The organism is Arthrobacter sp. ISL-69 (genome assembly GCF_018613775.1).
In the GTDB taxonomy this organism is placed as follows: Bacteria; Actinomycetota; Actinomycetes; order Actinomycetales; family Micrococcaceae; genus Arthrobacter.
This window is the reverse complement of record NZ_JAGGPO010000026.1, coordinates 56,797-110,130: the sequence shown is the minus strand read 5'-3', so window position 1 is coordinate 110,130 and position 53,334 is coordinate 56,797. Positions and strand designations below refer to the sequence as shown.

Here is a 53,334-nt window from a genome sequence, read left to right as displayed (position 1 = left end):
AGGTCCGCAGTGCCTCAAGGTCCTTCAGTTCCAGGCCGTAGCCGGAGAGGAACAGCTGGATGTACAGCGTCAGGGACGTGTGGCCGGGGGAGAGGACGAACCGGTCACGGCCGATCCAGTCCGGGTTCCGCGGGTCATGGCGCATCAGCTTCTGGAAGAGAAGGTACGCAGCCGGGGCGAGGCTCATCGCGGTGCCCGGGTGGCCGTTCCCAACTTTTTCGACCGAATCCGCGGCCAAAATACGGACCGTGTCAACGGCGCGCTGGTCCAAACTGGTCCATGACAGTTCTTGCTCTTCCAAATGTGGCACGAAAACCGGGCCCCTCTCTGTGCTGACGGCAGGTGGTACGGACAGGCCGCAGCGGAGGCGCGCTTAATGGCGCCGCTGCGGTGTGTACCAGCCGTTCACCATTGAAACGTTGATCTATCATTCAGTCGCGTTTGAGAATCCGGGAATGCGCATTCCATGGGCATTCCTTGCGTGCTGATCTGCAGATAGCTTAGCCCTATTCCAAGGGCTGGTCAGCGTGTATCTCACTAAGTGGACTGAATTTTCTTATATGAATCACCGAGTCGTGCGGCTCCTGTGAGGATCGGTTAACCTGCCGGAATTGTGGAGGCTTTGGCGGCCGGAGAGCCACGGTATGATATTCGGAGGCCACCGCCGGAGGGAGCGGGCCCGCTTTGGGCCCCCGCCGCTGCGAGAACCAGCCGGACTGAACAGCCAGACAGAACAGAGTGACTGCCACCGTGAGCACAACAGATACGCCGCTGAACGCCTCCCGGCTCCCCGGAAAGATTGGGATAGCCCGCAAAGCCAAGGCGTACCTTGCTCTCACGAAACCGCGGGTCATTGAGCTGCTCCTCGTGAGCACGCTGCCCACCATGATCTACGCCGAACGCGGATTCCCCTCTATCGGGCTGATCCTGGCAACACTCGTCGGCGGAGCCTTCGCCGCGGGCAGTGCCGGCGCGTTCAACTGCTACATCGACCGTGACATCGACAAACTGATGCACCGCACGGAAAAACGCCCGCTCGTCACCGGCGAGGTCACCCCGCGCGAAGCGCTCGTGTTCTCCTGGCTGCTGGGCGCCGCCGCCATCGCCATCCTCTGGTTCGGCGCGAACCCGCTGTCGGCGTGGCTTGGCCTCGGCGCCATCCTTTTCTACGTCGTCATCTACACCATGATCCTGAAGCGCCGCACGGCGCAGAACATCGTCTGGGGCGGAGCGGCAGGATGCTTCCCCGTACTGATCGCCTGGGCCGCCGTCACCGACACTGTGGAATGGCCGGCCATCGTGCTGTTCATGGTGATCTTTCTGTGGACCCCGCCGCACTACTGGCCGCTGTCCATGCGCTACGGCGAAGACTACCGGAATGCCAACGTGCCGATGCTGGGCGCGATCGCCGGCGCGAAGGTTGTTTCCGTTCAGGTTGTTCTCTACGCCTGGGCCATGGTGGCGTGCTCGCTGCTGTTGGTTCCCGCCGGCGGAGCGGGCTGGGTCTATACCGCCACCGCCGTCCTGGCCGGCGCCTGGTTCCTGTACGAATCGCATGCCCTCTACAACCGGGCCCAGGGTGGCGACGTCTCCAACAAGGGCGCCATGAAGGTCTTCCACGGCTCCATCAGCTACCTGACCCTGCTCTTCATCGCGCTGGCGGTCGATCCCTTTGTGGGCTCGGCCATCATGGGCTAACCCAACCGCCCCGCGTCCCGCCCCTCCGGACGCTCTCTCACTTCTTGCGGCAAAACCGGCAACGCTCTCTCAGCTTTCGCAGCCTTTCCTGAAACGCTCCTTCACACCGTGAAGGAGCGTTTCCTTTTGGGCCGCAGGATCTGAGAGAGCGTCGGTGGAAAGCCCGCAGGATCTGAGAGAGCGTTGGCCGTGCAAAGAGAAGCACCCCGGTCCCTGCGGGCCGGGGTGCTTGTCTCGGGGCTGTATTGCTTGGCGGAACCCGTCGTGCTTAGCGGCTAACTCCTACTTCACGGCCTCGTCCTACTTGACGGGGCTGAACCGTGCGACGTCGGCGGCGTTCGTGGCTGCGCTCATGAGCAGCGCGGCGCCCAGCATGTGGGCACCCACCAGGAGTGCGGGAATGCCGTTGTAGTACTGCGTGAAGCCAATGGCGGCCTGGAACAGCGTGACCCCCAGCAGCAATAGGACGGCGGTACGGAACGGGCCTCTGATCCGGTCCCGGAAAATGAGGAACACGCCGAAGAGGGCGCCCGCTGTTACTAGGTAGGCGGGCACGGCGTGGATGTGGGAGAAGAGGTCCCAGTCCAGTCCGTTCCTGGGGGCGTCGGCGTCGCCCGCGTGCGGGCCGGCCCCGGTAACCACGACGCCGAGTGTCACGGCCAGGGCGGAAAAGAGTGCGACGGCGGCCATCACCGGCCGTGCGGCGCCCGGCAGGGCAGGAAGAACGGCGGCGGGGAACCTGCCAGTTCGGCCGTAAGCGCGGTTCACCAGCAGGGTCGCAAACACGACGAGGGCCATCGATACCAGGAAATGGAGTCCCACGACCCAGGGATTGAGCTGGGTGAGTACCGTAATACCGCCGATGACGGCCTGCGCCGGGATGCTCGCCAGCAGGCCCAGCGCCAGGAGGAAGAGGTCCCTGCGCTCTTTGCGGAGGTTCCACAAGTAGACCAGCATGAGGGCCGCAATGGCCGCCAAAGCAAACGTCAGGAGCCGGTTTCCGAACTCGATGAAGCCGTGGATGCCCATTTCGGGAGTATTGACCAGGGACACGTCCGTGCAGCGGGGCCAGGTGGGGCACCCGAGTCCGGACGCGGTGAGGCGGACGGCCCCGCCGGTCACAACGAGCACCGTCTGCCCGATGAGCGACAGGACGGCCAGCCGGCGAACGGTCCCATCAACCGTTACGGGCAGCTTGGACGTCATCCGTCCGAGAATCTGGGGGAGGCGCGATGCCGTACTCACGGTTTTCTCAATTCCACTTGAACCAACGGATGGCTGCTGCGCCGGCGAGTGCCGTCCAGAGCAGCAGGATAAGGGTGGCGCCCCCATTGAAGGTGCCTGTGAGGAAGGCATCCCGGAGGGCCTCGCCCAGCGCCCCGGAGGGCAGGAAGTGGACCAGTTCCCGGGCCGGCCCGGGGAGCCGTTCTGCAGGGATCACGATGCCGCCAAGGGCCCCGAGCAGGATCCAGAGCAGGTTGGTGATGGCCAGGGTCGCTTCCGGACGGACCGTTCCCGCGACCAGGAGTCCCAGTGCAGTAAAGGCTGCCGCCCCCAAGACCAGGAGCACCAGCGCCGGAGCCCAGCCCGCCGTCGTCGGATGCCAGCCGAGAACGAAAGCCACCGCGCCGACCACCAGGACCTGAAGGAGCAGAACGGCAAGAACGGCCAGGATCTTGCCTGCGATCAGTCCGGTCCGGCCCAGGGGAGTGGTGGACAGGAAGCGCAGCACTCCGTAGCGGCGGTCGAAACCGGTGGAGATGCCCTGGCCGGTGAAGGCGGTGGACATGGCGCACAGGGCGAGGATGCCGGGCACAGCAACATCAACCCGGTTGCCACCGAGGCCGTCAAGCAGCGGCGTGACGGTCAGGCCGACCAAGGCCATCAGGGGCAGGACGATGGCGAGGATGAGCTGTTCACCGTTCCGCAGCATCGTCAGCGCTTCGTATTTGCCCTGGAGCAGAATGCGGCGGAGCAGCGGGGCGGGGGCGCTGCCGAGGACCCGGCTCATCGGATCTCCCTTCCCGAAATATCCAAAAATACGTCTTCCAGGCTCCGGGCCTCCAGGCTCATCGAGCCGGGCATAATGCCGTGCGCGGCCCACCAGGCTGTCAGTGCAGCCAGGTCTTCCGGCGTGAGCGCCCCGGTAACGGCGTAGCTCCCGGCACGAGCCTCCCGGACGTCGACGGTGGCGGGCAGGACGCCCGTAAAGTCAAGGCCCGGCCGCGACTCGAAGAGCAGCGTCCGGACATGTTCCTGGCCGGAGTCCGCGCTGATGTTCCGCTGCAGCAGTTGCGCCACCGTGCCTTCGGCGACGTTCCTGCCGGCGTCGATGATGTAGACATAGTCAGCCAGCCGCTGGGCGTCGTCCATCAGGTGCGTTGTCAGGACGATTCCCATGCCGGCGTCCCGCAGTTCGGAAATCAGCTGGAAAACCAGCTGCCGCGACTGCGGGTCCAGGCCAGCGCTGGGTTCGTCAAGGAACAGGACTTCGGGGTTCCCCGCCAGTGCCGCTGCAAGGGCCAGTCGCTGCCGCTGGCCGCCCGAGAGCCGCCGGACTGTGGTCCGGCTAAAGGTGTCAATGCCGAGGCGCTCGATCAGTTCATCGACGGGCCACGGATCCCGGTACATTCCGGCGATATGTTTCAGCAGCGGAATGGGACGGGCCGACGGTGGCAGCCCGCCGTCCTGGAGCATGACGCCGACGCGGGAACGGAGCTCGGCGCCTGCGGTGTCGGGGTCCTGGCCCAGCAAAGCGACCGAACCTCCGGACCGTCGCTGGAGCCCCTGCGCGCATTCGATGGTGGTAGTCTTGCCGGCGCCGTTGGCTCCCAGCAGGGCGGTGACCTGTCCGCGTTCGGCGGCGAGGGAGACTCCGCTGACCACCCGGAGCATCTTGCCGTCAAGGGAGGCCAGCGGGCCAACGTCCTTAATGAGTCCGGTGATGGACAGGACGGGGGAATCGGGAGATCGCACCAAAGCATTCTACGCGATGTAGTACGCGCGGGCCCCGCCCCGGATGTGACCGTAGGTCAGCCTCGCCTTACTGGTACGAAGGAGTAAATTACGACATGATTGTGTTGTGTATTCCATGAGCACTCGACTTTCTGCGCCCCGAACCGGGTCCGACGCGCCCGCTGGCGCCGCCGGTTCGGTCCGGCCGTCGACGTCGGCGCCGCACGTGGCCGCTGTTGACTCGGACGAGCGCACGCGGGACCGTGTCCTGAGCGCCGTGCTGGAGCACGGGCCGGTCAGCGCCGCCGAGCTCGGTGACCTGCTGGGCTTCACCCCCGCAGCCGTCCGCCGCCACCTGGACCACTTGTCGCGCACCGGCGTGATCGAAGTCAAGCGTGTGGCGAGGGCAGGTGCCGGCGCCGGACGCCCGGCTCGGCGCTACGTCCTCAGCTCCCAAGGCCAGTCATCGCTTGGCGATGACTACCTTGATATTGCCGGCTTGGCCCTGCAGCGCCTTGGCGAGATCGCCGGACCCGACGCGGTCCGGGAGTTCGCGGTCGAGCGCTTCGCCGAGATGGAACGCCGCTATGCGCCGGAGATCGACGCCGCCGGACCGGATATAACCGCACGGGCGCAGGCACTGTCCGCAGCGTTGAGCCGTGACGGGTTCGTGGCCTCCGCAGCCTCCATTGAAGCCAAAGCGCCGCTCCCGGCAGCGCTCTCCAGCGTCCAGCTGTGCCAGGGGCACTGCCCCATCCAGCAGCTGGCCACCAAGTTCCCCGTGTTCTGCGACGTCGAAACCGAGCTGTTCTCACGGCTCGTCGGCGTTGACGTGCGCAGGCTGTCCACGCTGGCACGCGGCGGTCACGTCTGCACCACCCACATTCCTACAGGCCGTCCGGCCGCCAAGGGGCCCGACGGTCCCGGACACACCACGGACAGCCTGGGCGAAGTATCCAACCATCTGCAAGAAAGGCCGTGATGACGGACCAACTATCAGAGAACAAGGTTGCTGAAACTACTGTGATTTCGGAGATTCTGGAGAAGAATCCCGAGCTTCACGGTATTGGCACCTATGAATACGGCTGGGCCGACAAGAACGATGTCGGCGCCAACGCACGTCGTGGCATCAACGACGAAGTCGTCCGGGACATTTCGGCCAAGAAGAACGAGCCGGAATGGATGCTCGACCTTCGCCTCAAGGGCCTTAAGTACTTCGACCGTAAGCCCATGCCCACCTGGGGTGCAGACCTCTCCGGCATCGACTTCGACAACATCAAGTACTTCGTGCGTTCCACTGAGAAGCAGGCCGCTACCTGGGAAGACCTCCCCGAGGACATCCGGAACACGTACGAGAAGCTGGGCATCCCGGAAGCCGAGCGCAGCCGCCTGGTCTCCGGCGTCGCCGCGCAGTACGAGTCCGAGGTTGTCTACCACCAGATCCGCGAGGACCTGGAACAACAGGGCGTCATCTTCCTGGACACGGACACCGCGCTGCGGGAACACCCGGAGATCTTCCAGGAGTACTTCGGCACCATCATCCCGGTGGGCGACAACAAGTTCGCTTCGCTGAACACGGCCGTCTGGTCCGGCGGTTCCTTCGTGTACGTTCCCAAGGGCGTCCACGTGGATATTCCGCTGCAGGCCTACTTCCGCATTAACACGGAAAACATGGGCCAGTTCGAGCGCACGCTGATCATCGCCGACGAGGACTCCTACGTCCACTACATCGAAGGCTGCACGGCACCGATCTACACCTCGGACTCGCTGCACTCCGCCGTTGTGGAGATCATCGTGAAGAAGGGCGCCCGCGTCCGCTACACGACCATCCAGAACTGGTCCACCAACGTGTACAACCTGGTCACCAAGCGCGCCATCTGCGAAGAGGGCGCCACCATGGAATGGATCGATGGCAACATCGGCTCCAAGGTCACCATGAAGTACCCGGCCGTCTACCTCGTGGGCGAGCACGCCAAGGGTGAAACCCTGTCCATCGCGTTCGCCGGCGAAGGCCAGCACCAGGACACGGGCTCCAAGATGGTGCACATCGCACCGAACACGAAGAGCTCCATCATTTCCAAGTCGGTTGCCCGCGGCGGCGGCCGTGCCGCCTACCGCGGCCTGGTACAGGTCCGCGAAGGCGCCAAGCACTCGGCCAACACGGTCCGCTGTGACGCGCTGCTGGTGGATACCATCAGCCGTTCGGACACCTACCCGTACATCGACATCCGCGAGGATGACGTGGTCATGGGACACGAGGCGACTGTTTCGCGCGTCAGCGAAGAGCAGCTGTTCTACCTGATGTCCCGCGGCATGCGCGAAGACGAGGCCATGGCGATGATCGTCCGCGGCTTCATCGAGCCGATTGCGCGTGAACTGCCGATGGAATACGCCCTCGAGCTGAACCGACTGATTGAACTGCAGATGGAAGGATCGGTCGGTTAATGACTGACATCACTACTGAAAAGGCCCGCATCGGCGCGCCCTCAGCCCAGCCGTTCATCAACGGCTTCACCGAGGAAGGCGAAAGCCTTTCGCCCATAAACTCCGCCGAGTCCAAGTCTCCGCTCGCGGGAGAGGCCGTCAAGAGCCACTCCCACGGCGGCGGCGTCGGCATTCCGGACAGCTCACGCGCCGGCCGCCTCACCTCCTACAAGCTGGCGGACTTCAAGCCGCTGACCGGCATGGAGGAAGACTGGCGGTTCACCCCGCTTAAGCGCCTGCGCGGACTCCACTCGGCTGTCCTCAACGGCACGGCTCCTTCGGTCAGCGTTACCGCACCGGACGCCGTCACTGTTGAGACTGTTGGCCGCGATGACAAGCGCATCGGCACCGCAGCCATCCCCGAGGACCGCGTGTCCGCCAACGCCTGGGAAAACTTCAGCGAGGCGACGGTCATCACCGTTCCGGCGGAGTTCGAGGCTGACGGTGAAATCAACGTTGTCCTGACCGGTCAGGGAACGGACGCGTCCGCGCAGCACCTCGTGATCGTTGCCCAGAAGTTCTCCAAGTCCGTAGTGGTCCTGGACCACCACGGCAGCGCCGTTGTTTCCGAGAACGTGGAAATCGTGGTTGAGGACGGCGCGGAACTGTCCGTCATCTCGCTCCAGGAATGGGACGACGACGCCGTGCACGCCTCGTCACAGCAGGCCAAAATCGGCCGCGACGCCAAGTTCAAGCACATCGTGGTCAGCCTCGGCGGCGACTTGGTCCGCGTCACCCCGTCGGCACGGTTCACCGCCCCCGGCGGCGAAGTTGAAATGCTCGGCCTGTACTTCGCCGACGCCGGCCAGCACCTTGAGCAGCGTCTGTTCGTTGACCACGCAGTGGCCAACTGCAAGTCGAACGTCCTCTACAAGGGCGCACTCCAGGGCCGCAACGCCCACGCCGTCTGGGTTGGTGACGTCCTGATCCGCAAGGAGGCAGAGGGCACCGACAGCTACGAGGCGAACCGCAACCTGCTGCTCACCGACGGCGCACGGGCGGACTCCGTTCCGAACCTCGAAATCGAGACCGGCCTGATCAAGGGTGCCGGCCACGCCAGCGCCACCGGCCGCCTGGACGACGAGCACCTGTTCTACCTGATGGCGCGCGGTATTCCGGAAGACGTGGCACGCCGCCTCGTGGTCCGTGGATTCCTGCACGAAATCATCCAGCACATCAAGGTGCCGGCCATCGAAGAGCGCCTCATCGCATCCGTTGAGCGCGAACTCGCGGCAACGAACAACTAGTGCGCAGCACCAGAGAACACAGGACCACACCAGATGACTGACCAGCCAAAAGGCGAGCTTGTCTGCAACGCCAGCGAGATACAGCTCAAGCAGGCGCTGCGGATCCTGATCGATGACTACCCCGTAGCCATCGTGAAGGACTCCATGGGCGAAATCCACGCCATCGGTGACACGTGCTCGCACGCGGACATCTCACTCTCCGAAGGGGAGATCGAAGGCTGCAAGATCGAATGCTGGGGCCACGGCTCCCAGTTCGACCTCCGCAGCGGCCAGCCGCTCCAGCTGCCGGCCTATGACCCCGTTCCTGTTTTTGCCGTGGCCGTTCACGGCGACGACGTCTACGTGGACGTCACCAACGTTGTGAACGGTGCCGAAGTCCCGAACTTCAGCTGACAGCGCTCAACGCCGTCCGCACCCTGCTTTAGAAAACTTTTCAGCCGAGAAACCGCACCGCCGCCGGAGGGCACGGTGCAGAGGAGAACAAGACACATGTCTACTCTTGAGATCAAGGACCTGCACGTCAGCATTGAGACGGAGCAGGGCACCAAGGAGATCCTTAAGGGCGTCAGCCTGACCATTAAGACCGGCCAGACCCACGCCATCATGGGCCCGAACGGTTCAGGCAAGTCCACCCTGGCGTCCACCATCGCCGGCCACCCGCGTTACAACGTCACCAGCGGTTCCATCACGCTGGACGGCGAAGATGTCCTGGCCATGAGCGTGGACGAGCGCGCCCGCGCCGGTGTGTTCCTGGCCATGCAGTACCCCGTTGAGGTTCCGGGCGTCTCCATGACCAACTTCCTGCGGACCGCCAAGACGGCCATCGATGGCGAAGCACCCAAGCTGCGCACCTGGACCAAGGACGTCAAGGCCGCCATGCAGCAGCTGCGCATCGACGCCGACTTCGCCCAGCGCAACGTCAACGAAGGCTTCTCCGGTGGCGAGAAGAAGCGCGTGGAGATCCTCCAGCTCGAGCTCTTCAAGCCGAAGTTCGCCATCCTGGACGAGACTGACTCCGGCCTCGACGTGGACGCACTCAAGGTTGTTTCCGAGGGAGTCAACCGCGCGCACGCCGAGGGCAAGATGGGCACGCTGCTCATCACGCACTACACCCGCATCCTGCGCTACATCAAGCCGGACTTCGTGCACGTGTTCGTTGACGGACAGGTTGTCGAAGAGGGCGGCCCGGAACTGGCCGACCGACTCGAAGAAGAAGGCTACGACCGTTACGCCACGGGTGCAGGTGCAGCCACCATCGCTGCGGCCAGCGCTGTGGCACAGGCCTAGTTAGGACACCGCCATGACCGAAATCAAAGCGGCCCGTACGGGCCTCGAAGATGTCGAAGAGGCACTCAAGGACGTCATTGACCCCGAGCTCGGAGTCAACATCGTTGACCTGGGCCTGCTCTACGGCCTGAAGTACTCGGACGACGACGGCGCCCTGCTGATCGACATGACGCTCACCACGGCGGCCTGCCCGCTCACGGATGTCATCGAGGAGCAGGTGGGCAAGGCCCTCGACGGCGTCGTGGACGACTGGCGGCTGAACTGGGTCTGGATGCCGCCATGGGGTCCCGAGCGGATCACCGAAGACGGACGCGACCAGATGCGGGCACTCGGCTTCAACATCTGAGCCCTGCCCGCCCGGTAGACATACCTGGTTGATATACGACGGCGCTGGGTCACCTTCCCAAGGAAGGCGGCCCAGCGCCGTCGTTTTTTAAGCGTTTACGAGCAGCCGACACAGCTACAGCGTGGAGGCGCTGAACGTGTCGCACTGGTTGATGTCGCCGGTCTGGTAGCCCTGGTAGAACCATTTCTGCCGCTGGGCGCTGGAGCCGTGGGTCCACGCCTCCGGTGAGACCCGGCCGGTGGCTGCTTCCTGGATGCGGTCGTCACCGACAGCCGATGCCGCGGACAGCGCATCGTTCAGGTCCTGCTGGGTGAGCGGTTCGAGATAGGGCTGACCGGTCTTGGGATCCTGCTGCGTTGTGGCGTACCGTACCCAGAGCCCGGCATAGCAGTCGGCCTGCAGCTCCACCCGGACGGCACCCGATTCGGGGCCCTGCGGATCCTGCTGGGCCCGGTCGAGGTTGCCCAGGACGTTCTGGACGTGGTGGCCGAATTCATGCGCCACCACATATTCCTGGGCCAGCGGACCGCCGGAAGAGCCGAAGCGGTCCACCAGGTCCTGGAAGAAGCCGGGGTCGAAGTAGGCGGTGGTGTCGGCAGGGCAGTAGAACGGACCAACGTCGGAGGTTGCCCCGCCGCAGCCGGTATTGGTGGCCCGGCTGAAGATGACCGTCGTGGGGCGCGGATACTCCGTGTTGTACTGCGCCAGGTAGGCCGGCCAGAATGCATTGAGGCTGTTGACGGTTCCGGTGATGCGGCAGTCGAGGCGGGCGTCGGCGTCGGCACCGCTCTCGCAGGCCGGTGCACTTCCCTGGCTCTGCGGGTCCGGCGCCGTCCCCGTCAGGCCTTCCAGCAATTGCGGGTTGACGCCAAACAGGGCGGCCAACAGGAGGATGATTCCACCTCCGATTCCGCCGCCGATCTTCGTCCCACGACCCATGCCGCGCCGGTCCTGGACCTGGGACGGATCCAGCTGGACGTTGTCATTGAAACTCATATTGTCACAATAGCCTTCGCGGACAGGCCGGGACCCGTGCCCGGCCGGTAAAGTTGATCCGATGCCTTTCCTCAACAGACTTCAACGCTGGGCCGATGACCGCCCCGACGACACCGCCGTCGTCGTGGCCGGCCGGCACCTCAGCTGGGCCGCCCTTCGGGACGCCGCCGAGGCGCGGATTCCGGAGGCCGGAGCGGTGAGCATGCTCGCCGAGGCCAACTCCGTGGACTTCGCTGTGTCCTTCGCCGCTGCCGTGGCAGGGGACCGGCAATGCGCCGTCCTCGATCCCACCTGGCCAGGGCAGCTCAAGGGTGACATTGCGGCCCGGCTGGACGCCACCGTCGGCACTCCGAGGCCTGTGCCGCCGGAAGTTGCACCGGACCAAGCCCGCGCGGCCCTGCGCACGGAACTCCATGACGGGCCACCGGAATCTCCCTTCCTGATCGGCCTGACGTCCGGCACCACCTCCGTGCCCAAGGCGTTCACGAGGTCGAGGCGGTCGTGGCAGCTTTCCTTCGAAGCGTCCATCGAGTTCTTCGGACTCACGCAGCAGGACAAGACGCTCGCCCCCGGCCCGCTGGCAGCCAGCCTCAACCTGTACGCCCTCTCCGAGTGCCTGTACGCCGGCTCCGAGTTCCACACCCTGGAGTCGTTCGACGTCGGTGACGTGCACGCCGCGATCACGCATGACGGCATCACCCGGCTGGTCCTGGTCCCCACCATGCTCCGGCTGCTCAGTGAGCGGGGACTGGCCGGCGGCGTGGACGCGTCAGGCGTTACCTCCATCATTTGCGCCGGGTCCAAGCTGGATGCCCGCACCCTCGAGGCCGCCCGCCGCTGGGCGCCAAAGGCCACCATCTTCGAGTACTACGGTGCGTCCGAACTGAGCTTCGTTTCCGGTGCGGGCCTGCGAGCCGGCAAGCCGCTGGATGCCGGCGGAACCGGCATCGGGAAACCCTTCCCCGGCGTGGACGTCCGGATCCTGGGCGACGACGGCGAACGGCTTCCCGACGGCACGGACGGCAACATCTGCGTCCGCAGCGGCATGGTCAGCAACGGCTACCTGTGGGGTGACGACGGGCAGGCGCTTCGCTGCTTCGACGGCTGGTACACGGTGGGGGACCAGGGGTACCTGCAGGACGGCGAGCTTCACATCCTCGGCCGCCGCTCCGACATGATCATCACAGCCGGCAAGAACGTCTATCCGCATGAGGTGGAACTGGCCCTGGCCTCCGTCCCCGGTGTCGCAGCTGCTGTCGCGGCGGGCATGGCCGATGAGGTCCGCGGCCAGCGGGTGGTGGCCGGCGTCGTCCCCTCCCATGGCGGCATCACGGCCACGCAGCTCAAGGCGGGGCTGGACGGGGTCCTGCCCCGGGACAAGCGGCCACTGCAGTATTTTGCCCTGGCGGAGTTGCCAGTGACCGACCGCGGGAAAGTCAGCCGGCAGCTGCTGCTGGACTGGGTTGAGGCCGGCGACACCAGGATCCGCCGCCTTGCCTGAGCCGCTGCCGGAGACGGTTCCTGGACCGGCCGGCGCCCGCGCCGGTCATACGGCGCTGCCGCCTGACCGCCAGCCGGTGGTCATCGCGGCCCTGCGCACGCCTATCCGACGGGTCAACGGGGCGTTCAAGGAACTCCGCGCGCACGAGCTCCTGGCCCCCGTCCTTCGCGGCCTCCTGGAAGGCACCGGCCTGCCGGCGGCGGCCGTTACGGACGTGGTGATCGGCAATGCCGTGGGAGGCGGCGGCAATGTTGCCCGCCTGGCCGCCCTGGAGGCCGGACTGCCGGTCAGCGTTCCCGGGGTCACTGTGGACAGGCAGTGCGGCTCCGGCCTCGACGCCATTGTGCTCGCCGCTCGGCTGGTGGCAGCCGGGGGAAACGGGGCGTACCTGGCCGGCGGGGTTGAAAGCATCAGCACGGCCCCCCTCCGCGCCAACAGGGCAGCTGACGGCAGCCCCGAATTCTTCCGCCGGGCGCAGTTCGTGCCGCTCAGCTACGGCGATCCGGACATGGGAACCGCGGCGGACAACGTTGCCGAGGCTTTCGGGATCAGCCGCGAGCGGCAGGACCGGTTCGCGTTGCAGAGCCACCAGCGTGCCCTGGCGGCAGCAGCATCCGGAACGTACACCGGCGAAATGATCCCGCTGCCGGCGGCGTCCGGGAACGTGGAGTCCGACGACGGTCCGCGGGCCAGCCTGACGGCCGCCCTCATGTCGCGGTTCCCGCCGGCGTTCACGGAGGGCGGTACTGTCACCGCCGGGAATTCCTGTTTCGATGCCGACGGCGCGTCCGCCGTCGTGATCACTTCGCTGCAGCGGGCGAGGGAAGTGGGGGCCGCCGACGGCTTCCTGGTGCTCGGCACCGACACGGCAGGTGTGGACCCGCGGGTTCTGGGCATGGGTGCCGCCGCTGCGGCGGAGCGGCTCCTGGCCGGGCACGGTGTTCGGGCCGCGGACATTGACCTGGTGGAATTCAACGAGGCCTTCGCCTCACAGACCCTCGCCTGCCTGGACGCCCTCGGCATTGACCCCGAGCGGGCAAACCTCGACGGCGGGGCGCTGGCCCTGGGCCATGCGTACGGCGCGTCCGGTGCTGTCCTGGTGACGAGGCTCCTCGCCCAGGCGCGCAGGGACGCTGCCTTGGGACGCGGCGGCGCGGTTCATGCGGGAGGGGATGGTGCGGCCGGACAGCTGGCACTGGCCATGATCAGCATTGCCGGCGGCATGGGAACCGCGGCCCTCTTCAGGTACGAACGTCTCGACCGGATGGCCGCAACGTCTTAGCGGTCTCACGGGCGCGGGTAGTCGTCATCGTCGGGTTCTCCCAGCCCGCGGGCAGCCAGGGCATCGCCGGTCTGGCGGGCATACGCCACCGTAGTGATGAAGACCGGCAGGACCAGTGCCCTCGGGTTCCGTTCCAGGCCGCGCGCCCGTGCCGAATCCCGCACTTCCGAGTATGCCCCGGCGATGAACGGAATGCTCCGGAGCATGATTGCGATGGTCAGGGCGAAGCGCTCGGGGTCCGCGCCAAAGCGCCGGAACGGCACAGCCAGCGAGACGACGCCGTCGAGGAGCCGCTGCATCGGCGTGGTGGCGGTCAGAATAGACGCCGCAACGACGCAGACCAGGATGTTAAGGACGATCCGCGCCGCAACAGGACCTCCCAGCTGCCACCACTGGAACAGGCCGATGGCAAGCAGCACCGGAAGAATGGGTCGGACTGCCTTGTACAGGCGCACGGGGCCGGCGCCGCTGAGCAGGAACAGGGCACACATGATCCCCAGCACCGCCGCGGCGACCGCCCAGTCCACCACCAGGAACGATCCCATGCCGCAGCCCACCACCACCAGGAACTTCAGCCAGAGCGGCGCCCGGTGGACAGGTGACGTGCCGGGAACGTAGTTCACCAGCAGGAATGCCTGGCCGCTCACCTGACCTCCGGACGCCGCAGCGGCACGGTGGCGCTCACCGGAGGCAGGCCGGCAGCGGACAGCTCCCGGTAGTGCTCGACGGCGGCGGCAGCACCGCCGTCGAACACCACCTGTCCGGATTCCACCACCAGGACGCGGTCCATGTCCCGGACCAGCTCCAGGTCGTGCGTGGACATAACAATCTGCTGGCTGAGGCCCGAGATGGTCCGCCGCAACAGTTCGCGGTTGCGCAGGTCCAACAGCGTGGACGGCTCATCCAGCACCAGGACTGCAGGTTCAACGGCGAGCACGGCGGCCAGGGCCATCAGCTGCCGTTCGCCGCCCGAGAGCTCGTAAATGCTTTGGTCCGCCAGCGGCATCAGCCCGAAGCGGTTGAGGATCGCCTCGGCAGCCAACCGGCGCTCCCTTGTGTTCCGGACGGATCGCCGCAGGGACAGCTCAACATCCTCCCGTCCGGTGGGCATCACCAGCTGGGACAGGGGATCCGTGAAAACAAACCCGACCTTCCGGCGCACGGCACGCACGGACCTGACGGTATCGTCGCCGTCAACGGTCACGGTTCCGTCACTCGGTGCCACGAGACCGTTGAGGAGCCGCAGGAGCGTGGACTTCCCGGACCCGTTGGCTCCGATGACGCCGATCCGCTGTTCCGTAAGATTCAGCGAGATGCCGCGCAGGAGTGTCTTGGGCTGCGGCCTGCCGTCCACCGCCACCCGGACCGCGACTCCGTCCAGAAGGATGCTGCCCATGCTAATTGGCTGCCTGGCCCGATCCGGAGTTCCGGACGCCGGCGCGGCGGATCAGGAGATCCGGGAACGCCTTGTGCAGGGCGAGGGCGATGCTGACGGCCAGGATGTTCTTGATGATGTCGCCCGGGTAGTAGGCCAGGTCCAGGAGGAACGCCTTGGAAAGGTCCAGCTTGGCGTTAACCATCATGCCCAGCACGCCCAGGCCGTGGACCAGCACAATGCTCGTGGCCATGGCCGCAGCGAAGAGGAACAGCCCCCGGTACTTCAAGGTGCGGCGGAGCACAATGGTGGTGAGCCAGCCGACCGTCAGGGCAGCGAGCGGAAAGGCGATGATGTAGCCGGCGGAGGGGCCTGCGAGGATCCCGAGCCCGCTCCTGCCGCCGCTGAAGATCGGCAGGCCGGCCAGCCCCAGTAGGGTGTACAGGCCGACGGCGGCGAACGCCCGGCCGGGACCCAAGGCAAGACCTGTCAGCATCACGGCGAGTGTCTGCAGGGTAATGGGGACACCGAGCCCGCCCACGGGAATGGCCGCGATGAGCGCGGAGCCGGCCGCGAGGGCGGCGAAGACGGCGATGAGGCCGAGATCCGTGGCGTTCCAGCGCTTCCGGCCGGGTTTACTGCCTGACTTAACGCCCGAGGCGGTCTGGCTGGTGGCGCCACTGTCAGTCTTGGTCATGGGAGGTCCTGTCGGTTAGTGCAGATGCAAGGCAACTGGAATGGGGGCAGCCGCCCGCGTGCAGGCGCTTCCCCCTCCATTCCGACGATACGTCTCCGGCCGCGGCCATATTTTGTAGGGGATCCACTAACGGAGGGCGCCGGCTCTGGACAGGGTACCCAAAAGATGTCATCCACGGGCCCCGGTGCCGAGGTAATCCGGGGGGAGTGGTGCCGGTAGACTGGTAGAGGCCGTTCTCTCGGCCACACTGCCCCGGCCCTGCCCAGACTCCATCCGTTGTGCCGCGGCGTTCCCTGTTGTGAAAGGCCTTAGCTGCATTGATTACCGTCCAGGATCTCGAACTGCGCGCCGGCGCCCGCCTCCTTATGGACCAGGTGAGCTTCCGGATCGACAAGGGAGACAAGATCGGCCTTGTCGGCCGTAACGGTGCAGGCAAGACCACGCTTACCCGGGTCCTCGCCGGCGAAGGCCTGCCTGCCGGCGGCAAGGTGACCCGCAGTGGCGAGATCGGCTACCTTCCCCAGGACCCCCGCACACCGGACATGGAACAGCTCGCCCGCGACCGGATCCTCTCCGTCCGCGGACTGGACATCGCCGTCGGCAAGCTCCGGCTGGCCCATGAAGAGATGGCCAGCGAGGACGCCGCCGTCCAGCGCAAGGCGATGAACCGCTATGACCGGCTGGAATCCGAATTCCTGGCCGCCGGCGGCTACGCTGCCGAAGCCGAGGCCGCAGCGATCTGCTCGAACCTCGCCCTGCCGGACCGCCTGCTGAACCAGCCGCTCAAAACCCTGTCCGGTGGGCAGCGGCGCCGGGTGGAACTCGCCCGCATCCTGTACTCGGACGCCGAGACCATGCTCCTGGATGAGCCCACCAACCACCTCGACGCCGACTCCATCTCCTGGCTGCGTGAGTTCCTGAAGAACCACCAGGGCGGCCTGATCGTGATCAGCCACGACACGGAACTGCTTGAAGCCACTGTGAACAAAGTCTTCCTGCTGGATCCCAACCGCGCCCAGATCGACTTCTACAACATGGACTGGAAGCGCTACCTGCAGCAGCGCGAAACGGACGAGCGCGCCCGCAAGCGGGAGCGCGCGAACGCGGAAAAGAAGGCCCAGGTCCTCTTCGACCAGGCCAACAAGATGCGCGCCAAGGCCACCAAGGCCGTCGCGGCGCAGAACATGGCCAAGCGTGCCGAGCGTCTGCTGGGCGGCTTGGAAGCCGTGCGCGCGACCGACCGCGTGGCAGCCCTGCGCTTCCCGGATCCGTCACCCTGCGGCAAGACTCCGCTCACCGCGGACGGCCTCAGCAAGTCCTACGGCTCGCTGGAAATCTTCACCGACGTGGACCTGGCCATCGACCGCGGTTCCAAGGTGGTCATCCTGGGCCTCAACGGCGCCGGTAAGACCACCCTCCTGCGCATGCTGGCCGGCGTCGACAAGCCGGACACCGGTGAAGTCGTTGCTGGCCACGGGCTGAAGGTGGGCTACTACGCCCAGGAGCACGAGACGCTCGACGTGGACCGTTCCGTCCTGCAGAACATGCGCTCCTCCGCCCCGGACATGAATGACGCGGAAGTGCGCAACATCCTGGGCTCGTTCCTGTTCTCCGGCGACGACGTCGACAAGCCGGCCGGTGTGCTGTCCGGTGGCGAGAAGACGCGCCTCGCCTTGGCCACAATCGTGGCCTCAAGCGCGAATGTGCTGCTCCTTGATGAGCCCACGAACAACCTCGACCCGGCCAGCCGCGCCGAAATCCTCGGGGCCCTGAGTAACTACACCGGCGCCGTTGTGCTGGTGAGCCACGACGAGGGTGCCGTCGCGGCGCTGAACCCCGAGCGCGTCGTGCTGCTGCCCGATGGCATCGAAGACCACTGGAACGAAGACTACCTGGACCTGATTACGCTGGCGTAGGCCGCGTTACGTAGGCGCCGTTTTGTCACCGCCAACGCGGCATCTTCGCTAACGTACCTGGAGTTCTTCTGCGCCCGTGATCCTGTGCAGGTCCTCGTAAGTGATGGAGAACATCGAGTTGTGGTCTCCGGCTCCTGCCCAGAGGACTTCGTGGTCTTTGAGTGACTCGTCCAGCAGGGTCCTGAGTTTCTCCGGGTGCCCGACAGGGGCTACTCCGCCGACTTCCTGGCCTGTGTGTTCCAGGACGAACTCGGGGGAGGCGCGGCGGATCCTGCCGGTGCCCAGTTGCGCGGCAACTTTGTGGACGTCCACCTTGGCTGCACCGCTGGCCAGGATCAGCAGCGGAACGCCCTCCAGGTTGAACACCAGGCTGTTGGTGATTGCCGCGACGTCGCAGCCGAGCGCGGCGGCCGCCGCTGCCGCCGTCGGGACTTTCGAGTCGAACACTGTCACGGTGTCTTCGGCACCCAGGGCATTGAGGGTGCGTTTCACGTTTGCCACCGGTTCCGGAAAGGCATCAAGGTTCATCTCAGTACCCCTGGGCGTCCAGGATCGCGTCTTCCTCTTCCTCCGCCGTCGGCTGTTTCCGCTTCCGGGGAGCGGGGCGGCGGCGGTTCGCGGCCATGGCATACTCGGGCGCACTGTCCGCCGTGGCGTCCTGCGCATCGATCTCCGCGTTCCTGGCCTGTTGGCGGGCCGCGTAGCCGAACCCGATAAACATCAGCACGCCGAAGGCGAACCACTGCAGCGAATAGGACAGGTGGGTTCCCTCTTCCACCGAAGGCTTCGGGAACGGGTACGGCATTGCGGCGGCGGCCGGCGTTTCGGAGGCGAGCTGCCCGTAGGCGCCCGTCAGCACGGGGTAGCCCAGCTGGGCGGCGTAGGCCGGGAGGTGGATGGAAGCAAGCTGTCCGTCCGGGGCGCCACGCTGAAGTTCGGGTTCACCCGGTTTCAGGCGCACGGTCACTGTGACTTCGCCCGGGGGCGGCTCAGGAACGGAATCGGGGCGGCCCGGGGTGTTGTTCCCGATCGGGAGCCAGCCGCGGTCCACCACAACCGTCTGTCCGCTGTTGAGCTTGAAGGGAACCACCACTTCGTAGCCTGGCTGCCCGTTGAGCGGGCGGTTGCGTACCACCCTCTGGCCGTCGACGTCGTAGCGGCCCTTCAACTCAACCTGGGTCCACTCCTTGTCTGCATCCAGCCGGGAAAACTGCTCCTCGGCCTCGGCGAACGGCAGGGGAGCGGCCGAGTAGTTGGACGTGACCCGGTTGATCTCCGCGAGGGTCTCGGCCCTGCGGTCCATCTGCCAGCGGCCCAGGAACACGCAGGCTGTGGCAAAGATCGCAGCCAGCAGCAGATAGCCCAGCCACTTGCTGGAAAAGAGGAAGCGGTACATTCAGCTTTCCCTGCCTGACGCGGTTGCCAGGTCCAGCGGCACCGTTTCTTTCCAGAGGCTACGGGTCTGCAGGTAATCTTCCAGCCACAGCCGGTGGTCATCGCAGGCAAGCCAGATCTTGCGGCGTTCGGGCGTGTGGATCTTGGGGTTGTTCCACAGCAGCTGCCAGGCGGCACCGGACCGGCAGGCCTTCCTGGAGCACATGGGCGCAGCCGCTTCGGCGGGCGCAGCGCCGCCTCCCGCCAGGTCAAAAATGTTCATGAAGCTGCCCGTTCCTGGCCGTCGTTATCGTCTTCGTCCTCGATGAGTTCGCCCTGGAGAACCGTTGGACCTTCGTCTTCTGCAGCTGCCGGTGCTTCCGGCGCTTCGAGCTCCGCCAGCGGGGCGGAATCGAGCAGGTAATCGCTGTGAATCTCCGCCTTGTCGCTCCCGTTGGCTATGACCACTGCAATCCAGGGCAGGAACACCGCACCGGCAATCGGGACAACCTTGAACCAGCCGTCAACGACGAACACCAGGATCAGGCAAACCATGCGGATGCCCATGGCCACGGCGTACTTGATCATCCGCCCGCGCATCTCTTCCGAGTGGGCAGAGGCGGCATCCGTAATGCTGTGCACCTGGGCGTCACCGGAGACGGCGTCCGGTCCACTGGGCATCGAATGTCCGGGTCGTTTTGCAAGTGTCACGGCTGTTTCATCACGCTCCCAAGGCTTAACCCAATTCTCTCACCCTCAACAGTGCCGCCCAAACGCGGGCTAAGATCGGAGGCAGTAAAAATCCCGCCCCTCACCGCGGTACCCCATGCCGCAGAATCCCGGAGCAAACTATGACTGAAGCAGCATCAACCGGCCGCAGCGTTCTGATCACGGGCGGCAACCGTGGCATCGGACTGGCCATCGCCGAGGCCTTCCAGGCCAACGGCGACAAAGTTGCGGTGACGTACCGCAGCGAGTCGGCTCTTCCGGAAGGAATCCTTGGCGTCAAGGCCGATGTGACCGATGAGGCTTCCGTTGACGCTGCCTTTGCAGAGGTTGAAGCTGCGCACGGACCGGTGGAGGTCTTGGTGGCGAACGCCGGCATCACCAAGGACACACTGCTGATGCGCATGAGCGAAGACGATTTCACCTCGGTCATCGACACCAACCTGACCGGCGCCTTCCGGGTCATCAAGCGGGCCTCCAAGGGCATGATCCGCATGCGCAAGGGCCGGGTTGTGCTGATTTCCTCGGTGTCCGGACTGTACGGCGCCCCCGGCCAGATCAACTACTCCGCCTCCAAGGCCGGACTGGTGGGGATTGCCCGTTCGTTGACCCGCGAACTCGGCGGCCGCGGGATTACCGCCAACGTCGTGGCCCCGGGGTTCATCAACACGGACATGACGGCGGAACTGCCGGAGGCCACGCAGAAGGACTACCTTTCCAAGGTTCCCGCGGGCCGTTTCGCCGAAGCCGCAGAGGTGGCGAACGTGGTGCGCTGGATCTCCAGCGATGAGGCTTCCTACATCTCCGGTGCAGTCATCCCGGTGGACGGCGGACTGGGCATGGGGCACTAGCCCCTCCCTTCCTCCCTGCCCCGCTCCAAGGTCCGCGGGCACGACGGGACCTTTTGCCCGTTACACGCCCCACTGCCGGGTGTGTAATGGGCATACGGACCGGTCCATGCCACGGCCGGCCGCATCTGCGGGGAAACAAGACTAGGGAGTGATCATGGCCGATCTCAACAAATGGACGCCATCGGACTTTCTGGAGCCGTTTCGGCGGTTCCTCGACGGGGACCTGACCCAGTCGTCAATCCGCGTGGAGCAGTTCCTAGACGGCAGCACCCTCGTGGTGCGGGCGGAAGTGCCCGGCATTGATCCCGAGACGGACGTGGACGTCTCAGTGGCCGACGGGATGCTCCACATCAAGGCGGAGCGCGAGGAAAAATCCGAGCATCAGGACAAGAGCGGCTACCGCTCGGAGTTCCGCTACGGCTCATTCTCGCGAAGTGTCTCCCTGCCGCCCGGAGCCCGCGAGGAAGACGTCACGGCCACGTACAAGGACGGTGTCCTGGAAGTCCGCGCGCCGGCACCTGAGCAGGCACCAGCCACCGAGAAGCGCAAGATCCGGATCAACCGCAGCTAGGGACCTTCAGAACCGCAGCAGGACGACCCTTGGAGCGGGCTCGCGCCAACGCTGGTCCGCTCCGTCGTCAGCCCGCTTCCTTGCGTGCTTCCCCAAGCCAGCCGGCCACTTCGTCGTCGAGGTCGGCCATCGATCGCAGCTCCAGGTGATGCATCCACACGCCCCCGGAAGGGTTGACCACCTCCTTGAACCGTCGCGAGGCGAGCCGCCGGCGCAGCGCGATGGACAGAACGGCGGGAACGTCCGACTTGATATACCGGGCGGGCCACCACATGTAGGCAAATCCCCGCCGCCCGCGGAATGCCACCTGGCTTTTGGTTGCCTTCACCGTCGACGGCGGGAAGCCGGCCAGTATGCGCTCGACGCCCCGAAACAGTTCCAGCCCCTGCGGGGAACCGCTGAAGACCTCCTCCGGAGTCGACTCCTCGGCAGCGCCCCGGCTCACGGCACGGCTCCGGATGACTCGCCCCGCAGTTTCATGGCCGTGCGCCTACGCCGTGCAGTCCTGCCCAACAATGGCCGCTCCGCGAACCAGGGGCGCCGCTGGCCGACAGTGGCCCGAGCCCGCCGGGAACTAGCCCGGGTCCGCTTCTTTGTTGACGTCGAACAACTGAATTCTTCCCCTGCGCTGGCATGATGGATGGCAGACCCACAGATTTTGGACGTTTGGAACAAGGGAGCTCGAATGGGATTGCTGGACAACAAGACTGCTATTGTGACCGGTTCGTCGAGAGGGATCGGCGCCGATGTTGCCAAGCTCCTCGCGGCCGAAGGTGCCGCCGTTGTGGTGAATTACCGCCAGAAGGCTCCGCGCGCCAACAAGGTTGTGGCGGAGATCGAGGCGGCCGGCGGCCGTGCAGCGGCGGTCGGAGCCGACCTCACCACGCAGGAAGGTGTCCAGGCCCTGGCCAGCGCGGCCATGGAGAACTTCGGCTCGCTCGACGTCCTGGTCCTGAACGCTTCCGGCGGCATGGAATCGGGCATGGAAGAGGGCTACGCCCTGAAGCTGAACCGCGATGCCCAGGTCAACATGCTCAACGCCGCCGTGCCGCTGATGCGTGAAGGCTCCCGCGTGGTGTTCATCACGAGCCACCAGGCCCACTTCATCGGCTCCGTGCCCACCATGCCGGAATATGAGCCCGTGGCACGCAGCAAGCGCGCCGGCGAGGACGCCCTGCGCGCCCTGATCCCGAACCTTGCGGACAAGGGAATCTCGCTCGTGGTGGTTTCCGGCGACATGATCGAAGGAACCGTTACGGCCACGCTGCTTGACCGGTCCAACCCGGGCGCCATCGAAGCCCGCCGCGCGGAGGCCGGCAAGTTGTATTCCGTTGCGGAGTTCGCCGCGGAGATCGCCAAGATGGTCACGGCCGACGTCGAAACCGGCCACACCGAGTACGCCGGCGGTGCCGACTACTTCGGCAAGAGCGCCGGCCAGGCAGGCTGACGCTTCCGCACCACGAACCAGAAAGGAAAGGCCGGGCTAATGCCCGGCCTTTCCTTTGCGCTGTTTCATCAGGGCGCTGGCAGTGTCAGCGCGGCCTGCGCCTCAGACCCCGGCGATGTGCCGCACGGCATCCAGGTACGGCATATTGACGGCTGCATCCGCTGCCGCGCGCACGGCGGGCTTGGCGTTGAAGGCCACGCCGATCCCGGCGGCACTGAGCATGTCAAGGTCATTGGCGCCGTCGCCCACGGCGATGGTGTGCTCCATGGGGATACCTTCGGCAGCGGCCCACTCGCGGAGGTACTTCTCCTTCGCCGCACGGTCGATCACCGCACCGAGCACCTTGCCGGTCAGCGCGCCGTCGACAATTTCCAGCTCGTTGGCGATCCAGTAGTCCATCCCGAGGTCCTCCGCGATGGGGCGCAGGATCTGGTTGAAACCGCCGGATACCACTGCCACGGCATGGCCGGCCGCCTTGAACGCCGCAACAAGCTCCGCGGCGCCTTCGCTGAGTTTCACCTCGGCCCGGACGGAATCGACGACGTCGGCCGGCAGCCCGGCGAGGACGGCCACCCGCGCATGGAGGCTCTGGGCGAAGTCGAGCTCGCCGCGCATGGCCGCCTCGGTCACCGCGGTGACCTCTTCCTTCTTCCCGGCGTACGCGGCCAGGAGTTCAATGACTTCCTGCTGGATCAGCGTGGAATCCACGTCCATGATGAGGAACTTGCGGGGCGCCTTCCGCAGGGCCGCGGGAACGATCGCCGTGTCCATTCCGCTGAAGCCTGCTGCGGCCACATCTTGCCGCAGCGCGCCGATCTCGGCGGCGGTCCCGGACTCCACGGAGAAGTCCACCGTATACACCTCGAAACGCTCGTCGCCGGTGCGGGATTCGACGGCGAAAGACGCGCCCGACCCGGTCAGCAGGGAACGGAGGTGCTCCAGTTCCGCAGGGGACAATTTCACGCCGTAGCTGACCGCAGTCACGTTCGAACTCATGGCTGCAATCTTAGCCAGCGCCATCCCGCCGCCCGAATTCGTTTCGCCCCGCCCTGCGGCCGGTTTCGCCCGGAATGTTCCAGTTATCAGTCACACGCTGTTTTGTCCTAGTGTCTACTTCTATGAGTGATGTTCTTGAAATGGCTGCCGTAAGCGTTGTCCGCGGAGCTAAAACGCTCCTCAACAAAGTGGACTGGCAGGTCAAAGAAGGCGAACGCTGGGTAATCCTTGGACCCAACGGCGCCGGCAAGACCACCCTGCTCCAGATTGCGGCGGCACGGCTCCACCCCACGAGCGGAATGGCCGGGATCCTGGAAGAAATGCTGGGGGCCGTTGACGTCTTCGAACTCCGGCCCCGCATCGGCCTGTCTTCCGCCGCGCTGGCCAACCAGATTCCCGAGCACGAGAAAGTGCTCAACGTAGTGGTGACCGCGGCCTACGGCGTGACCGGGCGCTGGCGCGAGGGCTACGAGAAGGACGACGAACGCCGCGCGTTCCGGCTCCTCAATGAGTGGGGCATGGGTCCGCTCCTGAACCGCGCGTTCGCGTCCCTGTCCGAAGGCGAACGAAAACGCGTCCAGATTGCCCGTGCCCTCATGACGGACCCGGAACTGCTCCTTCTGGACGAGCCTGCCGCAGGTCTGGACCTTGGCGGCCGTGAAGACCTGGTGCACCGCCTCAGCGAACTGGCACTCGACGACACGGCCCCGGCCATTGTGCTTGTGACGCACCACCTTGAGGAAGTCCCGCCGGGCTTCACCCACGCCATGCTGATGCGCGACGCCGGCGTTGTGGCAGCCGGACCCATTGCTGAGGTCCTGACATCGGAACACCTCAGCGAGACCTTTGGCCTGCCCCTCGACGTTACGGTCAACGCGGGACGCTACGCCGCCACCGCACGCCGCTGATCGCGCGGCCAGCCTAGCGTGGACTTACTCAGCGGCGTCTTCGTCTTTTTTGCCGGGCTGTGGGCCGGAACCATCAACAGTGTTGTGGGCTCGGGCACCCTGGTCACCTTTCCCGTCCTCATTGCCCTGGGAATTGCCCCGGTAACAGCCTCCATCAGCAATGCCATGGGGCTCGTGGCCGGCAATGCCGCGGGTGCCTGGGGGTACAGGAAAGAACTTGCAGGGCGCGGCAAGCAGCTTCTCCGGCTCCTGCCTGCATCCCTTCTGGGCGGCATCAGCGGCGCCTGGCTGCTGCTGCACCTTCCGGAAAAGGTCTTCCACTACGCCGCCCCCGCCCTGATTGTGCTGGCCCTGCTGATGGTGGTGTTCCAGCCCCGGCTCCAGCAGTGGGTGAGGGACCGGGAGGAGAACCCGGAGCATGCCATCCGGGACAAACGCCACGGCGTGCTCCTGATCGTGCTGGTGTTTCTGGCCGGCGTCTACGGCGGCTACTTCGTGGCGGCGCAGGGCATCCTGCTGGTGGGCATCCTGGGCGTGTTTATGACGGGAACCATCCAGAACGCCAACGCCATGAAGAACATCCTCGTGCTGGGCGTGAACATCGTGGCGGCGGCGTCCTACCTGTTGTTCGCGTTCGGCCGTATTAACTGGGCCGTGGTGGGGATCATCGCGGTCAGTTCCCTCATTGGCGGCGTCATCGGGTCCAAGATAGGCCGCCGGCTCTCCCCGCCGCTCCTCCGCGGTGTCATCTTTACCCTTGGCCTCGTGGCCCTGGGTTTCATGATCGCCAACCTCCTCAAATGACCCGCCCAAAATGCCTGTAGAAATGACCTTCCGGTGACCCTCCACTACCTCGAATCCCCTGACGATCCACGCGTGTCCGATTACACCCGGCTGACGGATGTCCACCTCCGCAAAGTCCGGGAGCCCGCGGAAGGGATGTACATCGCAGAATCATCGCGGGTCCTCCGCCGGGCCCTCGCTGCCGGGCACCGGCCCCGGTCCTTCTTCCTCGCGGAGAAGTGGCTTGAGGACCTGGCCGATGTGTTCAGCGACTTCCCGGACGTGCCGGTCTACATCGGCAGTGCCGCCCTGCTGGAGGACATCACGGGCTTCCACCTGCACCGCGGCGCAATGGCGGCCATGCACCGTCCGGCGCCCGTCCCGCTGCCGGAACTGCTGGCCGGTGCCCGCAGGGTGGCCGTCCTGGAGGACATCGTGGACCACACAAACGTCGGTGCCATCTTCCGGTCCGCGGCCGCCTTGGGCGTGGACGCGGTGCTGGTCTCGCCCCGGTGCGGCGACCCGCTCTACCGGCGCAGCGTCCGGGTGAGCATGGGCACCGTGTTCCAGGTTCCCTGGGCGCGCCTGGAGTCCTGGCCGGCCGATCTTGAGGTGCTGCACGGGCAGGGGTTCACGGTCGCGGCGATGGAGCTCACCGGCGACGCCGTGGACCTCGACGAGCTGGCCGCCCGGAATCCGGAGAAGCTGGCGCTGGTCCTGGGCACCGAAGGCGCCGGAATGAGCGCCGAGACCCTCGCCGCCGTCGACCTCGCCGTCAAGATTCCGATGCGTGCAGGCGTCGATTCGCTCAACGTCGCGGCGGCGTCCGCCGTTGCTTTCTGGGAACTGCGGCCCCTGGACTGACTCCCGGAAGGCCGCGCCCCCGTCGGTCGGACGCTTCCGTCGGGCGCCCCTGCCGGTTCGTGCAGGGACCGTGTTTAGGCTAGGATTGAGTGTTGGTCCGGGCACCTGACGTTTTTTGACGTTGTTCCGCGACCCGCATCCCATTCATACCTGGCAACTGGCAAAATCCAGTTGTACGAACAAAGGTCCAATTATGAAGTCCAATACCCACCCGAAGTACGAAGCTGTTGTATTCAACGACCTGGCTTCCGGCGTCAAGTTCCTGACCAAGTCCACCGTGTCTTCCAAGAAGACCATCGAGTGGGAAGACGGAAACACCTACCCGGTCATCGACGTCGAAATCTCCTCCGAGTCCCACCCGTTCTACACGGGCAAGCAGCGCATCATGGACTCTGCAGGCCGCGTCGAGCGCTTCAACGCTCGCTTCAAGGGCTTCGGCGGCAAGAAGTAACAACTTCCCCCCAAGGTCTATTGGAAAAGCCCGCACCGGCAACGGTGCGGGCTTTTGCGTTCTTGGGGCAGGATGGAAGGCATGACATTCCCTCCTTTTGAGACCGGCCCGGCGGACGGCACGCACGACGACGGCGGCCGGCGCCACGGTGAGTACAAGGTCCCGGGAGGCAAGCTGGTTGTGGTGGATTTCGACGTCGTCGGCGGGCACCTCGCGCATGTTTCCGTCAGCGGTGACTTCTTCCTGGAACCCGATGAAGCGCTCCTGGACATCAACCGCGCCCTGACCGGGCTGCCGGAGACAACGGCTGCGGCGGATATCTCCGAGGCCGTCACCGCCGCGCTCCCCGACGATGCCGTCCTGTTTGGGTTCTCCGCCGACGCCGTGTCCGTCGCGGTCCGCAGGGCGCTGGCGAAAGCCACCGGCTGGGCGGACCACCACTGGAATGTCATAGCACCGTTGGTGCTGCCGACGCACGTCAACGTCGCGCTGGATGAGGTCCTTACCGAGGAGGTGGGCGCCGGGCGCCGCAATCCCACGCTCCGGTTCTGGGACTGGGAGGAGCCGTCCGTGGTGATCGGCAGCTTCCAGTCAGTGCGCAACGAGATCCATCCCGACGGCGTCGCCCGCCACGGCATCACCGTGGTGCGCCGGATCAGCGGCGGGGGAGCGATGTTCATGGAAGCGGGCAACTGCATCACCTATTCGCTGTACCTGCCCCAGACCCTGGTGGACGGCATCAGCTTCGCAGACTCCTACGCGTTCCTTGACGCCTGGGTCATGGCCGCGCTGGAGAAACTGGGCATCAGCGCCTTCTATGTGCCCCTCAACGATATCGCCACGGAACAGGGCAAGATCGGCGGTGCGGCCCAGAAGCGCCTGGCCAACGGCGGCATGCTGCACCACGTGACCATGAGCTACGACATCGACGCCGACAAGATGGTGGAGGTCCTGCGGATCGGCAAGGAAAAGCTCTCGGACAAGGGCACCACCAGCGCGAAGAAGCGGGTGGATCCGCTGCGCCGGCAGACGGGCCTTGCCCGGGCGGAAATCGTCGAGGCCATGATGGATGTCTTCAGCGGCCGGTACGGGGCAACCCCGTCGGTCCTGAGTGACGCGGAGCTTGCCTCGGCCAGGGACCGTGTCGCAACCAAGTTCGGAACCGAGGAGTGGTTGCACCGGGTTCCCTGAGTAATCCGGGTGCGCTAGGACACGGCGGCCCGCAGCGCCGCGGCCTGGGCTTCGAGGGCACGGTGCAGATGGCTCCGCTGCTCGATGATGATGCGGCGCAGCGCCCGAGGTGCCGCGGGATGCCGCGCGAGCCAGTCATCGGCGCGGACCAGGACCGGGTGCTCCTCGGGCAGTCCGCCGGCGAGGTCCTGCCCGACGGGGAACAGGCCGCGAACGATCCGGCTGGCAATCTCGATGCTGCGCTCCGCCCAGACTTTCTCCAGGCAATCGAAGTACGGCTCAACGAACGGGTCCAGCAGCGTGTCCGGCGCGGTGTTGAAGCCCGCAATCGTGGCGCTGAGGAGCTGGTTGGAGAGAGCGGTGCCGTTGACGGCCGCGTCCCACGCAGCGGCTTTGACGGCGGAGTCCGGCCGGGCAGCCAGAGCCGTGGCATGGCCGGCCCGGCCGGACGCTGTGGTGTCGCGGGCCAGTTCGGCAGCCAACTCGGCCTCGGACGCCTGCGCGTTGGCTGCCAGGGCGTGCCACAGGCTCCAGCGGAGCTCCGGGTCAACGGCCAGGCCTTCGACAACCGTTGTCCCGTCCAAAATCCCCCGCACGAGGTCCAGCCTGCCCGTGGCCTGCCTGCTTGTGGTGGCTAGTGCCCTCGCCCAGGCCAGCTGGTGGTCCGACCCGGGTTCGGCCGCCACGAGTTCGCGGGCAGCGGCGTCGAGATAACCGCTCCGGACCGCACCCCGTTCCGGAACGGGGACATAGCGGTCGATGGCAGTGGTCGCGTTGCCCAGGACATTCAGCAGCACGCCGATGCCCTGTTCGGCAGGGCCGAATTTCTCCACCGCCGCAACATAGCGGCCAGCGGGAGCCACGGCGTCGCGCGCTGCATCCCAGAGGGCCGTCCAGCAGAGCGCCCGTGCCATCGGATCCTGCAGGGCGCCAAGGGACGCCCGGGCGGTCGCTTCCGAGCGGGGATCAAAGCGGACCTTCACGTAGCTGAAGTCGTCGTCGTTGACCAGGAGGAGCGCCGGTACGGGCCTGCCCTCGAGCTCCGTCACGACCGTGCGGCCGCCCGCCAGATCCGTCTCCACGCTGTCCACCCTGACCAGCGCGCCGTCGGCGTTGAAATCGTAGAGCCCGATCCGAAGCCGGTGCGGCCGCAGTTCCTGGCGTCCCGTGGTGGGGTCCACAGCGTCCTGGACGAGGGCAACGCTGCCGAGCACGCCGTCGTGCTCTTCGATTTCGGCAGTGAGGGTGGAGATCCCCGAGGTCTGCAGCCACTGGCGGGCCCACAGGGTCAGGTCCCGGCCCGATGCCTCGCCCAGGGCGGCCAGCAGGTCGGCCAGGGTGGTGTTGCCGTAGGCGTGGTCCCGGAAATACCGGCGCGAACCGGCGATGAACGCCTCGAAACCGACATAGGACACGAGTTGCTTCAGCACGGACGCACCCTTGGCATACGTGATGCCGTCGAAATTCTGCTTGGCTGCCTCCAGGTCCGGAATGTCGGCAACAATCGGGTGGGTGGTGGGCAGCTGGTCCTGGACATAGGCCCAGGCCTTGCGGTTGTTGGCGAAGTTCACCCAGGCCGTATCCCAGTCCGTGGCGCGGTCCACGCCCAGGGTGCCCATGTAGTCGGCAAAGGATTCCTTGAGCCAGAGGTCGTCCCACCACTGCATGGTCACGAGGTCGCCGAACCACATGTGCGCCATTTCGTGCATGAGGGTGTTCGCCCGTCCCTGGTACTGGGAGTCGGCCGCCCGCGACGTAAAGACGTAGTTTTCGGTGAAGGTGACCAGCCCGGGGTTTTCCATGGCACCAAGGTTGTATTCGGGCACGAAGGCCTGGTCGTACTTGCCCCAGGGATACGGATAGTCGAACAGGTTGTTGAAGAACCCGAGTCCCCGCTTGGTGAGCTGGAACAGGTGGTCGGTGTCGAAGGACCCGGCCATGGATGCGCGGCAGTACAGCGCCAGGGGGACCTCCAGGGCGGTCCCGTCGTCGAGGGTTCCGCTCCAGTGGTCCTCCGCCCTGAAGTACGGCCCGGCCAGGACGGTGGTGATGTAGGTGGACATCCGCCCCGTGGGCGCGAAGTCCCACCGGCTGGTTGCCGGATCGCTGGTCAGCTGGGTGCGGCCGGCTTCGGCGCCGTTGGAGGCGACCTGCCAGTCCGACGGCGCCATCACGTGGAAGGTGAACTCCGCCTTGAGGTCGGGCTGTTCAAAGTTTGCAAACACGCGGCGGGCATCGGCAGGCTCGTATTGGGTGTAGAGGTAGCACTGGCCGTCCGCCGGATCGAAGAAGCGGTGCATGCCCTCGCCGGAGGTGCTGTAAAGCGCCGTCCCGGTGACGGTTACCTGGTTGTCCGCCTGGAGGTTGTCCAGCCGGATGCGGGATCCGTCCACTACGTCCTTGACGGAGAGCCCCTTTCCGTTCAGGAAAACGCTGTGCACGTCGCTGCTGACGAAGTCCAGGAAGGTGGACGCGCCCGGTTCCTGCGCCGAAAAATGGATGACGCTGCGGCTGGTGTATCCGCGGACCTCCGGATCCTGCGCCAGGCGGACGTCAAGCGAAACGTCGTAGCTGTGGGTGGTGATCAGGGCTGAGCGTATTGCCGCTTCATCGCGGTGCAGGTTCTCATTCGACACCAAGCTATTGAATCACGAGCCCTGCCCCGGCATTCGCGCGCCGGCAGTCAGCGCGGGCAGTCAGTAGGGCTGGACGATCAGCACTGCGGCCCCGAGGCCCAGGAGCGCGATCAGCAGCCACGCCGCGAGGGCGGCCAGCAGTGCCCTCGCCCCGGTATGCAGCAGGGTCTGCACGCGGACTGCCGAACCCAGGCCGAACAGCGCCGTGCCCAGCAGCAGGTCCTGTACTGCGGCCGCCGACTCCAGCCACCCGGGGGACAGCCAGCCCGTGGAGCGCAGACCCACCATGGCCACAAAGCCGATGACAAACAGCGGAACAACCGGTGGCAGCCGGAGCTCCGCGCCGTCCGTGTCCGGATCGCCTGCCACGCCGGTCCGGCTCAGGCCGGCCCCGTTTTCAACGGTTCCGTTCAGCGCTGCCCCGTTGCGCGCGTCCCGGCTGATGACCGTCCGCTGGTGGACACCGGCGGCGGCCACTATGGGGGCAAGCAGGATCACCCTGGTCAGCTTGACGACGACGGCGATCGCCAGGGCTCCGGTTCCTGCGGTCTGCGCTGTGGCCACCACCTGGCCGACGTCGTGCACCGATGCGCCGGTCCATGCGCCGAACACCTCGGGCGTGAGCTGCAGCGGGTGCAGGAGGAGCGGCAGGACGCCGATGGCCAGCGTGCCGCACAGGGTTACCAGCGCCACCGGCAGGACGGTGTCCACATGCCGGATCCTGCGGACCGCGGCCATGGCACCGATGGCAGAGGCGCCACAGATGGAGAAACCCGTGGCGATCAGCAGCGATGCGTCACGGGTCAGCCGGAACATCCGCGATATCCCGTAGGTCCCTGCGAAACTCACCAGGACCACCCCGGTGATGAGCAGCAGCGCCTGCCAGCCGAGCCCAAGGACGTCCATGACGCTGACTTTCAGGCCGAGGACCACGATGCCGGCCCTCATCAGGTGCTTCCCCGCGAAGTCGAGCCCGCTGCGTGCCCCGCCTGCAACCCACGTTCCCGTGCCCGGCAGGTTGGCGGCAAGCAGTCCCAGCACCACGGCGACAGTCATGGCAGGCAGGACCGACACCATTGCGTGTACGGTAAAGGCCACCCCGACGGCGAAAACGGCAGTAAGAAGTCCCGGCACGATGGGTGGGATCCGTGCGGAGATCCGCCCCAGGGGGGCGGCGGGGAATCTGGGCAGTGGCACTCACCTACCTTGCCGGACATGTGCGGAAAAACACGAACCGGAGGGGGTGGCTCCAACACGCCACAATGGGCACCAGTAATGAATACGAAACAAAAAGGTGGTTGGCTAGTGACCATGTCTGACCTATTCCAGGATTACTCCGAGGCTGCCGGCCGCACCGGTGCCTACGACGAGATGTTTACCCCCGGCCAACAAGCCAGGAAGTCCTACGGGCAGGTCGCAGGGGCTCTTCGTGAGCTTTCCCTCGCCGACGTCACCGCCCGTGCCGACTCGATGGCGCGGACGTTCCTGGACCGCGGCGTCACCTTCGACTTCGCAGGGGAGGAACGGCCGTTTCCCCTGGACATCGTGCCCCGGGTGATCCCGGCCGATGAATGGAGCGTCCTCGAAAGGGGAGTTGCGCAGCGGGTCCGGGCGCTGGAAGCCTTCCTCAATGACGTCTACGACAAGATGACCGTCGTTGCCGACGGCGTCATTCCGCGCCAGCTTGTCACCACGAGTGCCCACTTCCACCGCCAGGTCCACGGCTTTGAGCCGGCCGGCGGAGTCCGAGTTCACATTTCCGGGATCGACGTCGTCCGTGACGCGGCGGGAACCTTCCGGGTGCTGGAAGACAACGTGCGGGTGCCCTCGGGCGTCAGTTACGTACTGGAAAACCGCCGGGCCATGGCCAAGGGCCTGCCTGAGGCTTTCGGCCAGCAACTGATCCGTCCGGTCGAAGAGTACCCGCGCCGGCTGCTGTCCGCGCTCCGCAAGACGGCACCCTCCGGGGTCGACGACCCCACGGTAGTGGTCCTTACCCCCGGAGTGTTCAACAGCGCGTACTTCGAGCACACCCTGCTGGCAGGCCTGATGGGCGTGGAGCTCGTGGAGGGCCGTGACCTCATCTGCCGCGGCAACCGCGTGTACATGCGGACCACCGCCGGCGAGCAGCGCGTCGATGTCATCTACAAGCGGATCGACGATGACTTCCTCGATCCGCTGCAGTTTCGTGCCGATTCCATGCTGGGCTGCCCCGGCCTGGTGAATGCCGCCCGCGCTGGCGGCGTAACCATCGCCAATGCCGTGGGCAACGGCGTGGCTGACGACAAGCTCGTGTACAGCTACGTGCCTGACCTCATCCGCTATTACCTCAGTGAAGAGCCCGTGATCGCGAATGTCGACACGTTCCGGCTGGAGGAGAAGGAGGCGCGCGAGCACGTCCTTGACAGGCTGGATGAACTGGTGGTCAAACCGGTGGACGGCTCGGGCGGCAAGGGCCTGGTCATCGGGCCCGATGCGACCAAGGACGAACTCGAAGCCCTGCGCAAGCGCGTCATCGCCGATCCCCGCGGCTGGATTGCGCAGCCGGTCCTGCAGCTGTCTACGGTTCCCACCCTCAGCGGTGATAAGTTTGGCCCTCGGCACGTCGACCTGCGTCCGTTTGCCGTCAACGACGGCGACGACGTGTGGGTGCTCCCCGGCGGACTGACCCGCGTGGCCCTCAAGGAGGGCTCGCTGATCGTCAATTCCAGCCAGGGCGGCGGGTCCAAGGACACCTGGGTGCTGTCTGACTCTCCCGAGGTTCCGGTGGAACTCCTGCCAAGGCCGTCCATCACCGTCCGCGAGCGGGTTTCGGTGTGGCCGGTCGAAAGCAACTGGCGCGACCGCCAGACGGAGCAGCAGCAGTGAGCCGCCGCCGTCCGGTGCAGCCCGCACCATTTTCACCATTCACGTTCATGCAGATTTCGGACCCGCAGGAGGAAGCCGCAAATGCTTAGCCGTATTGCCGAGTCCCTATTTTGGATCGGCCGCTATGTGGAGCGGGCGGATGGCACCGCCCGCATCCTGGATGTCCACCTTGAGCGGCTCAACCACCTGCCCACGGAGGAGCGGGACAACGTTGCGCGGGAACTCCTGGCCGTCATGGGGGCCCGGCCCGAGAGCGACGAGTTCGGCCTCGAGGAGCTGCTGCACGCCCTCGCCTACGACAAACAGAGTGCCACGTCCATTGCGGGTTCGCTGGGCGCTGCCCGCGAAAACGCCCGCCGTGCCCGCGAAACGGTTTCGTCCGGGCTCTGGGAGAGCCTGAACACCACGTACTACGGGCTGAACCAGCACCGCAAGGACGTGGTGGGCACCTACCGGTTCTGCCACTGGGTGCTGGAACGCACGGCCATGGTGAGCGGGCTGGCGGACACCACCGTCAGCCACGACGACAGCTGGCTGTTCCTGGCACTGGGACGCTCCCTGGAGCGTGCCGATATGACGGCCCGCATGCTGTCGACCCGCGATGTGCTCTCCGCCGGCATGTCGTGGGTGAACATGCTCCGTTGCGCCGGCGCCTATGAGTCCTTCCTGCGGACCCGGCGCGCCGCCTTCGGCGACCAGCATGCCGCCGAGTTCCTGCTGCTGGACCGGCTATTCCCGCGCTCCATCGTCTATGCCCTGCGGGATGCGGACGACTGCCTGGCCAAGCTCGATCCCTCCGCGCAGCGCGTCGGCTTCATCAACGACGCCCGCCGGATCGTGGGCCAGGCCCGCACCTTCCTTGAGTTCCACCGCACGGACGACCTCATGTCCGAACTGCCGGAGCACATGGAGCGCGTCCAGAAGGCTGTGTCGCAGGCTTCGGACGCAATTTCCCGTAAGTACTTCAATCAGGCGGACGAACTGGCCTGGGTGGGAGAAGTTTCATGACCCGGCTGAGCATCATTCACAAGACCGGCTACAAGTACAACAAGCGCGTCACGCTCTCATACAACGAAGCCCGCATGACGCCGCTGACGGATCCGCAGCAGGTGGTGCTGGAATCATCCATGAAAGTTGCGCCGTCGCAGGCCGCCGTTAGCAGCTACCGCGACTATTGGGGCACGCGTGTTACGGCCTTCGACATGCAGATGCCGCACGAGTACCTTGAGGTAGTTGCCACCACCACGGTCGAAGTCCACCGCGCTGAGCGCGTCCCCGCCGAGGGCGACATCGTCTCCTGGGACGTGCTGCAGGCGTCCGAGACGCTCAACCAGTTCAGCGACTGGGTCCCGCAGTCCCGCCTGAGTGGTCCGGGAGACGAAGTCCTCGGCATTATTCCGGGGATCGTTGAAGGCCGGAACCCGCACGGGGCAGCCATGGCCATCTTCGAATGGATGCGCGGGGAGATGACCTACATGAAGGGCTCCACCGGGGTCACCACCAACGCGGCGCAGGCGTGGGGCCAGCGCCAGGGCGTCTGCCAGGACCTGGCGCATCTCGCTGTCGGAGCGCTGCGCAGCTGCGGGATTCCCGCCCGGTACGTTTCCGGCTACCTTCACCCGCGTTCGACGGCGGACATCGGCGAGACGGTGGCTGGCCAGTCCCACGCGTGGCTGGAGTGGTGGGACGGTGAATGGCGCAGTTGGGATCCGACCAACCACAAACCGGCCGGTGATTTCCATGTCACGGTGGCACGTGGCCGCGACTACCGGGATGTGCCGCCGCTCAAGGGCATCCTGTCCGGCGGCGGTGGTTCCGCGCTGAACGTCAGCGTGGAAATCACGCGCCTGGCCTAAGCCCGCGCATTATTCTTCTGCAGACCGGGTGGCGTCATCGAGCGGCGTCCACCAGGTCAGCGCGGGAGCGACCTTGAAACGGCGGCCCGTGACCGCGTCCGGGGTGATCCGGACAAAGTGCTCCTTCGTTCCGGCCTGCCAGGGGAACAGCAGCAGCCCCACGGTGTCCAGAACGTCCTGCGGATTCTTGACGGCGGCGGCCTGGCCCTTGACCACCACGCTCCAGGCGATCCCGGAGTCTGAGTCCACGCCGTCGGCCTCCACGGCTACGGGAGTTTCGCCGGTCGCTGACTGCAGCTTGGTGCCTTCCGCCGTACGGAAGACCAGCGTGCCGTGGTCCACTGTGAAGTTGATGGGGAAAATGTCCGGGTGGTCATCCACCCAGACGGCCAACCGGCCCAATGAGACGCTCCGCAGCAACCGCCAGCATTCATGGCTGTCAAGTTTTTCGACCTCGTACGGAGTATCAGCGCCCGGTTTCCGATCTGTGCTCATGACGCCGAGCCTAGGCAAGGAACACCAGGCAAGCTAGGGCACAATGGCCCAATGCCGGCCCAACGCACATTTCCGCCGCCCGGAATTGAGGCTTAACGGTATTCTGGCCTCACGCCGCCGGAGCGGACGGATACGGTCAGGAGTCGGGTTGTGGATATGCATGGCAATGGCGACGGTCCCGAACGGTATACAACAGCGGGCAGCCTGAGGATCGAAGACCTGCTCAAGGATTTCGTTTCACGGGCCGGTGAACTCCTCCAATTCCAGGAGCGCATGGGAGGCCTGCTCGAAGCCGTCGTGGCGGTCGCGGAGGATTTGAGCCTGGACGCCGTCCTGGAGCGTGTTGTCCAGTCTGCCTGCCAACTGCTGCACGCCCGCTATGGAGCCCTGGGTGTTATTGGTGATGACCGCGCCCTTAGCCACTTCATCACAGTCGGGATCGACGGCGAACTGGCCAAGCAGATTGGCCCCCTCCCAACCGGCCATGGCGTCTTGGGATTGCTGATCTCCGATCCCAGGCCGCTGCGGCTCCAAGACCTTCGTCGCCACCCTGAAGCCTACGGCTTTCCCAAACACCACCCGCCCATGCAGTCATTCCTCGGTGTTCCGGTGCGGGTCCGCGATGTCGTTTTTGGCAACCTGTACCTGACGGAAAAGGAGGGCGGCGGCGATTTCACCGTAGAGGACGAGGAGCTTGCCGTTGCCCTGGCTGCGGCGGCAGGTGTAGCCATTGAGAACGCGCGGCTGTACGACGACGCCCGGCGCCGCGCGCAGTGGCTTGAGGCCTGCATGGATGTCTCCGGGCTGATGCTGGGGAGTGATCCCGCATCCTCGTCAGAGGGCCTTGATCCCATTGCCGGGAGGGCGCTGCGGGAATCCGGGTCCAGGCTGGCTCTGATCGTCGCACCGTCTGCGGATGGCGTCGGCTACGTTGTGGCCGGGGCCGACGGCAAAGACGCGGATTTGTTTTCGGGTCTGCCGCTCTCGCTGGAGTCGGAACCCCTGCAGACGGTTCTTGCCGGAGGTGAACCGCTTCTCGTGGACAATGCCGCGGATGTTCTGGGCGTGCTGGAGGGGACCGTGACCGGTCCGCTCCTCGCGGTGGCTCTCAGCACCCAGGGCGCCCATCACGGACTGCTCCTCCTGGTCCGCGACGCCGGGGCAGGCGCCTACGGCCGCACGGACGTGGAGATGGGGGCTGTTTTTGGGTCCCACGTCGCTTTGGCGCTTGAACTCGCCAGGGTCCACCGCCTGCGGGAAGAACTGCTTGTCTTCACCGACCGGGACCGCATTGCCCGCGACCTTCATGACCTCGTGATCCAGCGGCTATTCGCCGCCGGCCTGAGCGTCCAGAGCCTGACCCGCTTCACCAAGGAGGGGCTGGCGCTGGAACGGATCGGCGCGATCACCGGGGAACTGGATGAGGCAATCCGCAGCCTGCGGGACACCATCTACTCGCTCCGGACCGGCAACGGGGACACCGAGCTTCTCAGCGGAAGGCTGCGGCGGGTCACGCGGAGCGCATCCAAGTCCATGGCTTTCACACCCGGGCTGAACCTGGAAGGCCCTGTCGACTCAGTCCTGCCGGACACGGCCAACCATGTGGTGGCTGTTGTTTCCGAAGGCCTGAGCAACGCCATCCGCCACTCGGGCGCAGACTTGATCGAGGTATCCGTTTCGGCGCTGAAGGGCAGGATGACCGTCCTGGTCACCGACAACGGCCGCGGGTTCAGGGACTCGGCGAAGCGCAACGGGCTCAACAACATGGACGAGCGCGCCAGGATACTTGAAGGTACCTGCACCATCACCAGCGCCCCCGACGCTGGAACCAGCCTGGAGTGGTCAGTCCCGCTTTAGTGCCGGTGGCCTTCAGAATCGGTGGCGGGGGAGTGGGCGGCGGTGGAATGGGCCGGACCGGAGTGCCCCGAGGCAAACGGGCCGGGCATTGCGTTGTTGGCGATGTACACCGCAGCCTGCGTTCGCCGTTCGAAGCCCAGCTTCGCCAGGAGCGAGGACACATAGTTCTTTACGGTCTTCTCCGCCAGGAACATTTCAGCCGCGATCTGCCGGTTGGTGAGGCCACCGCCCACGAGTTCCAGCACCCGGCGTTCCTGTGGTGTGAGCCCCGCAATCCTTGGATCCACCTGCTGGGGAGCGACGAGGCTTTCGACGATGCTCGCCGCCACGCCGTCGTCGAACAGTGACTCTCCTGCAGCGGCACGGCGCATTGCGCCGATCAGGTCCGTGCCGCCGATCTCCTTCAAGACGTATCCGCGGGCGCCGGCGAGTACCGCCCCCCGCAAGGCCTGCTCATCGTCAAAACTCGTCAGGATGAGGCAGTTCAGGTTCGGATCCACCGACCGGACATCCCTGCAGACTTCGATGCCCGTTCCGTCGGGAAGGCGGGCGTCGAGCACGCTTACGTCAGGGTGCAGGGCGGGAATGCGCCGCGTCGCCTCAACAGCGGAACCCGAACTGCCCACAACGTGGAAGCCCTCACCTTCGAGGAGCTCCTGCAACCCCCGCCTGACAAGTTCGTGGTCATCGAGGATGAACACGCGGATCAGGTCAGTATGCATACCTTGCGCGGAGGGACGCTGGTCTGCCCTGGGAATCATGGTCCTCCTGTCCGGCGGCCGGAGCTGCCAATGTCGGTCCGCAGTCGGCGTGCCGGTACGGTGCAAGTCCCATTATGTCTGTCCGGACTCGGTTACCGTCATCCGGCTCTGCCATTCTCGTTCACGGCCATGAGTGCAACAAGGGCCCTTGGACCCACCGGGCATGACTTTAGGCCCTACCTGCCCGCGCTCCCGGCACACATCCTTGAACTACGCCCGCCAGCTCCCGTCGGGCTCCGGCCCGCGGGAGCCGGACGCGAAAGGGGAAGAAATGAACGAGGCCAGGGACGTCCGCACGATCGTTGTCGGAGTGGACGGCTCCGAGGCGTCGGTGGAAGCGCTGAAGCATGCCCAAGGGCTGGCGGTGGGCCTCGGAGCGCATGTTGTGGCGCTGGCGTGCTGGGATTACCCGCCGGTATATGACGGCTATGTGGCCATGGGCACCAACGACTTCGACGTGCGTGCCGGGGAGATCCTCCAAGAGTCGGTAGACAAGGCCTTTGGGCCGGAAACGCCCACGAACATCGAGACCCGTCTGGTGCAGGGACGCCCCCGGCACACCCTCATTGATGCCAGCCGGACCGCCGACATGCTGGTGGTCGGAAGACGCGGTCACGGCGGCTTCGGAGGGCTGCTGCTGGGTTCGGTGAGTTCGGCCTGCGTTGCCCACGCCCATTGCCCTGTCCTGGTGGTCCACACGCCTGAAAAGCACTGACCCGGGTACCCGACCGGGTCCCTACTCGAAGGCGGCGCGCCGGGGATCGGACAGCCGGGTGTTCCACAGGTCCGGCTTCTTGACCTTGAAACGCCGACCGGTCAGGGCCTTGGGCGCGAGCCGGACGTAGTAGTCCTTGTCACCGGGCTGCCATGGCTCCAGGAAGAGTGCGTCCACCTGCTCCTTCTCCCCCTGGCTCTCGATCAGTTCGGATTCGCCGCGGGCAACCACGCTCCAGGCCATCTCTTCATGGGCGTCATAGCCGTCAATTTCGAAAGCCACAGGTTTGGACGTCAGGGCCGCCCAAAGCTTGGTTCCGCCGGCTGTCCGGAAGACGATGGTGCGGCGTTGAAGCACGAAGTTGACCGGGAAGATTTCCGGATGGCCATCAACAATTAGCGCGATCCTCCCGACCGTCTCCGTGTCGAGAAAGTCCCAACACTGGTCAATGGACAGCTGGCCCTCGGGCGTCATCGTGTTCATGTAGACCCACGTTACGGTCCCTCCGGCACGCCCATTAGGGCCATAAGGCCTTGCAGCGCTCCGACAGCCCGCTGCTATGCGAGTGGTTGGGGAGTTCCTGCTACCACGGGCTCGGTTTGTAGTCCTTGAGGAAGACGCCGTACTGGTCTTCGCCGTTTTCACCCATGACGATGGGATCGTAGACCCTCGCAGCGCCGTCAACCAGGTCCAGCGGCGCGTGGAAGCCTTCCTCCATGAGCCGGACCTTGGTGTAGTGGGGGCGCTCGTCCGTGATCCATCCGGTGTCCACCGCCGACATCAGGATTCCGTCGGCATCCAGCATTTCCTGCGCACTGGTGCGCGTCATCATGTTCAGCGCCGCTTTGGCCATGTTCGTATGGGGGTGGCCAGGGCCCTTATAGGCGCGGGAGAACTGCCCCTCCATGGCGGAGACGTTCACGATGTACTTCCGGTGCGCGGTGGAGCGTTTCATGGCGCCGCGCAGCCGGCTCACCAGCAGGAACGGTGCAGTCACGTTGCAGAGCTGAACCTCGAGCATCTCCAGGGGGTCCACTTCGTCCACCACCTGCGTCCAGCTGTTGATCGCGGCCAGGTCCGGGACCAGCCCGCCGGCGTCGATGGCCGTGCCGGAGGCAATCCGTTCCAGCGATGCGGACCCCGTGGAGAGGGCGAGGGACGTAATGGCATCTCCGGCGAGGACGGGATGCTCCGTGACGCTGCTGGCGAGGGCGAGGGGGTGCTTGTCGTGGGCGTGGCCAAACGTCACCAGTTCGGGACCCCCGTTGGCTGGTTCCAGTGCTGCCGGCAAGGGCTCATCCTCGGCGTCAACCAGCGGTTTGTACGCGTTACCGGACCGGCGAACGGTCTGGGCCGCGTTGTTGATGATGATGTCCAGCGGGCCTGCCGCGTCGAGCGAATCGGTCAGGGCCATCACCTGGGAGGGATCGCGGAGGTCGATGCCCACGATCCTCAGCCTGTGGAGCCAGTCCCCGCTGTCCTCCATCGCCGCGAAACGACGCGCTGCATCCTTCGGGAAGCGTGTGGTGATGGTGGTGTGAGCGCCGTCCCGAAGCAGCCGGAGGGCGATGTACATTCCAATTTTGGCGCGCCCGCCCGTGAGCAGTGCGCGCCGGCCAGTGAGGTCGGTGCGTGCATCGCGCTTGCTGTGGCTGAACGCGGCGCACTCAGGGCACAGCTGATGGTAGAAGGCATCAACCTGCGTGTAGTGCCTCTTGCAGATGTAGCAGGGGCGGGACCTGATGAGGTGCCCTGCCACGTTGCCGGTCGCCGAGGGCTCCAGCTTGTTCCCACGGGTCTCGTCATCGATCCGGTCCGGGGCCGCAGTGGCCGTCTGCGCGATGACGGCGCGGTCCGATTCAGCGATCAGGTCGCGTTTGGTGACCCGGCGGTGGCGCTTGACAGCCTTGAACATCTTGCCGGTGGCGCGGCGAACCGAGACGTAGTCAGGGTGTTCCTCGTCGTAGGCATGGATGGTGTTTAAAACCTTGAGGCAGGCCTGGATGTCCTCAGGCGTCAAATCGGGGGAGTTCATTGTTCCGATTTTACAGCCTGGGAGGCTTCCGGCCTGCCGTCAGGGTTTAGGGATTGTTGCTGAACGACTCCTAGTCGGCGGCAGGCACGCGCACGGCCGCGGCGTGGGCTTCCCCAACCATCTCCACGGACTCCCTCACCGACGGCAAATTCTGCGTTGCCGCCTTCACCGCGTTGGGAACCAGGTGCAGGTTGGCCGCTGAAAGCTCCCGTTCCGCTGCGTCCGGCTCAGGGACATGCTGGCCCTTGGAAAGAACCGTGATGCCGGAGTCCGTCACCTTGAAGCCGCGGGCGCGGTCGAGGTCCGGATCCAGGCCGATCGCGGCGCCCGCGGGCACCTTGACATTCTTGTCGATGATGGCGCGGTTGACCACGGCGCCCTCGCCGATCTGCACCTTGTCCATCAGCACCGAATCCACCACGCGGCTTGACGTGCTCACGTAGACATCGTTGGACAGCACGGAGCCCTCCACGATGCCGCCTGAGATGACCACGCCGCTGGCCACGATGGAATCCAGGGCGGTTCCCACTGTGTTGTTGCCGCCGCGGACGAACTTGGCCGGCGGGGAAATGCTCTGGCGCGTGTAGATGGGCCATTCGGAGTTGTAAAGGTTGAACACCGGCAGCGGCGAGATCAGGTCCATGTGGGCATCGTAGAAGGAATCGATGGTTCCCACGTCCCGCCAGTAGGTCCGGTCCCGTTCGGTGGAACCCGGAATCTCGTTCAGCGTGAAGTCGTAGACTCCCGCTTCACCCTGGCCGACGAAGTAAGGGATGATGTCCCCGCCCATGTCGTGCTTGGTGTCCAGTCGCTCGGCGTCAACGTGCAGGGCCTCCACCAGGGCGTCGGCGTTGAAGACATAGTTCCCCATGGACGCCAGGAACTGTGTGGGATCGGCTGCCAGGCCCGGCGTCGAGGAAGGCTTCTCCACGAAAGCGGCGATCTTCTGCGGATCGTTCTGGTCCACTTCGATGACACCGAACTGGTCGGCCATGTTCAGCGGCTGCCGCACTGCAGCCACGGTGGCCTTCGCCCCGCTGGCCACATGCTGCGCCACCATCTGGGCGAAGTCCATACGGTAAACGTGGTCCGCACCAACCACCACCACAATGTCCGGGTTGGCGTCACGGATCAGGTTCAGGGACTGGTAGATGGCGTTGGCGCTGCCAAGGAACCAGCTCTTGCCGACACGTTGCTGCGCCGGAACCGAAGCAACATAATTGCCCAGCTGCGTGGACATCCGCCAGGTTTCGGAAATATGGCGGTCCAGGCTATGCGATTTATATTGCGTGAGCACCACTATCTGGAGATAGCGCGAATTTACGAGGTTTGATAGCGCGAAGTCGATAAGCCGGTAACTCCCGGCAAACGGCACGCCGGGTTTAGCCCTGTCAGCCGTCAATGGCATCAGACGGTTTCCCTCGCCTCCGGCGAGGACAATAGCCAGGACTTTCTTATTCAACGGCATTATGGTCGCTCCTGTACGCCTTCGTAACTACCCCAAAAAGTCCGGCATGCCCGGACCCCTTCACACTAGAACAGATACGCCGGAAGGACTACCTTGGGTAACGTGCGAATAGACATTGTGACTAAAGAGTTCCCGCCCGAGATCTACGGTGGCGCCGGCGTCCACGTGGCTGAATTAAGCCGCGTCCTGGCCAAACATGTGGATTTGCAGGTGCGCGCCTTCGGTGCGCCCCGGGATCCCGACTATCACGGGGCCAAAGTGACGTCCTACTCGGTTCCGGAGGACCTGGGTGCGGCCAATGCCGCCGTCCAGACCCTGGGCGTGGACCTGCGGATCGTTCCGGACATCGCAGGAGCGGACCTGGTCCATTCGCACACGTGGTATGCCAACATGGCCGGCCATCTGGCATCGCTGCTCCACGGCATCCCGCATGTCCTGAGCGCCCACAGCCTCGAGCCGCTGCGCCCCTGGAAGGCCGAACAGCTGGGTGGCGGCTACGTGCTGTCCTCCTGGGTGGAGAAGACCGCCTACGAGGCCGCCGCAGCAATCATCGCCGTCTCCGAGGGGATGCGGCAGGACATTCTGCGCAGCTACCCGGACGTCGACCCCGCCAAAGTCCGCGTGGTGCACAATGGCATCGACGTCGAACTCTGGACGCGTGACGAGGGCGATGACGCCATCAGGGCGCTGGGCATCGACCCCGAACTTCCCAGTGTGGTCTTCGTAGGCCGGAACACCCGCCAGAAGGGCGTCCCGTACCTGCTCCGTGCAGCGGCAAAGCTGCCGGCGGACGTCCAGGTGGTGCTGTGCCTCGGCGCAGCGGACACGCCCGAACTCGCTGCGGAAACCGCACGGCTGATCGAGGAACTCCAAAGCCAGCGCAGCGGCGTAATCCTTATTGAGCGGATGCTGCCCCGCAATGAACTCATCCAGGTGCTCAGCCATGCCACCGCCTTTGCCTGCCCGTCCATCTACGAGCCGCTCGGTATCGTTAACCTGGAAGCCATGGCCTGCGGCGCTGCCGTTGTGGCCAGCGCCACCGGCGGCATTCCCGAAGTTGTCCAGCATGGCGAAACCGGTCTGCTCGTGGACATCGAACAGGTCACCGACGGGACGGGCACTCCGCTTGATCCCGAGAAGTTCGTCACCGAATTTGCGGCTGCCCTGACCGAAGTGGTGTCAGATCCCGAGCGTGCCCGCGCCATGGGGCAGGCGGGCCGGCGCCGAGCGGAGGAGCACTTCTCCTGGGAGTCCATCACGGAAACAACACTTGAGGTGTACCGCTCGGTCCTTGCCTGAACCGGAAACGGACGGCCGCTGCCAATCGCCACGGGTAATTGGTAGCGGGCCATAGACGCCGACGGCGCCGCCCTCACTTAGGGGGCGGCGCCGTCGTGGTTTCCGCAGTTTCCTACGGAAATCCGGCGAAGCTACCGCCGCGGAGTCTTGGCTTCCCGGACCTGCCGGGCCAGCAGGACCTTTTCATCCACCGGCGCCTGTCCGTCGGCGCGCTGCGCCCGGAAGTACGCACGTGCCTCGTCCTGGCGGATCTGCTCGGCCCCGGTGGCGATGGCCGCACGAAGGTGCTCCGGCCCGTACCCGAAGGCATCCACGAGGTCCAGGGCATGCGGGCGGATCTTGGCCAGCAGCCGGTTGATGTAGTCGCCCACGGTGCGTCCGCGCTGCATCGAAAGCCGCCCGTTCATGAGGTACCAGGACAGGTTTTTCTCGATGAGCGAGAGCCCGAACAGGTCCCGGAGCCATGTCAGCACGCGCCTGGTACCCGGGTCAGCCACATTGGCCAGCGCCTCCGTGAAGGCCTCCCACTGCAGGAGCTCCGCATGGGCCTGCGCCGCCTCGATCAGTTCATGCTGGTGCTCGTTGAAGACGGCGGCCGCCTGGTGCTGGGGCATCTTGTTGGTGCCTTTCAGCTCGGCTCCGACCTCGGCCACCATGGTCTGTACCCGGTCGGTCAGCAGCAGCCGCTGGGTTTCTTCGTCCCTGAGCGCGATTGCTGCCTTCTGCACCGACCCCGTGTCGGCAACGAACTGGGCGACCTGGCGCAGGCCCGTCCGGTGCACTGCGACTCCGGCGGCCTGGCTCACGACGTAGCGTCCCAGCACGCCGACGCCGACGGTGCGGAACTCCTTGGCGTAGTCCGCGAGGAGGCGTTTGGCCACCAGCTGGAGCAGCACGGTGTTGTCGCCCTCGAAGGTGACGTACACATCCAGGTCTGCGCGCAGTGATGCGAAGCGGTTCTCAATCAGGAACCCGGCACCGCCGCAGGCTTCCCGGCATTCCTGGAGGGTATCCAGGGCGTGCCATGTGCTCAGCGGCTTGAGTGCGGCGGCGAGGGTCTCCAGGTCCTGGCGGTCCTCGTCCGTATCGTGTGCGCCGGAGAAGACGTCGTCGAACTTCTGCAGGAGCTGCTCGTGGGCGAAGCCGGCGGCATAGGTTGTGGCGAGCCGGGTGAACAGCCGCCGCTGGTGGCGCTGGTAGTCAAGCAGCACTTCCTCGTCAGTGTGGGAGGAGGCATTGAACTGGCGGCGCTCGGCGGCGTACTGGATGGCGGTCTTGAGGGCGAGCTTGCTGGCCGCCACTGCAGCACCGTCCAGGGACACGCGGCCCTGGACCAGGGTGCCCAGCATGGTGAAGAACCGGCGGCCCGGGCTGGCGATGGGGGAGGTGTAGGCGCCGCCGGCATCAACATTGCCGTAGCGGTTGAGCAGGTTGGTGCGCGGGATGCGGACATTGCTGAAGTGCAGCCGGCCGTTGTCGATGCCATTGAGTCCACCCTTGACGCCGTCATCCTCACCGCCGATGCCCGGCAGGAATTCCTTGGTCTCCGGATCCCGCAGGTCCACGTAGAACGCGTGCACTCCGTGATTTACGCCGTTCGTCACGAGCTGGGCGAAGACCACGGCGCCGAGCCCGTCAATTGCGGCGTTGCCGATGTAGTCCTTCCACGCGGCGCGGAAGGGTGTGTGGATCACGAACTCCTGTGTGGCAGGGTCGAACGTGGCCGTGGTGGCAATGCTGGCCACGTCCGAGCCGTGTCCGGTTTCCGTCATGGCGAAGCAGCCGGGGATGTCCAGGTTCATGATGCCGGGCAGCCACTTGGCGTGGTGCTCCTCGGTGCCCAGGTGCATCACGGCTGAGCCGAAGAGCCCCCATTGGACCCCTGCCTTGATCTGGAGCGACGGATCGGCCGTGACCAGTTCCTCGAACCCGGCGATGTTGCCGCCGTGATCGTCGGAACCGCCCAGTGCTGCGGGAAAGGCCCGGTGGACGGCCTTGTTCTCGACCAGGTATTTCAGCTGGCCGAACGTGCGCGTCCGGTGCTCGGTGTGGGTGAGACCCTCGGTCTTATGCAGTTCGGGACGGCCCGAAAGCTCGCGCGAGTGGCGGCGGATGTGGGCCCACTTGCCCAGGAGTTGCTCGCCCAGGGCGGCGACGTCGACGGCGGGCTGCCCGTCGGCAGGTTGCTTTGTACGGCCGGCGGGTCGGCGTGCCTGGCCGGCGGGTCGGTCAACTACGTCAGTCATGTCGATTCCTTCTTTGGTTCTGACAATTCACTAAGGGTTTGGGGTCTGGGGGTCCACAGTTTCCAGTTCCGGGGCTATGCCGACGCACAGCCAGGCAGTGATCTGGCGGGCCATGGCTTCCTGCGACGGTTTGGCAGCGGACTCGGGAGTGCCCAGCCACTGCTCCCCGGCGTTCCGCACTAACCCGATGGCCGCAGTGGGCCAGTAACCGATCACGGCTTCCTTGCCGGTGCCCAGGTGCGCGCGCATTGGCCGGGCAATCATGTCGCGCACTTCTTCGAAGAAGTGGCCGAGGGCTCCGGCTACTGCCATGCCCGCGTTAGCTGCCCCTGGCTCGCCCGAAGAGTAGGTGGTGACGAACGTATAGACGTTAGGGCTGGTTTCGGCCATTTGGAGATAGGCCGAAACCATGGCGAGGAGCCCCTCCCGGGGTGTCTGTGCGCTCTGGGCGGCCTCCTGGATGCGGCGCTGCATCTGGCTGAGCACCACTTCGCCCACTGCTTGCTGCAGTCCGGCTTTGTCGCCAAAATAGCGGTAAAACACGGACTTTGACGTTCCTGCGGCGGCGGCAATGTCCTCCATGGAAGCATCGCTGCCGAGCGCGTGGACGGCTTTCCGCGCGGACTTGATGAGTTCACGCCGGCGTTCCTCCCGGTGTGACTGCCAGCGGGCGGCGCGCCCGTCGACAGTGCCGCTCGAGGGGTCACTGCCTGAAGCGGCCCCGCCCGCCGCGGTGCCGCCGGAAGCGCTACCGCCTGAAGGCGCGGGAAGTTCAACGTGGAGGATGTTCACGATACCCAGCGTATCAGGTACGCTGGGTATCGGTAACCAGCGTTGATCAAGAGGAGACATCACATGTCCTTTACCGGACAGTCCGCAACCGGACCAGACGAATCATCCACCACCCGCTCACCAACACCTGTTGCGGGCTTGGTGCGCAAAGCCGTGGTGGTAGGCGGCAACCGGATTCCGTTCGCGCGGACAGGCGGGGCCTACACCAGGTCTTCCAACCAGGACATGCTGACGGCCGCCCTGGACGGCCTGATTGCCCGCTTCGGCCTTCAGGACGAGCGGATCGGCGAGGTTGCCGCAGGCGCAGTCCTTAAGCACTCCCGCGACTTCAACCTCACCCGCGAGGCGGTGCTGGGCTCGGCCCTCTCCGCCGAAACGCCCGCCTACGACCTGCAGCAGGCCTGTGCCACAGGGCTCGAAACGGTCCTCGGCCTGGCCAACAAGATCAAGCTGGGCCAGATCGATTCGGCCATTGCGGGCGGCGTCGATTCTGCCTCCGATGCGCCGATCGCCGTGAGCGAAGGCCTGCGGGAGGTGTTGCTGGACCTCAACCGTGCCAAGTCCCTGCCCCAGCGGCTTCAGGTCCTGAGCCGCCTCCGGCCGAAAGACCTGGCACCGGACGCACCGAACACGGGGGAGCCCCGGACGGGCCTTTCCATGGGCGAACACCAGGCTCTCACCACGGCACAGTGGAAGATCGCACGCGAAGCGCAGGACGAGCTGGCCTACAACAGCCACCGCAATCTTGCAGCCGCCTATGATGCCGGGTTCTTCGACGACCTGCTCACGCCCTACCGCGGCCTGAACCGGGATTCGAACCTCCGCCCTGACACAACCCTGGAAAAGCTGGCCACACTGAAGCCCGTCTTCGGTAAGAACCTCGGCGCTGAGGCAACCATGACCGCCGGGAACTCCACGCCGCTGACCGATGGTGCGTCAACCGTGCTGCTGGCCTCGGAGGAATGGGCGGACGCGCACGAGCTGCCGAAGCTTGCAGCCGTCGTGGACGGCGAGGCGGCCGCGGTTGACTTCGTCCATGGCAAGGACGGCCTGCTGATGGCGCCCGCCTTCGCGGTGCCCCGGCTGCTGGCCCGCAACGGCCTGACACTGGATGACATCGATCTCTTCGAGATTCACGAGGCGTTCGCCGGAACGGTGCTCAGCACCCTGGCCGCGTGGGAGGACGAAGAGTTCGGGCGCACGCGGCTGGGCCTGGACGGCGCATTGGGCAGCATTGACCGTTCCAAGCTGAATGTCAACGGCTCCTCCTTGGCGGCGGGGCACCCCTTTGCCGCCACCGGTGGCCGGATTGTGGCCTCACTGGCCAAGATGCTTCACGAAAAGGGCCAGGTGGACGGCCGTCCGGCCCGGGGCCTGATTTCCATCTGCGCTGCCGGCGGCCAAGGGGTCGTCGCCATTCTTGAAGCACTCTAGGGAGGCCGGCGTGACAGACAAGTACACACAATTCGTCAGCCGCGGAATCGGCAAGGATGTCGCCAGGAAGCTTGGCCTGCCGCAGCCGGCAGTGCTCAGGCGCTACCAGCCGGGACAGTCCCTCGTTCCCGGCCCGGTCCTGGTCCAGGGATCCAGCGGGGGCGCTGACGAACTGGCCGCCACCCTCCTGTCCTGGGACCTCGACGTCCGTCGGCATGCAGTGCCACGGGAGAAGCTGGGCGCGATCGTCGTGGTCCTGGACGAACTCGATCGCCCGGAGGACCTTGAAAAGCCGGTTCTCTCGGCGGCATCGTCCGTCAGGGATCTGGCGCCCAACGGCCGCGTCGTCACGGTGTCCCGCACCCCGGCGAGCGCGCAGGGCCCGGCCGCCGCTGCAGCGCGCCAGGGCGTGGACGGCCTGCTGCGCTCCCTCGCCAAGGAGTTGCGCGCCGGCGCCACGGCAAACGGCATCGTACTGGCCGAGGGGGTAACCACCGCGAGCCCCAGCGCTCTCGGCGCCCTGCGCTTCTTCCTGTCCGGCCGCTCCGCCTTTGTCGACGGGCAGCTCCTCACCGTCGCAACAGGGGAAGGGCAGCTCCCCGCCGATCCTGAAAAGCCGCTGGCCGGCAAAGTGGCAGTCGTGACCGGCGCAGCCCGGGGAATCGGCGCGGCAATTGCCCGCACACTCCACCGGGACGGCGCCACCCTGGTGGTCGTCGATATCCCTGCCGCCGGAGACCACCTGGCAGCAGTGGCAAACGAAGTCCGGGGGACTGCCCTGCAGCTGGACATCAGCCGGGAAGACGCCGGCCAGCGGATCATTGACCATGCGGTGGGAAGGCACGGCCGGCTGGACATCGTCATCCACAACGCAGGCATCACCCGGGACAAGCTGCTGGCCAACATGGACCAGGGCCGCTGGAATTCGGTGATTGCCGTCAACATCGCGGCGCAGCTTCGCATCAATGAGGCGCTGCTGGCGTCCGAACACTTCCGGAACGCACCGCGGATTGTGTCGGTTGCTTCCACCAGCGGCATTGCCGGCAACCGCGGGCAGACGAACTACGCGGCGTCCAAGGGCGGCGTGATGGGCATGGTGCGCGCCACGGCACCGCTCCTGGCGGAACGCCACGGTTCCATCAACGCAGTCGCCCCGGGCTTCATCGAAACTGAAATGACTGCACGGATTCCGTTTGTGACGCGTGAAATAGCACGGCGCCTCAACTCCCTGCAGCAGGGCGGGCAGCCCGGTGACGTCGCCGAGGCCATTGCGTTCCTGGCCAGCGACGCCGCCGGCGGCATCACAGGCGAGGTGCTGCGGGTGTGCGGACAGAACATGGTGGGCGCATGACCGGTGCCCAGCCCGTAATCCTCGGGGACATGCCGTCCCTGTCCAAGCTGTACGTCAATGCGGCCGCCACTGCGGCAAGGCGCCGCATCCTTGGTACCGATGCGGGGATCGCACTGCCCCCCTGCGGGCATGAGGTCAGGGGCGCAAAAGCGCAGGTGGGTAACCTCACCGCCTACCAGCACCTTGTGGGCGAGACCGCAAGCGACGTCCTGCCGGCCGGATTCATTCATGCCCTCACGTTCCCCGTGTCCATGAGCGTGATGAACCGTGACGATTTCCCGCTGCCGTTGCTGGGAATGGTGCACCTCAACAACAGCGTGGAGCAACACGAACCGGTCCTGTTCACTGAGGCATTGGACATCACATCCTGGGCCGAGAACCTGCGCGGGCACCGTGCCGGCACTCAGGTGGACATCGTTGCGGAGGTCCGCCGCACGGGGGAAGCCCAGGTCCGCTGGAAGGGAACCTCCACGTACCTGGCAAAAGGCGTCTTCCTCCCCGGGATCGACAAGCCCTCGGCACCCGCCACGTCCGCCACGTTCGCGGCGCCTGACCCGACGGCACTCTGGCAGCTGGGCGTCGACACCGGCAGGGCTTATGCCGCGGTGTCCGGCGACTTCAACCCCATCCACCTGAGTGTGCTTTCGGCCAAGGTCCTGGGCATGCGGCGCTCCATCGCGCATGGCATGTATCTGGCCGCCCGGGCACTCGCCGATGTCGGCGCCGTGAAGGGGGATTCGTTTCGCTGGGACGTTGCCTTTGAAGCGCCGGTGTTCCTGCCGGCCCGCGTGGCGCTGGACATCAGTTCGGTCCATGCTCCGGCCGGCGCCTGGCAGCACTCCGAGTACGTTGCGTGGAATCCGCGGTCAGGGCGGCGGCACTTCAGCGGTTCCGTGGCCGCGCTGTAGCGCCACGGTCCCGCAATACCGCCGAAATCACGACGCCGGTGGTCACCTCGTATGGTGACCTCCGGCGTCGTGGTTAACGCAGTGGCTAATCCTGAAGGTCTCTGACGCCGCGGTTTAGGGCCGCCCGGCCGTGACCGCACGGAGAATGCGGTGCAGGTTCAGCACAATGGATCCGGTCGCGCTCGGGGCATGCGGTTTGACGTCATCGGAGGCCATCCGCTCGGCCAGGGCGTCCACGGCCGCATTGGCCCTGGCAATCAGCTCGTTTTGTTTGTCGGGAGGCTCGGCCTCCATGGACCTCATAACCTCGCCGACCGCGTCCAGCGCATCAGCAAGGGGCTCGCTGTAGGGAAGCGGGATCACGAAGGGGACGTCCTTGTCCCAAATGACGTCCGACAGGACTTCGGTCATATCCCGGATGTGGAAGGTCACGCTCTCGAGGCCGCTGAGGTCCTTGTAGTCCTGGTCCACGTCGTGGGAGTGGAGACGGCGGCGGGGATTGACCTGCCTGCTGGCATCAGCCTTCTGGACGGCAGCCCGGACAGCCCGTGCCGATTGAGCGAGCGCCTCCGAACGCACCGCCCAGTCCTCGTGTTCGGGCGGCCAACTTTCCCGCAGGGCGGCCCCCATGTCCGAGAGCTGCTTAGCGAGTGCCCACCGGAGTTCGGCGAGGCTGAGCGCTGCGGCTTTGAAGTGGAGAGGGGGAAAGACCAGCATGTTGACGGCGATGCCCACCACCACTCCTACACCCATCTGCACGAGGTAGCCGAAGGAGAAATCGTCCGGGTTGTTGCCTCCCACCAGGAGGACCAGCAGTGCCGCCGTCGGAATCCAGTCGCGGCCGGCTCCAAGACGCGGCAATCCGGCCAGCAGGACTCCCAGCCCCATTACGACGGCCACCGTCACCGGCGAGGGGTCGCTGAAGCTGACCAGTAGGAAGGCCAGGCCAATTCCGAGCCCCAGCCCCACCAGCGTCTGCACGCCTTGCTTCATGGAGCCCGAAACGTTCTCGTACATCGCCACGAGGGCGCCGAGCGGGGCGTAGTAGGGGTACTGGGCTGCGGCGCCGGGCATCAGCGGTGCAATGAGGAAGGCCAGGCCCGCCGCGAGGCCCGCCTTCGATGCCAGCTGCAGCCGCGGGCCTGAGAGGGCAGCAGCCACGCTGTCACGCACGGACTGCCATATCCTGCCGGTCCGCGATGGGCTGGCTTCATCTTGCCGTTTTGCGATTTCCATTTGGCCTCACCCTAAGCGGGTCCTGATGGTGCTACAAGTGGACAAACCTACTCACGAGTATGTGCCGGCCGCCGGCACGTGCCGGGCCGTGCCTGCTGCCTGCCGCACCGCGTGGGCCAAACGGTGTGCCCGGCCCGGGGTGCGGCCTTCCTCCTGCCTTCCGGGAATGTAGCCGTAAGCGAGATCGTAGGCGGGATCGGCGAAGCCGAGCGCGGCGTTGGCGCCTTCGTGGCCGAACGCACGGTGGCTGCCGAAATTCCGGCTGGGATGCGGCTTCATGAACACAATGGCAAAAGCGTTGTCGAGGCCCGACGCACGGTCCAGGCCCCACACCTGTTCCTCGGACATGGTCCGGATGGTTTCTGCCGAAAGGAAGGCGTCCCCGCCGTCGAGGCCGGTGGTGGCGGCAGCATACAGGCGTGCGAGGCCGGCGGCGGATCCCACGCCTCCGGCGCTGCTCATGCCGTGCTCGCGGATGACCCTGTGGTTGGGGAGTTCCATGACCGTGCTGACGGCGGCGTTGCCGTTCAGGCCATCGAGCCCCAGCGGATCCAGCCACGGCTGGAGGGGGTCGACGTTGTACAGCACGTCCCGGTAGCGGTGTTCCTGGTCCTCCGGCAGTCCCAGGAAGAAGTCGACGCCGAAGGGCACGCGGATGCGGGCATCGTACAGTTCCTGCAGTGTGCTGCCGGTGACGCGGCGGCAGAGCTCCTCCATGAGGATCCCAATGGTCAGGGCGTGGTAACCGAATGTGGCACCGGGACGCCACAGGGGAGCGGTTGCCGCGAGCCTGCGGGCCGCGTCCGCCGTCGTGAATTCACTGAGTGCGAATCCGCCTTCCACGCCAAGCAGCCCTGCGCGGTGGGAGAGCGCATGCCGGACGGTGATTGCTCCTTTTCCATGGGCCGCGAACTCCGGCCAGTAGTGTGCCACCGGGCCGTCAAGGTCAAGTAGACCGTCCTGGACCAGGAGGCCGATGACGAACGCAGCCACACCCTTGGTGCAGGAATAGGCCCCCGTGATGGAATCCGAAGCCAGGTGCGGGCCGCCGCTGAGGTCCAGCACTTTGTTGCCTGACTGGTAGACGGCAAGCTGGGCACTGTATTCCCGATCATCCCCGAGGAACGATTCAAAAAGGGCCCGGACTGCTTGGTATTCGGGCGCGGCAAATCCTGACGAGAGTGGCATGGCTCAACATTAGCGGGGCGTGCGGAGGACGGCGGCGATCAGCGTACGCCGTGTCCCGCGGCAACTTCTTCGCCGCTGCGGACGGCGCCGGGCGCGGTGCCGTCTCCGAAGGGACGGCCGCCAAGCGCCTCCCGGCCGTGCCGGGTCAGCCAGCCGGAAAGATCCGGTCCCTGCGGCACGATTCCGGTGGGGTTGATGTCCTCATGAACGATGTAGTAATGCTGTTTGATCTGGACAAAATCG

Annotated in this window: 52 protein-coding genes and 1 pseudogene (1 of these 53 only partly in view); 27 read left to right on the top strand and 26 right to left on the bottom strand. The window is 65.7% G+C overall.

What is annotated here, in order from left to right:
- Positions 1-301: pseudogene (locus J7I79_RS18955) on the bottom strand (transketolase); the annotation flags it as partial.
- A 437-nt stretch (positions 302-738) separates the two neighbouring features.
- Between J7I79_RS18955 and J7I79_RS18950 the strand changes: the two are divergent.
- A complete protein-coding gene (locus J7I79_RS18950; protein WP_214955815.1) occupies positions 739-1,698 on the top strand; it encodes a heme o synthase in 960 nt (319 codons plus the stop codon).
- Between the two features lie 300 nt (positions 1,699-1,998).
- On the opposite strand, the gene J7I79_RS18945 is transcribed toward J7I79_RS18950, so the two are convergent.
- From J7I79_RS18945 to J7I79_RS18935, 3 genes are read right to left on the bottom strand one after another with little or no spacing between them, the layout of a single operon-like run.
- Entirely contained in the window at positions 1,999-2,943 is a 945-nt protein-coding gene (locus tag J7I79_RS18945) for a COX15/CtaA family protein (protein WP_214955813.1), read from the bottom strand.
- Positions 2,944-2,950: 7 nt separating this feature from the next.
- On the bottom strand, positions 2,951-3,709 hold the full coding sequence (locus tag J7I79_RS18940; protein WP_214955811.1) for an ABC transporter permease: 759 nt from the start codon (positions 3,707-3,709) through the stop codon (positions 2,951-2,953).
- On the bottom strand, positions 3,706-4,674 hold the full coding sequence (locus tag J7I79_RS18935) for an ABC transporter ATP-binding protein (RefSeq protein WP_214955809.1): 969 nt from the start codon (positions 4,672-4,674) through the stop codon (positions 3,706-3,708). The genes J7I79_RS18940 and J7I79_RS18935 overlap by 4 nt, the downstream gene beginning before the upstream one ends.
- Positions 4,675-4,789: 115 nt before the next feature.
- Between J7I79_RS18935 and J7I79_RS18930 the strand changes: the two genes are divergently transcribed.
- From J7I79_RS18930 to J7I79_RS18905, 6 genes are all read left to right on the top strand, one after another.
- Complete coding sequence (locus J7I79_RS18930) at positions 4,790-5,635, top strand: metalloregulator ArsR/SmtB family transcription factor (RefSeq protein WP_214955807.1); 846 nt, start codon at positions 4,790-4,792, stop codon at positions 5,633-5,635.
- Positions 5,635-7,098 carry a Fe-S cluster assembly protein SufB gene (gene sufB, locus J7I79_RS18925; RefSeq protein WP_214955805.1) on the top strand — a complete coding sequence of 488 codons (1,464 nt, stop codon included), beginning with the start codon at positions 5,635-5,637 and terminating at the stop codon, positions 7,096-7,098. The genes J7I79_RS18930 and sufB overlap by 1 nt, the downstream gene beginning before the upstream one ends.
- Positions 7,098-8,384 (top strand): Fe-S cluster assembly protein SufD, encoded by a 1,287-nt coding sequence (gene sufD / locus J7I79_RS18920; protein ID WP_214955803.1) that lies wholly within the window; start codon positions 7,098-7,100, stop codon positions 8,382-8,384. The genes sufB and sufD overlap by 1 nt, the downstream gene beginning before the upstream one ends.
- A gap of 33 nt (positions 8,385-8,417) precedes the next feature.
- Entirely contained in the window at positions 8,418-8,777 is a 360-nt protein-coding gene (locus tag J7I79_RS18915; RefSeq protein ID WP_104174201.1) for a non-heme iron oxygenase ferredoxin subunit, read from the top strand.
- A gap of 96 nt (positions 8,778-8,873) precedes the next feature.
- Positions 8,874-9,671 (top strand): Fe-S cluster assembly ATPase SufC, encoded by a 798-nt coding sequence (gene sufC / locus J7I79_RS18910; RefSeq protein WP_104174202.1) that lies wholly within the window; start codon positions 8,874-8,876, stop codon positions 9,669-9,671.
- A 13-nt stretch (positions 9,672-9,684) separates the two neighbouring features.
- Complete coding sequence (locus J7I79_RS18905; RefSeq protein ID WP_011691953.1) at positions 9,685-10,017, top strand: metal-sulfur cluster assembly factor; 333 nt, start codon at positions 9,685-9,687, stop codon at positions 10,015-10,017.
- 114 nt (positions 10,018-10,131) lie between these two features.
- On the opposite strand, the gene J7I79_RS18900 is transcribed toward J7I79_RS18905, so the two are convergent.
- Entirely contained in the window at positions 10,132-11,013 is an 882-nt protein-coding gene (locus tag J7I79_RS18900; RefSeq protein WP_104174203.1) for a neutral zinc metallopeptidase, read from the bottom strand.
- 61 nt (positions 11,014-11,074) lie between these two features.
- Here J7I79_RS18900 and J7I79_RS18895 point away from each other — a divergent pair, with 61 nt between their 5' ends.
- A complete protein-coding gene (locus tag J7I79_RS18895) occupies positions 11,075-12,514 on the top strand; it encodes a class I adenylate-forming enzyme family protein (RefSeq protein ID WP_214955801.1) in 1,440 nt (479 codons plus the stop codon).
- A 4-nt stretch (positions 12,515-12,518) separates the two neighbouring features.
- Positions 12,519-13,796, top strand: a complete 1,278-nt coding sequence (locus J7I79_RS18890; RefSeq protein WP_396020215.1) for a thiolase family protein — start codon at positions 12,519-12,521, stop codon at positions 13,794-13,796.
- A 5-nt stretch (positions 13,797-13,801) separates the two neighbouring features.
- On the opposite strand, the gene J7I79_RS18885 is transcribed toward J7I79_RS18890, so the two are convergent.
- The 3 genes from J7I79_RS18885 to J7I79_RS18875 are packed head-to-tail and all read right to left on the bottom strand — an operon-like array spanning position 13,802 to position 15,868.
- A complete protein-coding gene (locus J7I79_RS18885) occupies positions 13,802-14,443 on the bottom strand; it encodes an energy-coupling factor transporter transmembrane protein EcfT (RefSeq protein WP_214955799.1) in 642 nt (213 codons plus the stop codon).
- Entirely contained in the window at positions 14,440-15,192 is a 753-nt protein-coding gene (locus J7I79_RS18880; protein ID WP_214955797.1) for an energy-coupling factor ABC transporter ATP-binding protein, read from the bottom strand. The genes J7I79_RS18885 and J7I79_RS18880 overlap by 4 nt, the downstream gene beginning before the upstream one ends.
- 1 nt (position 15,193) lies before the next feature.
- On the bottom strand, positions 15,194-15,868 hold the full coding sequence (locus tag J7I79_RS18875) for a biotin transporter BioY (RefSeq protein ID WP_214955795.1): 675 nt from the start codon (positions 15,866-15,868) through the stop codon (positions 15,194-15,196).
- Between the two features lie 317 nt (positions 15,869-16,185).
- On the opposite strand from J7I79_RS18875, the gene J7I79_RS18870 reads away from it, so the two are divergent.
- Positions 16,186-17,784 carry an ABC-F family ATP-binding cassette domain-containing protein gene (locus tag J7I79_RS18870; RefSeq protein ID WP_104174208.1) on the top strand — a complete coding sequence of 533 codons (1,599 nt, stop codon included), beginning with the start codon at positions 16,186-16,188 and terminating at the stop codon, positions 17,782-17,784.
- 48 nt (positions 17,785-17,832) lie between these two features.
- Here the strand turns inward: J7I79_RS18870 and J7I79_RS18865 are convergent, their stop codons facing one another.
- The 4 genes from J7I79_RS18865 to J7I79_RS18850 are packed head-to-tail and all read right to left on the bottom strand — an operon-like array spanning position 17,833 to position 19,869.
- Complete coding sequence (locus J7I79_RS18865) at positions 17,833-18,312, bottom strand: YbaK/EbsC family protein (protein ID WP_214955793.1); 480 nt, start codon at positions 18,310-18,312, stop codon at positions 17,833-17,835.
- A gap of 1 nt (position 18,313) precedes the next feature.
- Positions 18,314-19,180, bottom strand: a complete 867-nt coding sequence (locus J7I79_RS18860) for an SURF1 family protein (protein ID WP_214955791.1) — start codon at positions 19,178-19,180, stop codon at positions 18,314-18,316.
- Positions 19,181-19,441, bottom strand: coding sequence for a hypothetical protein (locus tag J7I79_RS18855; protein WP_214955789.1), 261 nt, complete (start codon positions 19,439-19,441; stop codon positions 19,181-19,183). It abuts the gene before it with no gap.
- Positions 19,438-19,869 (bottom strand): DUF3099 domain-containing protein, encoded by a 432-nt coding sequence (locus J7I79_RS18850; RefSeq protein ID WP_396020214.1) that lies wholly within the window; start codon positions 19,867-19,869, stop codon positions 19,438-19,440. The genes J7I79_RS18855 and J7I79_RS18850 overlap by 4 nt, the downstream gene beginning before the upstream one ends.
- A gap of 140 nt (positions 19,870-20,009) precedes the next feature.
- Between J7I79_RS18850 and J7I79_RS18845 the strand changes: the two genes are divergently transcribed.
- A complete protein-coding gene (locus tag J7I79_RS18845) occupies positions 20,010-20,735 on the top strand; it encodes a beta-ketoacyl-ACP reductase (protein ID WP_104174213.1) in 726 nt (241 codons plus the stop codon).
- A gap of 154 nt (positions 20,736-20,889) precedes the next feature.
- Positions 20,890-21,306: an Hsp20/alpha crystallin family protein gene (locus tag J7I79_RS18840; RefSeq protein ID WP_214955788.1), complete on the top strand. Its 417-nt coding sequence runs from the start codon at positions 20,890-20,892 to the stop codon at positions 21,304-21,306.
- A gap of 67 nt (positions 21,307-21,373) precedes the next feature.
- Here the strand turns inward: J7I79_RS18840 and J7I79_RS18835 are convergent, their stop codons facing one another.
- Positions 21,374-21,751, bottom strand: coding sequence for a DUF5655 domain-containing protein (locus J7I79_RS18835; protein ID WP_311380612.1), 378 nt, complete (start codon positions 21,749-21,751; stop codon positions 21,374-21,376).
- A gap of 240 nt (positions 21,752-21,991) precedes the next feature.
- Here J7I79_RS18835 and J7I79_RS18830 point away from each other — a divergent pair, with 240 nt between their 5' ends.
- Positions 21,992-22,753 (top strand): SDR family oxidoreductase, encoded by a 762-nt coding sequence (locus J7I79_RS18830; protein ID WP_104174215.1) that lies wholly within the window; start codon positions 21,992-21,994, stop codon positions 22,751-22,753.
- A gap of 102 nt (positions 22,754-22,855) precedes the next feature.
- Here J7I79_RS18830 and serB read toward each other — a convergent pair whose 3' ends face one another.
- Complete coding sequence (gene serB, locus J7I79_RS18825) at positions 22,856-23,749, bottom strand: phosphoserine phosphatase SerB (protein ID WP_214955786.1); 894 nt, start codon at positions 23,747-23,749, stop codon at positions 22,856-22,858.
- A gap of 122 nt (positions 23,750-23,871) precedes the next feature.
- Between serB and J7I79_RS18820 the strand changes: the two genes are divergently transcribed.
- From J7I79_RS18820 to J7I79_RS18800, 5 genes are all read left to right on the top strand, one after another.
- A complete protein-coding gene (locus tag J7I79_RS18820) occupies positions 23,872-24,657 on the top strand; it encodes an ABC transporter ATP-binding protein (protein WP_214955784.1) in 786 nt (261 codons plus the stop codon).
- A gap of 18 nt (positions 24,658-24,675) precedes the next feature.
- Entirely contained in the window at positions 24,676-25,461 is a 786-nt protein-coding gene (locus J7I79_RS18815) for a sulfite exporter TauE/SafE family protein (RefSeq protein WP_214955782.1), read from the top strand.
- Positions 25,462-25,494: 33 nt separating this feature from the next.
- Positions 25,495-26,304: an RNA methyltransferase gene (locus J7I79_RS18810; protein ID WP_214955780.1), complete on the top strand. Its 810-nt coding sequence runs from the start codon at positions 25,495-25,497 to the stop codon at positions 26,302-26,304.
- A 193-nt stretch (positions 26,305-26,497) separates the two neighbouring features.
- Positions 26,498-26,755, top strand: coding sequence for a type B 50S ribosomal protein L31 (locus J7I79_RS18805; RefSeq protein WP_011691973.1), 258 nt, complete (start codon positions 26,498-26,500; stop codon positions 26,753-26,755).
- Between the two features lie 81 nt (positions 26,756-26,836).
- The gene (locus J7I79_RS18800; protein ID WP_214955779.1) at positions 26,837-27,946 is read left to right on the top strand and encodes a biotin/lipoate A/B protein ligase family protein; all 1,110 of its coding nucleotides are present in this window, start codon (positions 26,837-26,839) and stop codon (positions 27,944-27,946) included.
- A gap of 14 nt (positions 27,947-27,960) precedes the next feature.
- On the opposite strand, the gene pepN is transcribed toward J7I79_RS18800, so the two are convergent.
- Both pepN and J7I79_RS18790 read right to left on the bottom strand, forming a co-directional pair.
- Complete coding sequence (pepN, locus tag J7I79_RS18795; RefSeq protein ID WP_214955777.1) at positions 27,961-30,582, bottom strand: aminopeptidase N; 2,622 nt, start codon at positions 30,580-30,582, stop codon at positions 27,961-27,963.
- Positions 30,583-30,642: 60 nt separating this feature from the next.
- A complete protein-coding gene (locus tag J7I79_RS18790) occupies positions 30,643-31,659 on the bottom strand; it encodes a putative sulfate exporter family transporter (RefSeq protein WP_251043023.1) in 1,017 nt (338 codons plus the stop codon).
- Between the two features lie 234 nt (positions 31,660-31,893).
- On the opposite strand from J7I79_RS18790, the gene J7I79_RS18785 reads away from it, so the two are divergent.
- The 3 genes from J7I79_RS18785 (at position 31,894) to J7I79_RS18775 (ending at position 35,306) form a co-directional block, all read left to right on the top strand.
- Positions 31,894-33,450, top strand: coding sequence for a circularly permuted type 2 ATP-grasp protein (locus J7I79_RS18785; RefSeq protein ID WP_104174347.1), 1,557 nt, complete (start codon positions 31,894-31,896; stop codon positions 33,448-33,450).
- A gap of 81 nt (positions 33,451-33,531) precedes the next feature.
- Complete coding sequence (locus tag J7I79_RS18780; RefSeq protein ID WP_104174221.1) at positions 33,532-34,458, top strand: alpha-E domain-containing protein; 927 nt, start codon at positions 33,532-33,534, stop codon at positions 34,456-34,458.
- Positions 34,455-35,306 (top strand): transglutaminase family protein, encoded by an 852-nt coding sequence (locus tag J7I79_RS18775; protein ID WP_214955775.1) that lies wholly within the window; start codon positions 34,455-34,457, stop codon positions 35,304-35,306. Before J7I79_RS18780 ends, J7I79_RS18775 begins: the two co-directional genes overlap by 4 nt.
- Positions 35,307-35,315: 9 nt before the next feature.
- Here J7I79_RS18775 and J7I79_RS18770 read toward each other — a convergent pair whose 3' ends face one another.
- Positions 35,316-35,801, bottom strand: coding sequence for a pyridoxamine 5'-phosphate oxidase family protein (locus J7I79_RS18770; RefSeq protein WP_214955773.1), 486 nt, complete (start codon positions 35,799-35,801; stop codon positions 35,316-35,318).
- A gap of 156 nt (positions 35,802-35,957) precedes the next feature.
- Here J7I79_RS18770 and J7I79_RS18765 point away from each other — a divergent pair, with 156 nt between their 5' ends.
- The gene (locus J7I79_RS18765; RefSeq protein ID WP_214955822.1) at positions 35,958-37,658 is read left to right on the top strand and encodes a GAF domain-containing sensor histidine kinase; all 1,701 of its coding nucleotides are present in this window, start codon (positions 35,958-35,960) and stop codon (positions 37,656-37,658) included.
- Here J7I79_RS18765 and J7I79_RS18760 read toward each other — a convergent pair.
- The gene (locus J7I79_RS18760) at positions 37,655-38,419 is read right to left on the bottom strand and encodes a response regulator transcription factor (protein ID WP_214955771.1); all 765 of its coding nucleotides are present in this window, start codon (positions 38,417-38,419) and stop codon (positions 37,655-37,657) included. The two genes, J7I79_RS18765 and J7I79_RS18760, sit on opposite strands and share 4 nt — an antisense overlap.
- A 271-nt stretch (positions 38,420-38,690) precedes the next feature.
- On the opposite strand from J7I79_RS18760, the gene J7I79_RS18755 reads away from it, so the two are divergent.
- Positions 38,691-39,134 carry a universal stress protein gene (locus J7I79_RS18755; protein WP_214955769.1) on the top strand — a complete coding sequence of 148 codons (444 nt, stop codon included), beginning with the start codon at positions 38,691-38,693 and terminating at the stop codon, positions 39,132-39,134.
- Positions 39,135-39,155: 21 nt separating this feature from the next.
- Here the strand turns inward: J7I79_RS18755 and J7I79_RS18750 are convergent, their stop codons facing one another.
- The 3 genes from J7I79_RS18750 to glgC form a co-directional block, all read right to left on the bottom strand.
- On the bottom strand, positions 39,156-39,617 hold the full coding sequence (locus tag J7I79_RS18750) for a pyridoxamine 5'-phosphate oxidase family protein (RefSeq protein WP_214955767.1): 462 nt from the start codon (positions 39,615-39,617) through the stop codon (positions 39,156-39,158).
- Positions 39,618-39,717: 100 nt separating this feature from the next.
- The gene (locus tag J7I79_RS18745; protein WP_214955765.1) at positions 39,718-41,169 is read right to left on the bottom strand and encodes an SDR family NAD(P)-dependent oxidoreductase; all 1,452 of its coding nucleotides are present in this window, start codon (positions 41,167-41,169) and stop codon (positions 39,718-39,720) included.
- 70 nt (positions 41,170-41,239) lie between these two features.
- Positions 41,240-42,637: a glucose-1-phosphate adenylyltransferase gene (glgC, locus tag J7I79_RS18740; RefSeq protein WP_214955757.1), complete on the bottom strand. Its 1,398-nt coding sequence runs from the start codon at positions 42,635-42,637 to the stop codon at positions 41,240-41,242.
- A 102-nt stretch (positions 42,638-42,739) separates the two neighbouring features.
- Here glgC and glgA point away from each other — a divergent pair, with 102 nt between their 5' ends.
- Positions 42,740-43,936 carry a glycogen synthase gene (gene glgA, locus J7I79_RS18735; protein WP_214955755.1) on the top strand — a complete coding sequence of 399 codons (1,197 nt, stop codon included), beginning with the start codon at positions 42,740-42,742 and terminating at the stop codon, positions 43,934-43,936.
- Positions 43,937-44,067: 131 nt separating this feature from the next.
- On the opposite strand, the gene J7I79_RS18730 is transcribed toward glgA, so the two are convergent.
- A complete protein-coding gene (locus J7I79_RS18730) occupies positions 44,068-46,182 on the bottom strand; it encodes an acyl-CoA dehydrogenase (RefSeq protein WP_214955753.1) in 2,115 nt (704 codons plus the stop codon).
- Positions 46,183-46,212: 30 nt separating this feature from the next.
- Positions 46,213-46,974 carry a TetR/AcrR family transcriptional regulator gene (locus J7I79_RS18725; protein WP_374953657.1) on the bottom strand — a complete coding sequence of 254 codons (762 nt, stop codon included), beginning with the start codon at positions 46,972-46,974 and terminating at the stop codon, positions 46,213-46,215.
- Positions 46,975-47,037: 63 nt separating this feature from the next.
- Between J7I79_RS18725 and J7I79_RS18720 the strand changes: the two genes are divergently transcribed.
- Genes J7I79_RS18720 through J7I79_RS18710 form a run of 3 tightly spaced genes read left to right on the top strand, consistent with a single transcriptional unit; the run spans position 47,038 to position 50,667 of the window.
- Entirely contained in the window at positions 47,038-48,408 is a 1,371-nt protein-coding gene (locus J7I79_RS18720; RefSeq protein WP_214955751.1) for an acetyl-CoA C-acetyltransferase, read from the top strand.
- A gap of 10 nt (positions 48,409-48,418) precedes the next feature.
- Positions 48,419-49,759 carry a 3-oxoacyl-ACP reductase gene (locus J7I79_RS18715; protein WP_214955749.1) on the top strand — a complete coding sequence of 447 codons (1,341 nt, stop codon included), beginning with the start codon at positions 48,419-48,421 and terminating at the stop codon, positions 49,757-49,759.
- Entirely contained in the window at positions 49,756-50,667 is a 912-nt protein-coding gene (locus J7I79_RS18710) for a MaoC/PaaZ C-terminal domain-containing protein (protein ID WP_214955747.1), read from the top strand. The genes J7I79_RS18715 and J7I79_RS18710 overlap by 4 nt, the downstream gene beginning before the upstream one ends.
- Positions 50,668-50,781: 114 nt before the next feature.
- Here the strand turns inward: J7I79_RS18710 and J7I79_RS18705 are convergent, their stop codons facing one another.
- From J7I79_RS18705 to J7I79_RS18695, 3 genes are all read right to left on the bottom strand, one after another.
- Positions 50,782-51,840, bottom strand: coding sequence for an FUSC family protein (locus J7I79_RS18705; protein ID WP_311380611.1), 1,059 nt, complete (start codon positions 51,838-51,840; stop codon positions 50,782-50,784).
- A 114-nt stretch (positions 51,841-51,954) separates the two neighbouring features.
- Positions 51,955-53,091 (bottom strand): serine hydrolase domain-containing protein, encoded by a 1,137-nt coding sequence (locus J7I79_RS18700; RefSeq protein ID WP_214955743.1) that lies wholly within the window; start codon positions 53,089-53,091, stop codon positions 51,955-51,957.
- 38 nt (positions 53,092-53,129) lie between these two features.
- Positions 53,130-53,334, bottom strand: partial view of a glutathione S-transferase family protein gene (locus J7I79_RS18695; protein WP_214955741.1) — the final stretch only. It continues 878 nt past the right edge of the window; the window shows 205 of its 1,083 coding nt (coding positions 879-1,083); the start codon falls outside the window, past its right edge — the gene reads right to left on this strand; it ends in the stop codon at positions 53,130-53,132.

Bases quoted from the DNA above. Each gene is read 5' to 3' on its own strand.
- J7I79_RS18930 (WP_214955807.1), top strand. From the start codon at position 4,790: ATGAGCACTCGACTTTCTGCGCCCCGAACCGGGTCCGACGCGCCCGCT.
- sufB (WP_214955805.1), top strand. From the start codon at position 5,635: ATGACGGACCAACTATCAGAGAACAAGGTTGCTGAAACTACTGTGATT.
- J7I79_RS18915 (WP_104174201.1), top strand. From the start codon at position 8,418: ATGACTGACCAGCCAAAAGGCGAGCTTGTCTGCAACGCCAGCGAGATA.
- J7I79_RS18865 (WP_214955793.1), bottom strand. From the start codon at position 18,312: ATGAACCTTGATGCCTTTCCGGAACCGGTGGCAAACGTGAAACGCACC.
- J7I79_RS18820 (WP_214955784.1), top strand. From the start codon at position 23,872: ATGAGTGATGTTCTTGAAATGGCTGCCGTAAGCGTTGTCCGCGGAGCT.
- J7I79_RS18880 (WP_214955797.1), bottom strand. From the start codon at position 15,192: ATGGGCAGCATCCTTCTGGACGGAGTCGCGGTCCGGGTGGCGGTGGAC.
- glgC (WP_214955757.1), bottom strand. From the start codon at position 42,637: ATGCCGTTGAATAAGAAAGTCCTGGCTATTGTCCTCGCCGGAGGCGAG.
- J7I79_RS18710 (WP_214955747.1), top strand. From the start codon at position 49,756: ATGACCGGTGCCCAGCCCGTAATCCTCGGGGACATGCCGTCCCTGTCC.
- J7I79_RS18830 (WP_104174215.1), top strand. From the start codon at position 21,992: ATGGGATTGCTGGACAACAAGACTGCTATTGTGACCGGTTCGTCGAGA.
- J7I79_RS18750 (WP_214955767.1), bottom strand. From the start codon at position 39,617: ATGAACACGATGACGCCCGAGGGCCAGCTGTCCATTGACCAGTGTTGG.
- J7I79_RS18790 (WP_251043023.1), bottom strand. From the start codon at position 31,659: ATGGTGTCGGTCCTGCCTGCCATGACTGTCGCCGTGGTGCTGGGACTG.
- J7I79_RS18775 (WP_214955775.1), top strand. From the start codon at position 34,455: ATGACCCGGCTGAGCATCATTCACAAGACCGGCTACAAGTACAACAAG.
- sufC (WP_104174202.1), top strand. From the start codon at position 8,874: ATGTCTACTCTTGAGATCAAGGACCTGCACGTCAGCATTGAGACGGAG.
- J7I79_RS18860 (WP_214955791.1), bottom strand. From the start codon at position 19,180: ATGTACCGCTTCCTCTTTTCCAGCAAGTGGCTGGGCTATCTGCTGCTG.
- J7I79_RS18895 (WP_214955801.1), top strand. From the start codon at position 11,075: ATGCCTTTCCTCAACAGACTTCAACGCTGGGCCGATGACCGCCCCGAC.
- sufD (WP_214955803.1), top strand. From the start codon at position 7,098: ATGACTGACATCACTACTGAAAAGGCCCGCATCGGCGCGCCCTCAGCC.
- J7I79_RS18800 (WP_214955779.1), top strand. From the start codon at position 26,837: ATGACATTCCCTCCTTTTGAGACCGGCCCGGCGGACGGCACGCACGAC.
- J7I79_RS18855 (WP_214955789.1), bottom strand. From the start codon at position 19,441: ATGAACATTTTTGACCTGGCGGGAGGCGGCGCTGCGCCCGCCGAAGCG.
- serB (WP_214955786.1), bottom strand. From the start codon at position 23,749: ATGAGTTCGAACGTGACTGCGGTCAGCTACGGCGTGAAATTGTCCCCT.
- J7I79_RS18770 (WP_214955773.1), bottom strand. From the start codon at position 35,801: ATGAGCACAGATCGGAAACCGGGCGCTGATACTCCGTACGAGGTCGAA.
- J7I79_RS18765 (WP_214955822.1), top strand. From the start codon at position 35,958: ATGCATGGCAATGGCGACGGTCCCGAACGGTATACAACAGCGGGCAGC.
- J7I79_RS18875 (WP_214955795.1), bottom strand. From the start codon at position 15,868: ATGACCAAGACTGACAGTGGCGCCACCAGCCAGACCGCCTCGGGCGTT.
- J7I79_RS18845 (WP_104174213.1), top strand. From the start codon at position 20,010: ATGACTGAAGCAGCATCAACCGGCCGCAGCGTTCTGATCACGGGCGGC.
- J7I79_RS18760 (WP_214955771.1), bottom strand. From the start codon at position 38,419: ATGATTCCCAGGGCAGACCAGCGTCCCTCCGCGCAAGGTATGCATACT.
- J7I79_RS18900 (WP_104174203.1), bottom strand. From the start codon at position 11,013: ATGAGTTTCAATGACAACGTCCAGCTGGATCCGTCCCAGGTCCAGGAC.
- J7I79_RS18905 (WP_011691953.1), top strand. From the start codon at position 9,685: ATGACCGAAATCAAAGCGGCCCGTACGGGCCTCGAAGATGTCGAAGAG.
- J7I79_RS18785 (WP_104174347.1), top strand. From the start codon at position 31,894: ATGTCTGACCTATTCCAGGATTACTCCGAGGCTGCCGGCCGCACCGGT.
- J7I79_RS18780 (WP_104174221.1), top strand. From the start codon at position 33,532: ATGCTTAGCCGTATTGCCGAGTCCCTATTTTGGATCGGCCGCTATGTG.
- J7I79_RS18940 (WP_214955811.1), bottom strand. From the start codon at position 3,709: ATGAGCCGGGTCCTCGGCAGCGCCCCCGCCCCGCTGCTCCGCCGCATT.
- J7I79_RS18720 (WP_214955751.1), top strand. From the start codon at position 47,038: ATGTCCTTTACCGGACAGTCCGCAACCGGACCAGACGAATCATCCACC.
- J7I79_RS18840 (WP_214955788.1), top strand. From the start codon at position 20,890: ATGGCCGATCTCAACAAATGGACGCCATCGGACTTTCTGGAGCCGTTT.
- J7I79_RS18755 (WP_214955769.1), top strand. From the start codon at position 38,691: ATGAACGAGGCCAGGGACGTCCGCACGATCGTTGTCGGAGTGGACGGC.
- J7I79_RS18730 (WP_214955753.1), bottom strand. From the start codon at position 46,182: ATGACTGACGTAGTTGACCGACCCGCCGGCCAGGCACGCCGACCCGCC.
- J7I79_RS18745 (WP_214955765.1), bottom strand. From the start codon at position 41,169: ATGAACTCCCCCGATTTGACGCCTGAGGACATCCAGGCCTGCCTCAAG.
- J7I79_RS18700 (WP_214955743.1), bottom strand. From the start codon at position 53,091: ATGCCACTCTCGTCAGGATTTGCCGCGCCCGAATACCAAGCAGTCCGG.
- J7I79_RS18805 (WP_011691973.1), top strand. From the start codon at position 26,498: ATGAAGTCCAATACCCACCCGAAGTACGAAGCTGTTGTATTCAACGAC.